Below are 57,671 nucleotides of genomic sequence, written 5' to 3'. Positions count from 1 at the left end.
TGGAATCTGGAAAGCACCTGGGCGTTTATGAAATGGTGGTTTTCTTTGGTATACGGAATATGCAGACTCAGCACCTGCGCCTTCTGCTGCAGTTCCTCCAAAGAGGCTAAGTGAACATGGGGGAACGGATTTTCTACCGGTTGGTGGTCATAGGCCAGCACATCGCAGTCAAACCCCATTAACCTCTTGGCGAAGGCTTTGCCCATGTGCCCGAACCCGATCAGGCCGATGGTCTTCCCTCCAATTTCCTCGCCGCGGTTTTCTTCCCGCAACCACTGACCTTGCCTGATTTGCTTGTCACCTTGGGTAATTTTCCGGAATAAGGTTAACAGCATGCCCAAGGTATGATCGCCGACGGCATCACGGTTGCCTTCGGGGGCGTTGATCAAGGTGATGTTCCGGGCTTCCAGCACGCCATCGTCAATGTTGTCTACGCCGGCTCCGGCGCGGGCCAGCACTTCCAGTTTAGGGGCGAATTTGAGTAAATCGGCGGTAATCCGCATTTTGCTGCGCACCACCAGCATCTGGTAATCTGGGAGTAACGCGGGCACTTCCTCTTTCTTGATTTCTGGCAGATACGTGACTTTTACGCCTACACTTTCCAGCATGGGCAGCAGGCTCTCGTGCATGAGGTCTATGACAAGGCAGCGGAAGGGAGAATCAGTAGAAATGGGCATAGGTTAAGTGTTTCGGTGCAGGTTTCTGGAAAATAGGCCTGAATCAAAGGTTCAACAGGAGATGCGCCACCATAAAGTAGACGGCTAGCCCTAGCAAGTCGTTGGCGGTGGTGATGAACGGACCGGCGGCTACGGCGGGGTTCACTCCATATTTATCTAAAATCATGGGCGTGACCGTTCCCATAAACGAAGCCAGCAACACCACACTGAACAAGGCCACGGCTACTACTATGGATAAAGTCAGTTGCACCCCCAACAACACGTTGAATCCCAGCACCAAGCCCGACATCACGAGTCCGTTGATCAATGCCACCAGCAACACCTTGATAATACGGGAAGCGAAATTATCAAACATGATGGTTTTGTTGGCCAGCGTCTGAATGATGATGGAGGAAGACTGAATTCCCACGTTTCCGCCGGTGGCGGTAATTAAAGGGGTAAACATGGCTAGGGCGGGAATCACCGAAATGTCGCCTTCAAACAATCCTATGAACCGAGCCCCTAGCAAGCCGCCTACCATGCCCACCATGAGCCAGGGCAAACGGGCGCGCGAAAGCCGGAAAACGCTGTCGTCTTCCTCAATGTTTTCGGTGATACCGGTCATCAATTGGCGGCTGAGTTCGGCCTGTTCCTGGATCACGTCAATGACGTCATCAATGGTAATGCGGCCCAGTAAACGACCTTGTATGTTCACTACCGGAATGGCTTCCAGGTCATATTTCTGCATGACAGCAGCCACCTCCTGATCATCTTTGTAAGATTCAATGGCAATGACATCTGGGTCATAAACCTTGTTGATGGGGGTCTCGTCACCGCAGAGAATGAGCGTTTTCATGCTCAGGCGGCCCACCAGTTTATCGCGGTCGTCTACCACATACACGGCGTAGACTTTCTCTACTTCTTCGGCTTGCCGCCTGATTTCGTCAATGCACTGCCCCACGCGCCAATTGATGTTCACTTTGATCAACTCCTTCGCCATGAGACCACCGGCGCAGTCTTCGTCATAGTGCAGGAGTTCCACAATATCGGCTACGTGCTCCTGGTCTTCCAGCAAGGCAATGATTTCCTCTTTGCGCTGCACGGGCTGCTCGTTGAGCACATCCACGGCATCATCTGAATCCATCTCGCCAATGTAGCGGGCAATCTCCTCAATGGTGAAGTTCTTCAGGAAATTGCTGCGTACGTCTGAGTCCAGGTCACTAAGGATTTCGGCACCCACATCGGCGGGCAGCACGTCCATCACATACTTGCTTTGCTCGGTATTGAGCTCGTACAAGACGGTGGTGATGTCCACGGCGTACATTTCCTCCATGTTGGAGAGAATGAACTCGGCATCGCGCCGCTCAATGGCGTCTTCTATCTGGTCAATAAACTCACGGGTGATTTCAGACTGCATGCTGCTGGATCAGGAGGGTAAGGTTGATAAAATCAGCCCCGGAAAGCTGCTCGGCGCGCTTGTCAAACAAGGCATCCTGGGCTACCTCCGGCGGAAGGTTAAACGGTTTCAGACAATTACGCAGGGTTTTGCGGCGGGTGGCAAAGCTGGCTTTCACTACTTTAAAAAACAGCTTCTCGTCACAGGGCAACTGAGCCACTTCGTTTCGCGTGAGCCGCACCACGGCGCTTTTCACCTTGGGCGGCGGGTTGAACACGTGCTCGTGCACCGTGAACAGGTACTCAATAGAATAAAAAGCCTGCAAGAGCACACTCATGATGCCGTAGGTTTTGGAACCGTGCGGGGCCGCAATACGCTCCGCTACTTCCTTCTGAATCATGCCCACCACCTCGGGAACCTGGTCGCGGTGATCCAATACCTTGAAGAAGATTTGGCTGGAAATGTTGTACGGGAAATTCCCGATGACGGCAAATGGCCCCGAGAACAGCGTTTTAAGGTCAGTTTTCAGGAAATCGGCGAAAAGCACGCGGCCCTCCAAAGCTGGATAATGCTCGTTCAACCAGGCGATTGACTCGCGGTCGATGTCTACAATGGTGGTGGTGTATTCAGGGTGTTTTACCAAAAACTGGGTTAAAACGCCCATGCCGGGCCCTACCTCCAGCACCTCCTGCACGCCGTTGGGCAGGCGCAGCGCCTCCACAATGTTCTGGGCGATGTTGAGGTCGGTGAGGAAATGCTGACCTAGGTGTTTCTTGGGCTGGACGGGCTTCACTGGTTTTGGTTTCCGTTTGTTAAGGCTATATTGCAGCTCAAAGATACACATCTTATGCGCACAGAACTGACCTACGCCGCAACATTACCGGCTAATACCAGCACCGCTGTCTTAGTTCCAGGCCAAGAGCACCTCCCCAAGGAGCTTTTCTCCCAAGATGAACTGGAATACATCACCCGCCAACTGGCGCTCAAGAGCACGCTGGTAGCTATCAATAGATTCACCCACCAACTCTACCTGGTCCTCACCGATCCCAAATCCAAAGAAACCCAAACTCAGGAAGCCCTCCGCAAAGCGGGCCACGTCCTGCACCAGCGCCTAACGGCGGATAAGGTGGAAAGCGTGGTTTTGTTGGACGGCGCCGATGGCGAAGCGGCGCTGTACGTGGCCGAAGGTCTGGTGCTGAGCAATTACTCATTCCAGCGCTACAAAACCGAGAAGTCCACACCTCCTATTCTGAAGTCGGTGACCATCACCGGCGTTGGGGTTTCTCAAACCCAGGTAACGGAACTCTCTAATCTGCTGGAAGCGGTGTACAATACCCGCGACCTTATCAATACGCCTCCTAACATGCAAACCGCCACGTTGCTGAGCGAGCAGATTCAGGAGATGTTGAACGGTACAGGCGTGCAGGTGGAGGTACTGGACCAGGTGCAGATTCAATCCCTGAAAATGGGCGGGATCCTGAGCGTGAACCAGGCTTCTGATGAGTCGGCCACCTTCAACATTCTGGAATGGAAACCCGAAAACGCCACCAACACCCAACCTGTCATTCTGGTGGGCAAAGGCGTGGTATATGACACGGGCGGGTTAAGCCTCAAGCCAACCCCTAACTCCATGGATTACATGAAGTCAGACATGTCAGGTGCGGCGGCTGTGGCCGGGACCCTTTCGGCCTTGGCCAGAAACAACGTGCCGCTGTATGTCATCGGGTTGATTCCGGCTACCGATAACTTGATAAGCGGTAAAGGATTCGCCCCCGGCGATGTGATCACCATGCACAGCGGCCACACCGTGGAGGTCCTGAACACTGATGCTGAAGGACGCCTGATCCTGGCTGACGCCCTGCATTTCGCCAAACGCTACAACCCGAGCCTGGTCATTGATATTGCCACCCTCACCGGAGCCGCCGCCCGAGCCGTGGGCCGCGAAGGCATTGTGATGATGGGTACTGCCGATGATTTGGTAAAAACAGACCTAAAACTGGCCGGAGAAATGGCGCACGAGCGTCTGGTGGAGCTCCCGTTATGGGAAGAGTACCAGGAGCACCTGAAGTCAGACATTGCAGACCTGAAGAACATCGGCGGAGCCGAAGCGGGCGCAATTTCGGCGGGCAAGTTCCTGGAGTTCTTCACCAACTACCCTTGGATTCACCTGGATATTGCCGGAACGGCCTTCTTGTTGAGCCCAGATTCTTATCGCGGCAAGCACGCCACCGGTAGCAGCGTTCGGTTGCTCTATCATTTCCTTTCTTCACAAGCCACTGCCTAACCCATGGAGCAAAAAACAAAGCCCCGCATCGGGATAACCATAGGAGACATTGCCGGCATCGGGCCGGAAGTAGCCCTCAAGACGCTTTCAGACAACCGGGTGCTGCATTACTGCACCCCCATTCTCTACGGCTCGGCGGGGGCGGTGAACAAGTACCGCAAGGTGCTGGCCCTGGAGAATTTCAGCTTTCAGCAGATACAAACCTTTGACCAGATTCACCCCAAAAAGGTAAACGTACTCAACTGCCTGGAGGAGGAAATAGAGTTTACGCCCGGCGTTCCCTCGCCTGCTACCGGTTCGCTGGCCCGCGCCGCCTTGCTACGTGCCGCTCAGGACCTCAAAGACGGCCACATTCAAGCCGTCGTCACCGCTCCCATTGACAAAGACAACACCCAGGGCGAAGGTTTCCAGTTTCCCGGCCATACCGAGTTCTTCACCACGTATTTTGATGCGCCGGAGAGCCTAATGTTCCTGGTAGCCGACGGGTTCAGGGTTGCCACCGTCACCGGACATCTTCCCTTGAAAGACGTAGCCAACCGGCTTACGCCAGAGCTGCTCATCAGAAAACTTACCATTCTGGAGAACTCCCTTCGTAAAGACTTCGGCATTCAGAAACCTAAAATCGCGGTACTAGGCCTCAACCCGCACGCTGGCGAGAATGGTTTGTTGGGCACCGAGGAAACCGAGATTGTGACCCCGGTCATTGAGCAACTGAAAAACAAAGGCAACCTCATCTTCGGTCCCTTCCCCGCCGATGGTTTTTTTGGCACCCGCAGTTACCAGAAATTTGATGCCACCCTGGCGCTGTACCATGACCAAGGGTTGATTCCATTTAAGACCCTCGCCTTTGAACGCGGCGTCAATTTCACGGCTGGTCTGCCCATTGTGCGCACCTCACCAGACCACGGCACCGCCTATGACATTGCCGGCCAGAACAAAGCAGACGAAACCTCCTTCCGGGAAGCTTTGTTTGCTGCTATTGATATTCTGCGAGCCCGTAGCGGCGTGTAGGTAACTAACTTTTACAAAGACAGAAAAAGCGTTTCGGGGCTGGTTTACAGAAAACGGTACTGAAACGCTTTTTATTCTTACTCATGTTTATAAGAATGTACGTATATTAGGAACATGAGAACAGTAGTTTTGCACCTGCCTGAGAACGTAGATTTAGATGAAAGACAGATAGCGCGTTTTTTAGCCGCTAAATTATTTGAGTCAGGAAAATTGTCTCTTGGTCATGCAGCGGAACTGGCAGGCCTTTCTAAAGTAGCCTTCGCAGAAATTTTAAGTGACTTCAATGTCTCGTTATTTAATTATCCTGCAAGTGAAATAGAACAAGATGCCGCTGCCATCTAAAATAGTAATTGCCGACACCAGTTGCTTCATTCTGTTAGACAAAATTGGTGAACTCCAACTGCTTAGATACCTTTTCAGTCATGTGGTTACCACCACCGTCATTGCCTCTGAGTTCGGCCACAATCTACCTGACTGGATTTCAATTGAAGCCGTAACAAATACGAGGTATCAAAGGCTATTGGAATTGGAAGTAGACAAAGGCGAGGCCAGTGCCATTGCCTTAAGTTCTGAAAAAGAAGGCAGTTTCCTAATTCTAGATGACCTTCAAGCCCGTAAACTCGCTCAAAGATTAGGGTTATCCTTCACCGGCACCTTAGGTATTATTGCCAGAGCTAAACAGGAAGGTATTATACCATCTGTAAAACCCATCATTCAAAAGATAAGGGCAACAAATTTCAGGTTTAGTGAAGATGTTTTTTCCGCTATGCTTAAAGTGGCAGGAGAACTTTAGAGAAAACTCCTAAAGGTGTAATACCTTTGCCCAGCACCTTTCACTAGATGATGAAGCTGAAGAAAGCTTTAAAGAAGAAGCTCCTGGCAGCATAGCCTTTAGCCTTCTAGTATCACGCTGCAGTACTTACGTACTTACTTTACATCTATCTCCCTCACAATGAACCACTCCTGTTTTTTGGCTGTTTTACCCAGGACAAGCCGAAAGCGGCATTTTATTAACCAGCGCAAAAAAGGCATTTGTATTTTATAATACAGATATTCTTGCTAATTTTGCGACTTGCAAAAAAAGAGGCAACGTGAAGGAGATTAAAAAATACGATATCAATCTTGTGAAGCTGGGCAACAAAAGCCACAGCTACGAGTTTGAATTGGATGACCGCTTCTTTGAGTTGTTTGAACAGGAGCTGATCCTGGGCGGCAACTTGAAGGCTGAGGTAGTGCTACACAAGTCGGAGCTTCTTTTGCAATTCGATTTCCATATCAAAGGAACGGTTCGCCTGACCTGCGACCGGAGCTTAGAAGAGTTTGAGCACCCGCTGGAAGTAGAACAAACGCTGCTCGTTCGCTACGGCCAGGAAGACCTGGAACTGGACGTGAACGTGCTGCAGATAGTACCAGAGACGCAGTACCTCAACATTGCCCAACACCTGTATGATTACATTGGCCTGGCAATACCTATGAAAAAGCTGCATCCGCGGTTTGTGGAAGAAGACCAGGAACGGGAAGATGATCCGGAGGCCGAAGGCCTGTTGATCTACTCTACCGGTTCAGAAGGAGAAGATGAAGAGGACGATGATGACGAAGACGGTCCACTTGACCCTCGTTTCGCCGCCCTTAAAAAGTTAAAATAAGTTTATAACCAATTTTGTAATAATTACCTGAGATGGCACATCCTAAGCGAAAAATCTCCAAGACCAGAAGAGATAAGAGAAGAACGCACGACAAAATCACTCCTAAAGCGATTTCTATCTGCCCTAACACCGGAGAGGTGCACCAATACCACAGAGCGTACGTGGTAGACGGAGATTTATACCACAAAGGTAAAGTGGCCATCAAAAATTATACCTCTGTTGCGTAATAAAGCTTGCCTGTTCAGGCTTTATTTTAGTTACTTGTAGGATAATTTACGAAACACGCTTTACATGAAAATAGCTCTGGATGCAATGGGCGGCGACTTCGCCCCCGATGCAGTTGTAGAAGGCGCACTTTTAGCGGCTGAGAAGTTAACGGATGAGTTTGAGATTTTCCTGATTGGAGATGAAGACAAGATTCATTCGCTCCTGCAGCAGCACGGCTACACCGGTTCCAGAGTAAAGGTTGTTCACGCATCTCAAGTAATTGGGATGGGTGAACACCCTACCAAAGCCCTCACCCAGAAACCAGATTCCAGCATTGCGGTAGGTTACGGCATGCTGGCCTCTAAAAAGGTAGACGCCTTCTGCAGCGCCGGCAACACCGGTGCCATGCTGGTAGGCGCGGTCTTCAGCGTGAAACAGGTAGAGGGCATTTTAAGGCCAGCGCTGGCCAGCTTTATCCCTAAGCTTTCTGGCGGGTACGGCATCATGCTGGACGTAGGCGCCATTGCCGACTGCAAACCTGAGATTCTGGAGCAGTTTGGGGAAATTGGCTCTCTTTACGCCCAACATATCTTTGACATTAAGAAACCACGTGTGGGCTTAATGAACCTAGGCGAGGAAGAAGGCAAAGGCACCATGATCACCCAGCCTACCTACAAACTCCTCAAGGAAAACAAATCCATTCACTTTATCGGGAACATTGAAGGACGCGACCTGTTCAACGACAAGGCCGATGTTATTGTGTGTGACGGGTTCACCGGTAACGTAATCCTGAAAATGGCAGAGTCTATCTATGACATTCTCTGCGAAAAGAAAATCACTGATCCTTTCTTTGATCGTTTCAATTATGAAGCGGTAGGCGGAAGCCCCATTCTGGGTGTGAACGGGAATGCAGTCATTGGGCACGGCGTTTCCACCCCAACCGCTATCTGTAATATGCTGCATCTGGCCAACAAAATGGCAGAGGCCCGTATCTCAGAGAAATTCAGAAAATACTTTAGCGCCTAATTGTGCGCAATTTACCAGACAACCCTTCAGAATACTATGAGTAAGATAACCGCCGCGATCACCGGTGTGAGCGGATATGCCCCGGAGTACGTGATGACCAACCAGGAGTTGGAAACCATGGTAGAAACCAACGATGAATGGATCGTTAGCCGCACGGGAATCAAAGAAAGACGCATACTGAAGGGAGAAGACCAAGGTACCTCGGCCATTGCCATTCCGGCGGTGCTGGACCTCCTCAAAAAAACTAACACAGATCCGGCAGATGTTGACATGCTCATCTGTGCCACCACTACCCCAGACCTGGTGTTTCCGGCTACGGCCAACATTATCACCGCAGAGACGGGCTGTGTTAACGCCTTTGGCTATGACATTCAGGCTGCTTGCTCCGGCTTTCTGTTCGCGTTGGCCACCGGTTCCCAGTTCATTGAAACCGGCAAGTACAAGAAAATCATTGTGGTGGGGGCAGATAAAATGTCCGCCATTGTAGACTATACAGACCGGGCCACCTGCATCATCTTCGGAGATGGCGGCGGGGCGGTTATGCTGGAACCTAACACCGAAGGCTTGGGCGTACAGGACAGCATCCTGAAGTCTGACGGCTCCGGGGTTCCGTTTCTGCACCAGAAAGCCGGAGGAAGCCGTAGACCCGCTACCGCCGAGACGGTTGCCCGTCGGGAGCACTTCGCGTTCCAGGAAGGCCAGCAGGTCTTCAAGTTCGCGGTGAAAGGCATGGCCGATGTGTCTGCCGAGATCATGGAACGCAACAACCTGACGTCTGAGGATATTGCCTGGTTGGTGCCTCACCAAGCCAACAAGCGCATTATTGACGCCACCGCCAACCGCATGGGTGTAGGCCCAGAGAAGGTGATGGTGAACATCCAGAAATATGGCAATACCACCAGCGGCACCATTCCTTTGTGCCTGTGGGAGTATGAAAATCAATTAAAAAAAGGAGACAACGTGGTTCTAGCTGCCTTTGGCGGTGGTTTTACCTGGGGTTCCATTTACCTGAAATGGGCATATGACCCTAAATAAGCCCCTCGTTTTTAGGCTTCTTTTCTGAAATAGATCAAAAAATTCGGCTATCTTTGGCCGAATTTTTTTATGTCCAATCGGGAAAAACCCGTAGGCATTTTAAACCGAAACACAAGACTAACTATGGCAACTACCGCTGATTTTCGCAACGGGCTTTGCATTGAATTTAACGGCGACCTGTGGATCATCACTGAGTTTCAGCACGTGAAACCAGGGAAAGGCCCGGCCTTCGTTCGTACCAAACTGAAGAACATCAAAACCGGCAAAGTGGTGGACAACACCTTCACCGCCGGGGTAAAAGTAACCACAGCCCGCGTAGAACAACGTCCGCACCAGTTTATCTACAAAGATGACTACGGTTACAACTTCATGGACATGAACTCCTTTGAACAGGTAACCCTGGAAGAAAGATTGGTTCCTTTCGCTGATTTGATGAAAGAAGGCCAGGAAGTGACTATCTTGTTCCACGCCGAGACTGAAACTCCGTTAACCGCTGAACTTCCTACGTATGTAGAACTGACTATTACGTATACAGAACCCGGTATCAAAGGAGACACCGCCACCAACGCTTCTAAACCAGCCACCGTAGAGACGGGCGCCACTATCTCTGTTCCTCTTTTTATTGGACAAGATGAAAAGATTAAAGTAGATACGCGTACCTACACCTACGCCGAACGAGTAAAATAAAACTATGAAAGCTAAGGAAATCCAAGAACTGATTGATTTCATCGCGAAATCTGGCCTGAATAAAGTTGACATTGAGACCGAGGAGTTTAAGATCTCTGTGCAGCGCGAGGCAAGCCAAAAGGTAAAATATGTATCTGAGCCTGCACCTGCGGCCGCTCCGGCAGCGTTACCTCCTGCTCCTGCTGCCCTGCCTCAGGCTCCCGCAGCCCCAGCTGCTCCAGCCCAGCCTGCCGCCGATGACACCAGCAAGTACCTCACCATCAAAGCCCCTATGATCGGGACGTTGTACCGCTCTGCCAACCCAGAGTCTCCGGCGTTTGTGAACGTCGGCGACGAGGTGCAGAAAGGCCAGGTGATCTGTATTATTGAGGCCATGAAGCTGTTCAACGAGATTGAGTCTGAGATCTCAGGCCGCATTGTAAAAGTGTTGGTAGACAACGCCAGCCCAGTTGAGTACGACCAGCCTTTGTTCTTGGTAGATCCTAGTTAATGTGCTAATTCTCTAATGTGCTGATGTGCTAATTCTTGGTTTGGCGGGGAATTAAAATAAGTAGTTTCTTCTACTTCCCTCCTGTCCTTGATTGGTTCATCAGCACATTATTTTTGTGAATCATTAGCACATCAGCACATTTACACATTAGCACATTAACCAAATGTTCAAAAAAATACTGATTGCCAACCGTGGCGAAATTGCGCTGAGGGTTATCCGGACTTGTAAGGAAATGGGCATCAAAACGGTAGCCGTTTATTCTACCGCTGACAAGGAAAGCCTGCACGTGCGCTTCGCGGATGAAGCCGTGTGTATCGGGCCTGCCCCGTCTTCCCAGTCTTACCTGAATATTCCTAACCTGATTGCCGCCGCGGAAATCACCAACGCCGATGCCATTCACCCTGGCTATGGTTTCCTTTCTGAAAACGCTGAGTTTTCCAGAATCTGTGCCGAAAACGGCATCAAGTTCATCGGCGCCACACCAGAAATGATCAACTCCATGGGAGACAAGTCCTCTGCGAAGGAGTACATGAAGAAGGCCGGTGTGCCTACCATCCCTGGTTCTGAGGGTTTGTTGGCTTCTGCCGAGCAAGGCAAGAAACTGGCGGCCAAAATCAAATATCCGGTGATTATCAAAGCCACAGCGGGTGGCGGTGGGCGCGGTATGCGCATCATCAAATCTGCCGATGAGTTTGACAAAGCCTGGAACGATGCCCGTCAGGAAGCCAAAGCCGCTTTCGGGAACGATGGCATGTACCTGGAGAAATTCGTGGAGGAGCCGCGCCATATTGAGATCCAGATTGTGGGTGACCAGTACGGGGCCGTTTGCCACTTGTCTGAGCGGGATTGCAGCATCCAGCGCCGTCACCAGAAGCTGATTGAGGAGACCCCTTCGCCTTTCATCTCAGACGAGTTGCGCGAGCGCATGGGCCAGGCCGCCATTGCCGGAGCCAAAGCCATCAATTACGAAGGTGTAGGTACCATTGAGTTCCTGGTAGACAAGCACAAAGATTTCTACTTCATGGAGATGAACACCCGTATTCAGGTGGAGCACCCCATCACGGAGGAAGTAGTGAACTATGACTTGATCAAGGAACAGATCAAGGTTGCCGCCGGTATTCCAATCTCGGGTAAAAACTACTACCCACAGATGCACGCCATTGAGTGCCGGATCAACGCCGAAGATCCGAAGGCAGGTTTCCGCCCTAGCCCGGGCAAAATCAACGTGCTGCACATTCCAGGCGGTCACGGGGTACGCGTAGATACGCACGTGTATGCGGGCTACACCATTCCGGCCAACTATGACTCCATGATCGCGAAGCTGATTGTAAGTGCGCAGACCCGGGAAGAAGCTATTGTGAAGATGAAGCGGGCCTTGAGTGAGTTCGTGATTGAAGGCGTAAAAACCACCATTCCGTTCCATCTGGCCATGATGGAAGACAAAAACTTCAATGAAGGTGATTTCACCACCAGCTACCTGGATACCTACGATTTCACCAAGTTTTAAGGAAAACAGATTAAAAACAGAAAAGCAACTCTACTGGGCTGCTTTTCTGTTACATCAAAGAACCTTTTGAATGTGGAGTACATTCCATGTATCAGGCAAAGGAAAACCTTGATTCTACTTTAGCAAAAGAGCCCGCAGCAGTATGCTGTGGGCTCTTTTGCTTTTAGGCTTAGGACGAGTTTTCAGGAAAACAGGCCTAATATGCACAAGTCAACTTGGGTGAACTATTTCGCTATTGCTTCTTTCTCCACTATTCCTTCCAACTCCTGGAACCATTCTTCCCCGTATTTCCGCACTAACGGTTCGCGCAGGAATTTGTAGACGGGTACGCCTAACTCCATCCCGAAGGAGCAAGCCGGGTTGCATATTTCCCAACGGTCATAGTTCAGGGCTTCGAACCCATCATATTTGGTGATTCTGATGGGGTATAAATGGCAGGAAATGGGTTTCTTCCAGGAGATCTTTCCGTCTAAATAGGCTTGTTCAATGGCGCATTTGAGGGTGAGGTTATCATCATAGATGGCATACGCGCACTCGCGATCGCCTATAGTAGGGGTGCTATAGTCGCCTTCAAAGTCTTCCACGTACAGCCCCTGCTCTGCAATGGCCTTCACCCCCTCGGCAGACATATAGGGTTTTACGTGTTCGTAGGCATCGGCTAAAATGGAGAGTTCTTCTTTCTCTAACGGGGCGCCCAGGTCACCTTCCACGCAGCAGGCACCTTTGCATTTCTCCAGATTACAGACAAAGAACTTGTCTTTGAGGTCGTCTGAGAGAACGGTATTTTGTAGTACAATCATGAGCTTTTTCTTACAGCAGAAAGACAAAAGTACCGCTATTTAAGTTCGGCCGCAAAAAGAGGTGCTGGAATGTACTAAAATCAGAAAGCAGCCTTGAAGGCTGCTTTTCATAACCAGAATTTTGAAGCTTAGTCCTGCATCACCCAAGCCAAGGCTGCTTTCTCATTGTCAAAGTAATGGGTATCAAATCCAACGGTGTCGCCTCCTTTCAGCAGGATATTGTCAACGGCCATTTTATTGAAGATATCCGTAGACACAATTACGGCCATACGCTTCACATTCCCTTGGCCAGCAAATTTAGGTGCCCACTCCTTTACAGTCCATTCCTGATCGGCTGGCCTGATGGCCTTGGCGTTGGTATTATCTCCTACCCAACGGGTAACTTCTTTCTCAGAAACCAACTGTAGATACTTGTTCAATACATGCCGGTACTCTTCGCTGTTAGCAAATCCCTGCCATTGGGTGCGTACCAATTTAGATCCTTCATCATACGTGATGATGATGTTTTCATTCTGATAGTATACCATTTTGTCTTTGTCTGTCTAACGTCACCGCATTGCGGTGGTAAAGCCAATCCAGAAATGCTTGATCAGCATGTGGCGTATTGGCTTTCTGTATTTGGCGCCTCTTCCTGAACTTATCCAGGTTTCGGCTCCGGTACTAACCTCTAGTTTGCGCATCCGTTTCAAGCCCCCGCATGAAAACCGATCAATGAAGCAAAACCGGGAATAGCCAAATTTGTTTAGAATTTCACTTTTTTCAAAGTTCAACTTGCATCAGTGCGCTTTGTTTAATGCCTGTTTCACAAAAATCTGATCACTTCTGGTATGATTTGCCCCGAAGTAAAGGCTTCTTGTATCTACTACCAAGATAGACGTAGACCTTCCAAAACACGCAGGCAAGCCTTCTGATTTTGAAGTTTGAAAAGTTGGCGATCTTTCTTTAAACTGTTATTTATCAATTATATCAGTAAAAATAAATATATTGTTAGCTAAAAATTAACTTAACAAGCGTGTCTTTCAATGCTAAAAAAGCTTCATTCTACACTATTACTACTGACTGCCTTTGCTTTTTTCATCAGATATGATGCGTTCTCTCAGGTTGGACAGGTAGATACGTTATCAAATCAGGCTTTGTCCATGTACCCAGTCCGTTTGTACCAGCAAGCCACCCAAACGGAATCCCATCTTTTTAACGGTCCGCAGTATGTAGACTACAGAAAGTCAATGAGGGAAGGGCATCAGTTCTTTCTACAGGATGAGGCCGCCACCGGAAATGTGCATTATGATGGCACTCAATACGACCAAGTATCTCTGCTTTATGATTTGGTAAAGGACGAGGTTGTTATTCTGCGCAACAACTCGCTTTTGCAGAAACTAGTCAGTGAGAAAGTAACTTCTTTTATGTTGAACGGGCATAGATTTGTACGCTATTCAGCCGCCAGTTCTACAGATTCTTCCTCTCTTCGCCCCGGCTTCTATGATGTGCTGCATGATGGTTCCATCAAAATGCTGGTAAAACGGCAAAAGCAGATGGAAGAAAAAGTAAAGGATAATTTCATAGTAGAGCATTATAACCCGCAGAACAAGTTCTTCTTGATGAAAGAGAAGGCCTACTACCAGGTAAAAAGCAAGAAGTCTGTACTCCAGCTATTGAATGACAAAAAGAAAGATTTGAAAAAATATGCCCGCGCGCATGGATTAAGGTTCAAGAAACAGCGGGAAGAAGCTATTCTGGCGCTTGTCACCTACTATGATACCCTCAGAAACCAATAAGCTTCTTCTTCCTACCATTACATCTATGGCTCTATCACTCCCTTGATTGTTTCAAAATATGACCCAGTTTTACCGTAACGCATACCTGATAGCCCTTCTTCTGTTTTGTTGTCTCCTCCACAGCCACGCACAAACCGCCAATGAACAGCTTATCACCTTAGATTTAAAAGACGCTTCCTTTGAGAAATTTGCCCAGGAAATAGAAGCGAAAACAACCTATCGTTTCTATTATGACCCTAGGGCGGTAGATAATATTCTAGTTACTATACAGGTAACACAAAAGCCTTTACGAGAAGTAATAGCGCAGGCGCTGGCCGGCACAGAATTGAAGTTCGCTGTTACTCCCCAGGGCGCCGTACTTATAACCCAAGGGAAAGAATTTATGGCAAATTTGCCAGAGAACTTCTTCCGCAGGGAAAGCACCACAGGAGGTGCCACTAACTTACCCCGAGATGTTTCTACTACGAACCCGTATGTGGCGGGGGCAAATAGCAAGAAGAAGGCCACTTCAGAAGCTAAACTCTATGTGATAGGAGTTAAACGAGACAATGCCACCGGAAATGCTAGCCTAGCCGGGCACCTTCGCGATGCTAAGTCCGGAGAGCCTGTTATTGGTGCTTCGGTTTACATCCAGTCTCCGTTACTAGCCACTACTACAGACCAATATGGATATTATTCCTTGACTCTACCCATAGGCGAGCATGAGTTGATTATAAGAGCCATCGGGATTAAGAATTCCAAACGCCGTATTGCCTTGTACTCAAATGGGAAACTGGACATTGAGGTAGAGGAAGATGTAAGATCACTCAAAGAAGTGCTGGTAGAGGCAGAAAAAGACCGTAATGTTGCCGGTATGCAAATGGGCATGGAACGGCTAGACATGCGGGCCATTAAACAGGTACCCACCGCCTTTGGCGAAACAGATATTCTGCGGGTAGTGCTTACGTTGCCCGGCGTGAAATCTGTGGGCGAAGGCAGTACCGGCATGAACGTACGCGGCGGCTCTACTGACCAGAACCTCATTCTGTTTAATGATGCTACCATTTATAACCCCTCCCATTTGTTTGGCTTCTTTTCTGCCTTTAACCCAGATATTGTTAAATCAGTTGAGTTGCACAAAAGTAACATTCCGGCCAGGTACGGGGGCAGATTGTCCTCGGTGCTGGAAGTAACCACCCGTGACGGAAACAAGAAAAAGTTTGCGGCCTCTGGCGGTATCGGGCTTTTAACCAGCAGATTGATGTTGGAGGGACCCATTAAAAAAGACAAAACCTCTTTTATGCTTGCCGGTAGAAGCACGTACTCAGATTGGCTCCTCAAAAAATTACCGAAGGAATCGTTCAGTAAAAGTTCGGCTTCTTTTTATGACTTGAATGCCCAAATAAACCACGAAATCAACAGTGAAAATACACTTTACTTTTCAGGGTATTTGAGCAAAGACAAATTCCAGTTAGGGTCAGATTCGCTTTATAATTTCGCTAACCACAATGCCAGCGTTAAATGGAAGCATATTTTCCACAACAAGCTGTACAGTGTGCTTACGGGTGCTTTCAGCCACTACGGTTATGGCATTAATTCTGAAAAAAACCCGGTAAACGCGGCAAATCTGGACTTTGAGATGAAGCAGGCAAACCTGCAGGCCGACTTCAACTATTTTCTGAATTCTAAACATACGCTTGACTTTGGAGCCAGCTCCATTCTGTATACTATTTCGCCGGGTAGCCTCACCCCGGTTGGGACTGAATCACTGGTTATACCAGATGTTTTACAGCGGGAAAAAGCCTTGGAGAGTGCGCTTTATGTTTCTGATCAATTTGACATTTCACCAAGGTTATCCGTCTACGTAGGGCTTCGGTATTCTATTTTCAATGCCTTGGGGCCTAGAGAAGTGTATACCTACGCACCTAATGTTCCTAAAACGGAAAGCACTATTCTGGACACTCTTAGCTATGGAGGAGGCAAGGCACTGGCTACCTATCACGGTCCCGAGTACCGCTTATCCGCGAGGTTTGGTTTAACAGATCATTCCTCTGTGAAGATGAGCTTCAACCGTATGCGCCAGTACATTCACATGCTCTCTAACACGGCCTCCATGTCGCCCACAGACACCTGGAAGTTGAGTGATGCCAATGTGAAGCCACAGGTGGGAGACCAGGTGGCGCTGGGCTATTATCAGAATTTTAGAGCCAATACGGTTGAGCTATCCATAGAGGGCTATTACAAGAAGATGAAAGATTTTCTGGACTACAGAAATGGGGCAGAAATCATACTCAACCATCACATTGAAACAGATGTGGCAAACGCCGAAGGGAAGGCGTATGGTGTAGAGGTCATGCTGAAAAAGCTGACGGGTAAGCTGAATGGCTGGGTGAGCTATACCTACTCCCGCACACTTGTGCGCCTGAACAACACGCAAGTCTCAGAAATCATCAACAGAGGCGAATTCTACCCTAGTAACGTAGACAAGCCACATGATTTCACGTTAATCAGCAATTACCGGTTTAGCCAGCGGTTCAGTTCTTCCTTGAACTTCACCTATAGCACCGGCAGGCCCATCACCCTTCCAATCGCCAAGTATCAGGACGGCAACGCCACCCGCGTCTTCTACTCAGATAGAAATGAGTACCGAGTACCGGACTACTACCGGGTAGACTTTGCCCTGAACATTGAAGGAAACCACAAGGTTAGGAAACTGGCCCATAGTTCCTGGACCCTTGCCGTGTACAACCTCACCGGCCGCAAGAATCCTTATTCGGTTTATTTCCGGGCTGAGGAAGGCAAAATCAAAGGCTACAAACTGTCTATTTTTGGTCAGCCCATCCCTACCATTACCTATAACTTCAGATTTTAATGAACTCCTATATCCAATACCTGAGAAATACATGCTTGCTGTATTTCCTCTTTCTGCTCACCTCCTGTGAAGAACCTTTCACACCTGAAGTACTGGACAGGCCAAACAACTTTCTGGTGGTAAGCGGTTTTATTAATATTAATGGGCCTACCACCATTAAATTGTCTCGCACTCAAAATCTGAATGAGGAGGGAAAACCAGTCATAGAAACAGGAGCCAAAGTGACAGTTACGGAAGAAAACGGCCCAACTTACCTTTTAATTGAAAGGGAAGCAGGTATGTACACTTCTGTAAACCTTCCTATCCAAAACAGTAAACGGTACCGCCTGGACATAAAGACAGGTGGAAAGGATTACGCCTCAGACTATGTATCGGTAAAGCAAACTCCGGTTATTGACAATATAAGCTGGAGAGCCGAAAATGACGGTTTGCAGATTTACGTGAACAGCCATGACGCTCAAAACAACACGCGTTATTACCGCTGGGAATACGAGGAAACGTGGGAGTACCGGGCGTATTATCAGTCTTGGTTAGAGTATAGGAATGGTGCAATCCAAGATCGTTCCCCAGAGAACAATATCTATCTCTGCTGGCCAACTACCTTCTCCACCCAAATAAACATAAGTAATTCTGTTAAACTAGGACAAGATATTATCAGCGATTTTCCATTGTTAAAGCTTCCCACAAACTCAAACAAGTTAATAAGCAAGTACAGTATTCTGGTAAAACAATATGCCCAAACAAAAGAAGCCAATGAATATTGGGAAGCCTTGAAGAAAAATACTGAAAGCATTGGTTCCTTATTTGATCCACTTCCCACTCAATTAATTGGGAATATCCACTGTATATCCTCTCCGGGCGAACCAGTGATTGGGTATGTAGAAGCCTGTTCAGTGGAGGAAAAAAGAATTTTTGTTACGCGACCTGAATTACCGACTACTTGGAGTCCACAAAACACTATCTTTTGTGAACTAGACACCATACCACTTAATGAAGTTGCTAATGAATTTTCAAGCGGCACACTTATACCTATAGATAGAGTGTACTCTGAAGGTAGTTTTCCTGCTTTAATAGGCTATACAGGTGCGGGAAGTTACTGTACAGACTGCAGGTTCTTAGGCACCAATATCAAACCAGATTTCTGGCAGTAATTCTGAAAACAGCATGAAAACACCAATAGAAAATCTCAACTTTTTTGGAAGAGCTGGTTTCAAAGGCATCTTAGGTTTATGCCTATTTTTTGGCGTAACAGCCAAGAATCACGCCCAAAGCACTTCCGCTTCAACGCTGCTCACGCACCTGCAAGACTACCAGAGCAAAGCGGTACAGGAGAAAATCTTCCTTCATTTGGACCGTGCAGCCTACGCCAGCGGCGACCTCATGTGGTTTAAAGTGTACAACGTAGACGGAACGCTGCACCAGCCGATGGACATGAGCAAAGTGGCCTATGTAGAGGTATTAGATGTCAGTAACCAACCAGTGTTGCAAGGGAAAATTGCGTTAAAAAGCGGTACTGGCAATGGGTCTTTTGTGTTGCCGGTGACCCTGCAGGCAGGTAATTACAAGATACGAGCCTACACCAACTGGATGAAAAATTTCGGTCCTGAGTTTTACTTCGAACAACCTGTCACCATCATCAATACCTTTCAGCCGCTAGGCCTAAAGCCACAGACAGACACCGCCACCTATGCCATACAGTTTTTTCCCGAAGGAGGAAACCTTGTCAACGGCTTACCCGGTAAAGTAGCTTTCAAGGCCATAAACAGCAAAACAGGCAAAGGCACCAGTTGTCAGGGCGAGATCCGGGACAATACGGGTCAGGTGGTGACCACTTTTCAGCCTACCAAGTATGGGATAGGGCATTTTAGCCTCCCTCCTGCTGCGGGGGAATACACAGCCGTGGTTACTTTTTCTGGCGGAAAAGTCATTCGGCAGAAATTGCCTCACATTCATGAAACAGGCTATAATCTAAACCTGATTGAAAGCAAGCCTGGCGAACTCCAGATCACGGCACACGCTACAAACCAGCAACCGGGGCAGGTATTTTTGCTGGGCCATACCCGCCATAAAGTGGTAGTAGCCGCTACCGCCATCATGGCCAATGGGAAAGCGGCCTTTTCCATAGCCAAAGATTCTTTGGCCCCGGGTATTACTCATTTCACAGTTTTTGATAGCCAGCAAAAGCCTGTAGCCGAACGGCTCTTCTTCAAACGCCCCACAAAGCAACTGGAGATTGAAACCATCTTAGCGAAGCAACAATTTGGGGCCCGCGAGCAAGTAATGCTGGATCTGCGTACCCAACGGCTCCCAGAGGTGGCTACTGCCGCTAACCTATCTTTGGCTGTCTTCCGGTCAGACAGCCTCCAAGCCACTGACGTGGCCGACATCAGCGCGTATCTGTATTTGTCCTCTGATCTGAAGGGCACGGTAGAAAATGCCTCTTCATACTTCACAGAGGTGGGACCACAAGCAGACGAAGACTTAGACAACCTCATGTTAACCCACGGCTGGAGCCGGTTTACCTGGGAGCAAGTGCTAAGTCCCAAACATCAGACCTTCCAGTTCCTTCCCGAATACGAAGGTCACCTGATACATGGAAAAGTGACCCACAGTACTACTGGCGCTCCGGCCAAGGAGATAAGGACCTATCTTGCCTCACCGGGCAAAAACATCCGCTTTTACAACAGCCTCAGCAAAATGGATGGCTCTGTGCTTTTTGCGGTGAAGGATTTCTTTGGCCCCAAGGAAGTAGTGATGCAAACTAATTTTTCAAAAGACAGCACCTACCATTTTGAGGTATTCAGCCCGTTTTCGGGAAAACACTCCCAAAAGCACCTTCCTGCGTTTGACCTAGACAAAAGCCAAGAGGCGGCCATCTACTCGCGCCACTTAGATGTTCAAGCCCAGAATATCTACTTTGAACAATTCCTTAACCGCTACAAAGCCCCGGCTATAGACAGTCTCCCCTTCTACGGCAAACCAGATCAGCAATTCTTTCTGGACAATTACACCCGCTTTAAAGTGATGGAAGAAGTGATGCGCGAGTACGTGCCTGGCGTAATGGTAAGAAAACGCCGCGATGGCTTCCACTTCCGGGTGTTGGATAGTCAGAACAGGCTCTTTTTTGAAGAAGATCCACTGCTGCTGCTAGATGGGGTTCCGGTGTTTGATGTAGATAACATCATGGCCTTTGATCCACTAAAGGTGCAAAAGTTAGATGTCATGACCAGCAACTACCACAATGGGTCTCTCTCCTCCTACGGAGTGGTAAGTTACACCACGTACAAAGGTGATTTGGCTGGTTTTCCGGTAGATCCCAGGGCTTTGTTACAAGAATATGAAGGGCTCCAACTGCAACGCGAATTCTATGCCCCTACCTATGACACCCAAGAACAGAAACAGAGCCGCCTACCTGATTGGCGGAATCTACTGTATTGGGCTCCTGACCTGAATACCGGCCAGGATGGAAAAGCCAGCACTTACTTCTACACTTCTGACCAGGCAGGCACGTACACCATTGTGGTGCAGGGTCTCACCCAAGACGGTTTACCCGGCAGTAAAGTAGTTACGTTTCAGGTAAGAAAGCCTCTGTAACTACCATTTAGAAGCCAAGCGATAAACCTTTCCTAGCCTCATTCTTAGTAAACTTAGCAGAAAGCGACTCCCTTAAACGTTGGAGAAGCTTTCTGCTTTCGGCTTTTTGACCTTCACGTTCATTCCCAGCCACAATCAAATGTTTACGGCCAACGCTTGAGCTTATTCTTGAGCCCTCTGTAAAACGGCTTCTGATAATGCGACTTTATTCCGTAATTTTGTGTTACTCCTGAAGAAAGAATATTGTGAGCATGGATTACCTGAAACTCCTGAATGAGTCACAGCGTGCAGCTGTTTTAAATACTGAGGGCCCTTGCATGATCATTGCGGGCGCGGGCTCCGGCAAGACCCGGGTGCTGACCTACCGCATCGCGCATTTGCTGGAGAAAGGCGTGGACCCGTTCAACATCCTCTCCCTCACCTTTACCAACAAGGCCGCCAAAGAGATGCGCGGCCGGATTGAGAAAGTGGTGGGCCCCGAGGCCAAGAACCTCTGGATGGGAACCTTCCACTCCGTTTTCTCGCGCATCCTGCGGGCTGAGGCCCAGAAAATAGGTTACCCCAGCCACTTCACCATCTATGACTCTGATGACTCCAAAACGCTCATCCGGAACATCGTGAAGGAGATGAACCTGGACGACAAGCTCTACAAGCCCAATATGGTGCTGGGTCGTATCTCGGCGGCTAAAAACAAACTCATCTCCGTAGCCCAGTACCTGCGCGACCCTGCCATTCAGGCGGATGATGAGGCGGCGCTTCGGCCGAAAATAGGCCAGATTTTCAAAATCTATGCCGAACGCTGCTTCAAGGCCGGCGCCATGGATTTTGACGACTTGCTCTTCAACACCAACGTGCTCTTTAGAGACCACGTGGACGTGCTGAACAAATACCAGCACATCTTCAAGTACGTGATGGTAGATGAGTACCAAGATACAAACTACAGCCAGTACCTCATCACCCGCAAACTCTCCGCCAAGGACCGCAACATCTGCGTGGTGGGTGATGATGCCCAGAGCATCTACGCCTTCCGCGGGGCCGATATCCAGAACATCCTCAACTTTGAGCGCGATTACCCTGAGCTGGAGGTGTTCAAACTAGAGCAAAACTACCGCTCAACCCAGCACATCGTGAAGGCGGCCAACAGTGTTATCAAGAACAACAAGGCACAGCTGCGCAAAGATGTATTCTCTGAGAACGAAGAAGGCCAGCTGATTGACGTAATCAAAGCCAGTTCAGACAACGAGGAAGGCAAATTGGTAGCGCACGCCATCTTTGAGGAGAAGATGAACCACCACCTCTCTTATGAGGATTTCGCCATCCTTTATAGAACCAACGCCCAGTCCCGGGCTATGGAAGAGGCCTTGCGTAAAATGAACATCAAGTACCGCATTGTGGGTGGTCTGTCGTTCTACCAACGCAAGGAGATCAAGGATTTGATTTCGTACCTGCGTCTGGCTATCAACCATAATGATGAGCAGGCCTTGCGCCGCGTCATCAACTACCCTAAGCGAGGGATTGGCGATACCACCATTGAAAAACTGATTGTTACGGCTAACGAAACCAACCACAGCATCTGGGAAGTGGTAAGCCACGCCAGTCAACTGTTAGGCGGAAGAGCGGGTGCGGCTATTGATGACTTCGCGACCAAGATCAAAAGCTTTGCGGTGATTGCCCAGGAGAAAGATGCGTTTGAGGCGGCTACGTACATCGCCAAACATTCTGGTCTGGTAGATGATTTGTACTCTGATAAATCGGTGGAAGGACTGGCCCGCTACGAGAACATCCAGGAATTGCTGAACGCCATCAAGGAGTTTGTGGATGACCCCGAGAAGGAAGACAACTCGCTGGCCTTGTTCCTGCAAGACATTGCCCTACTCACAGATTCTGACACCAAAAAGGAAGAGGAAGGCGAATACGTGACCATGATGACCATCCACTCGGCCAAAGGTCTGGAGTTTAGAAACGTGTTCATTGTGGGCATGGAGGAAAACCTGTTCCCTAGCCAGATGATGCTCCAGTCCCGCGCCGATTTGGAAGAGGAACGCCGTTTGTTCTACGTGGCCATCACCCGCGCCGAGAAGAAACTGACCCTCTCCTACGCCACCAGCCGTTACCAATGGGGAAACCTTCGGGCAGCTGAGAAAAGCCGGTTCATTGACGAGATAGACCCTACGTACCTCAACTTCAAATTCGGAGACGAGCGGCCAACCTTTGAGAAAGTATTGCAGCGGAAAACCCCGGCAGCTCAGTTGATTACGCCTGCCCGTAAGCCATCGGCCGCGCCGGCCTACAACCCACCCGCCGACTTCACGCCTAGCGACACGTCCAACCTACAAGCCGGAATGCGCGTAGAGCATCCTAAATTCGGGTTTGGCAACGTGACCAAGATAGACAATCAAGGGAACTCCATTAAGGCCATCATTGAATTTGAAGGCGTGGGAGAGAAAACCCTGCTCCTGAGCTTCGCTAAGCTGCGCATACATGCGTAATGCGTATCACGTAGCAGGTATCAAGTAGCACGACCACTGCCTAGGTTCATTGCAATTCTACTAACCTATACCGTTTTAAGCCTGTTTTTCTACATACAGGCTTAAAACGGAATTTCTTTTATCGTGATACTTGATACCCGATACTTGATACGAACAAAAAATTCCTACTTTTGACCTTGCAACACACACTATCACCATGGTAGCCAGTTCGTCATTTAAACAAGAGCTTTTGCTGCGGGAGTACGGCCGCAATGTGCAGAATATAGTACAGTACCTTCTCACGGTAGAAGACCGCACCAAGCGGAACCAACTGGCCCAGTTACTGGTGAACCTGATGGGACGCCTGAACCCCAACGTAAAGGACATTCAGGATGCCCAGCAAACACTGTGGAACCACTTGTACGTCATGTCTGACGGCAAACTGGACGTGGATGCTCCGTTTGAGCTAAGCGCCATGGAATACCTGAACGACAAGCCGCAGCGGGTAGACTATCCGGTCCAAAACCCAAAATACAAGCATTACGGCACCAACCTGGAACGGCTCATTGACAAAGCCAAGCAGATCAATGACCCGCAGGAGCGCGAAGCTGCCATTATCTCCATCGGGAAATTGATGAAAGTGCTGTACCGCACCTATAACAAAGACAGCGTCACAGACGAGGTAATCCTGGAGAACCTGCGGGAACTGTCTAAAGGAGAGTTAGACTTGGATGCTTCGCTCATGGAAAAAGGCAATCTTTTTGAGAGCACAGTGAAAGCCCCTCAGGGCCCTGGTAACAACAACTTCCAGAACAACCAGAAGTACAAGAACAACAACCAGAACAAGAATCAGAATCAGAACCGAAGTAAGAATAAATAAGAACGCATGGCTTCTTTTGAAGTAATAGGCGGCCGTACTTTACACGGCGAGATTATCCCACAGGGAGCAAAAAACGAAGCATTGCAGATTCTGTGTGCCGTTTTGTTGACCGCTGAGCCAGTCATCATTTCCAATGTGCCCAACATACGGGACGTAAACAAGTTGATAGAGTTGTTGCGTGACATGGGCGTAAACGTGGAGCAAACCGCGCCAGACACCTATGTTTTCAAGGCCGAGGACGTTAACCTGGACTATCTCTCAACCGATAAGTTTGTGGAGCAGGCCCGCGCCATTCGGGGTTCTGTGATGATTCTGGGACCTATGCTGGCTCGCTACGGCGTAGCCAAACTGCCTAAGCCTGGCGGAGACAAGATTGGCCGCAGACGCTTAGACACCCACTTTGAGGCGTTTGAGAAACTGGGTGCCAAGTTCACCTATGACGCCAATGACAGCTTCTACCACCTGGAAGGCAAAAACCTGAAAGGCACCTACATGCTGTTAGACGAAGCCTCCGTAACCGGAACTGCCAACATTGTCATGGCCGCTGTTTTAGCCGAAGGCATTACTACCATTTACAACGCCGCTTGTGAGCCCTATCTGCAGCAGCTTTGCAAGATGCTGAACCGCATGGGCGCCAAAATAAGCGGTATTGGCTCTAACCTGCTCATCATTGAAGGCGTGGAGAAACTGGGCGGCACCGAACACCGCATGCTACCGGACATGATTGAGATTGGCTCATTCATTGGCCTGGCAGGTATGACCGGTTCCGAAATCACCATCAAAAATGCCCAAATCCGGGAGTTAGGTTTGATTCCAGATACCTTCCGCCGCTTAGGGATTAAGATGGAATTCCACGGCGACGATATCTTCATTCCCGCGCAGGACCAGTACGAAATTGATACGTACATTGACGGCAGTATCTTAACCGTTTCTGACCACACATGGCCTGGTTTCACCCCAGATTTGCTGAGCATCGCGCTGGTGGTAGCTACCCAAGCCAAAGGAACGGTGCTCATTCACCAGAAAATGTTTGAGAGCCGCCTGTTCTTCGTAGACAAGTTGATTGACATGGGCGCGCAGATCATCCTGTGCGATCCGCACCGCGCTACCGTCATTGGGCAGAACCGTCAGGTTCCGTTACGCGGCATCTCCATGACTTCGCCGGATATCAGAGCCGGGGTTGCCTTGCTTATTGCCGCCCTTTCGGCCGAAGGCCGTAGCGTAATCCACAACATTGAGCAGATTGACCGCGGTTACCAGAACATTGATGGCCGCCTGAACGCCTTAGGAGCCCAAATCAGCCGTCTATAGGTTCCTTTAGCTAGAAAGTTTTAGCCCTTCTTTCCGGAAAAGAGCCCTTAAACGGGCTTCTCTCTGGATAGAAGGGCTAATTTTTTATGCTGTTTCCTGCTTGTCTAATCTTTATGTTTTTGCCCTATTTTCACAAAAACTGTCGGTAAACAGGGAAAATCAGCTTTCCCAATTTCTGGTATTCTGCTTTAAAAAGCGATGCAAACGCTGCTCTGCGCATTTATATTGTCCAATTTCAAAGGGTTACCTTGTGGCGGCTGAAGGGATTAAGGTAAAACTTCTGCATATGAAAACTACATTCACCTTCCGTTGTCTCTTACTCTTCTGTACCGCCTTGCTGCTTCTAGGCGGATGTTCCACCAATAAAGAATCCTCCATAAATGAACTGGTGGCTCAACAGGATACCGTGGAAAACCCTACGGCTGAAGATAAAGCCAAACCAGCCAATCAGGAACAAATCATCCGTCAGGCCGAGGTTAAGTTTCAGGTCAAAGACTTATCTGAAAGTACGCAACGGGTAGAGAATTTGGTAGAGGAGCTGGGTGCCACGCTCGCCAACACCACCCAGCACCAAAGCGGAGACAACAGCACCACTGACTTCGTAATCCGGGTGCAGCCCGAAAACTTCAAACCCCTCCTGCGGCAACTCCAGAAGGAAAGCGTGCACCTGGATGTAAGAACCATCACCTCAGAAAACGTAGGCATGGAGTATGTAGACCTGCAAGCCAGGAAGAAAGCGAAATTAGCCGTAGAGCAACGGTTCCTGGGTTTGTTGAAAGAAGCCAAAACCATTCCCCAAATTCTGGAGGTGGAAGGCCAGCTTCAGACCATACGCGAGGAGATTGAAAGTGCCGAGGCTCGCTTGCGGTATCTGCAAAACCAGACGTCCTTCAGCACCATTCGGCTGTCTATGTACCAGGTTATTCCGGTCACGGTTCCCGAAGGTCCACCATTTGGAACCAGGTTGGTGGAGGCCATGAGTACCGGCTGGGAATTGTGGCTTTCTCTGGTGGTTGGTCTATTCTATATCTGGCCAGCCTGGCTGGTAGGGATTGGCATTACGATTTACCTGCGCAAAAGCAGGGTAGCGTAATTGATTCAGTATTGTTAATGAAAAAGGCCACTCATGTGCAGTTGAGGGGTCTTTTTCTCTTTTGAGAGACTGAACTAAAACACTCGCTCGCGTCCCGCGAGTGTGAGCTACTTGCGGCGTCTCGCCGCGTAATACCGGAAAGTAGCAGCCTGAGGCTGCAGGAAGCTCACACTCGCGTGACGCGAGCGAGTGTTTTTGTTTTACCTTTATTTTAGCTAAAACAGGTAAAAGCCCCTGCACAAGAAATCAACCTTCTTCACTCACTTCTTTTTCTCTTCTGCTGCCACGGTAGAGTTCATACTTGAAGAGGCGGCATTCAATGGGGCCGTTGTAGAGCGGAATGCGGCGGGAAGGTTTCAGCCCGATGTGTTTGGCGGCTTCCAGGTTACCGGTGAAGATGGCAGCGTCCCAATCCTGAAAGTTGGATTTAAGCGTATCGCCTATCATTTTGTAGAGGCCGTTGATTTCGCTTTCCTCCCCAATCCGTTCGCCATAGGGCGGGTTCATCACAACCAATCCTTGGTCAGCGGGTTTCACGGCCTCTTTAAAGTCAAGTTCCTTGAGGCGCACGTATTGGTCCAGCTCGGCGTACTCCAGGTTCTGGAAAGCGGCTTCCACAAAATCGGGATCTACGTCTGAGCCGAAGAGGTCTACCTCCACAGCCGTATCTTCTTTGGAAATGGCATCCTGTAATACGCGTTGGTACAAAGCAGCATCATAGTCAGGCCAGCGCATGAAGCCGTAGTCCTTGCGGTACACGCCCGGGGCGATGTTATGGGCTATCATGGCCGCCTCGGCCAGAAACGTGCCCGACCCGCACATAGGGTCATACAAGGGGGTTCGCTTGTCCCAACCGCTCAACAACAGAATACCAGCCGCCAATACTTCATTCAAAGGAGCCACGTTGGTCTGTTGGCGGTAGCCGCGGCGGTGCAGCGAGTCGCCCGATGAATCCAGAGCCAGAGACACAATGTTCTCGTGCATGTGCAGGTTAATGCGTACATCGGGGGTAGTCACGTCAATGTTGGGTCGTCGGCCGGTTTTCTCCCGGAACTGGTCTACAATGGCGTCTTTGGTGAGTTGGGACACATAGAGCGAGTGCTCAAAGGTGGAGCGGGACACCACGGCATTGATGGCGAAGGTGTCGTTCAGGCTCATGTACAGGTCCCAGTCAATCTCGCGCACTTTCATGTATAGTGCTTTTTCGTCGCGGGCCTTGAACTGGGCAAACGGCTTCAGGATTCTAATAGAGGTACGGCAGCAGATATTGGCCTGGTACAGCAGGTATTGGTTTCCGCTAAAGGTCACGGCCCGTACTCCTGGTTTCACGTACGAGGCGCCTAAATCGCGGAGTTCCTGGGCCAGCACTTCCTCCAGCCCCGCCAGCGTGGTTGCCGTCATGTTGAAATTACCTGATGATTTTGATTTGGCCATAGAAAGCAAGGATTGGGTTATACCTGAACGGTGCCAGCGAAAACATGTAAGAGGTTGCAATTTCGGAAAAAATGTGGGCTTGCCACGCGCCCGGCTTCGGCCCTGCCCAAGAAAGTGGAAGAATTTACCTGTGGCCGGAGGCGACCTCTACTTTTTAAATAATTTTATTATATTTAACGAAAGTAACCACACCTAATACAAGAATTTTACCGCATCTTTAGTTTTCTACGCACCGCACACAAAACCTACCCAATCTAACATGTCTAAAACCATTTCTTCAAATTCGTCGCCGGGTCAGGTTCAAGCCGCGCAAACAAACTACGCACGCCCCATGGCCATTATTGGGGGACTGTTCTTTGTTTTCGGGTTTGTGACCTGGCTGAACTCCGTGCTCATTCCCTACCTGAAAATTGCTTGCGAGCTGACCAACTTTGAGGCTTTCCTGGTAACGTTCGCCTTTTACATCGCTTACCTGGTGATGGGTGTTCCGGCAGCCTGGCTTTTGAAAAGGACCGGCTATAAGAAAGGAATGTCGGCTGGTCTGCTGATCATCGCCGCAGGTGCCTTGATCTTTATTCCGGCAGCCATGACCCGTACGTATGCTTTGTTCTTATTAGGGTTGTTTGTGCAGGGAACCGGATTAACCGTGTTACAAGCGGCGGTGAACCCCTACATTTCCATCATTGGTCCTCCTGAGAGTGCGGCCAAGCGCATCAGCATTATGGGTATCTGCAACAAAATTGCAGGTTCAGCGGCTCCTTTTATTTTGGGAAGCATCTTATTGGCGGGCGCCGATGAGCTGGTCACCAGTTTAGAAACCATGGATGCGGCCCAGAAAGCAGTTGGGTTAGACGCCCTTGCCTCGCGCGTGATTACGCCTTACCTGGTCATCATGGGAGCCTTGCTTCTCCTGGCGGTGTTTACTTATTTTTCGGGCCTGCCCGAAGTGGATACTGAGCAGGAAGACGAAGTGGTGGCCGCTGCCAATACCAGAAAAACCAGCGTGTTCCAGTTTCCGCATTTGGTAATTGGGGTAATCAGTTTGTTCCTGTATGTGGGTGTGGAAGTGATGGCGGGTGACACCGTGATCAACTATGCTTCCAGCCAAGGCATTCCGCTAGACGAAGCGTCGCGTTTTACCACCTTTACCCTGTGGGCCATGATCATCGGGTACATCATTGGGATTATCGCTATTCCTAAATTTGTAAGCCAGCAGAAAGCCTTGCAGATATGCGCCATTTTAGGAGTGATTTTCGCCTTACTGGCCCTTTTCACCGACGGGTATGTGTCTGTGTTGAGCATTTCCCTGCTGGGTCTGGCGAACTCGCTCATGTGGCCCGCCATTTTCCCGCTGGCTATCGCAGATCTGGGTCGCTTTACCAAAATGGGTTCTTCTCTGTTGATCATGGCCATTGCCGGTGGGGCCTTGCTCCCGCTTCTGTACGGTTTCCTAGCCGATGTGGTGAATCCTCAGCAGGCCTACTGGATGATGGTGCCTTGCTACGCATTTATCTGGTATTTTGCCGCCATCGGGTACAAAATCAGAACCAGATAAGTCTTTCCTTTTTCGCCCGTTTCAGCAAAAAGGGCCGTAAAACAAGAAGCCACCTCTAACCGGGTGGCTTTTTCTATGCGCCATGCTCCTGCTATTTTCTCTTTCCATTTGCTTACTTTTGCCCCATCACTCAACTCCCTTGCATGACTATTCAACGCGAAGCCTCCCTGCAGCCTTATAACACGTTCGGCATTGACGCCAAAGCCCGTCTTTTGGCCGAGTTTACCACCGTGGATGAGCTGCGGCAACTGTTGCAGAACCCCGAGGTACAGGCCTTGCCCAAACTGATCCTGGGCGGCGGCAGCAACATCCTTTTCACCCAAGACGTGGAAGCGGCCGTGCTCCTGAACCGCATCAAAAGCATCTCGCAAACCCAGGAACCCGACGGCAAGCACGTACTGGTGACCTCGGGCAGCGGTGAGACCTGGCATGATCTGGTGCTGTACACGTTGGAGCATGATTTAGGCGGTATTGAGAATCTTTCTTTGATTCCGGGCACCGTAGGGGCGGCTCCTTTGCAGAACATTGGCGCGTATGGCGTGGAACTGAAAGATACGTTTGTCTCGCTGGAAGCGTTGGAGATTGCTACTGGCGAAGTGATTTCTTTTAACAAAGAGCAATGCGGCTTCGGCTACCGCGAAAGTGTGTTCAAGAAAGAGGCCAAAGGCAAATACATTGTGACCTCGGTCACGCTGAGGCTAACCAAAGAACACACCTTCAATACTTCCTACGGCGCCATACAAGACACCCTGAACCAGCAGGAAGTAAAAGAGTTGAGCTTGAGGGCTATCAGTGAAGCGGTTTGCCACATCAGGAGAAGCAAGTTGCCAGACCCGGCCAAAATTGGGAATGCAGGCTCTTTTTTCAAAAACCCTGAGATTCCGTTGGCCCTATTTGAAATCCTGAAAGCCCAGTACCCCGGCATTCCCGGCTATCCGGTTACGCCCGAGACCATGAAAGTACCCGCCGGTTGGCTCATTGAACAATGCGGCTGGAAAGGCAAAGTCTTAGGTAAACACGGCGTGCACAAAGACCAGGCCCTGGTGCTGGTGAATTACGGCGGAGCCGCCGGAAATGACGTAAAAGCCCTGGCGTACGAGATCATCCAATCTGTGCAGGATAAGTTTGGCATCACGCTTACCCCTGAAGTGAACATCATTTAAGGTTTTTCCAACCTTGTTGTAGAGTGTTTTATCTGCAGGAGTACGATGTTACGGTGTAACGTCGCTACATGATCGGGTAAACTAAACTTGTTATACGGAAAGATGCTAAGCCCGGAGTAGGAAAACACAACCTGACAAATATAAGATAGAAAGGGAGCCAGTTTTTACTGGCTCCCTTTCTATTGAATACGCTTCAAGCCTGTTTTTAGAATAGCAGGCCTAAAACAAGATTACTTTAGCACGATGATGGAAACCCCGTCTCCGCCGCGCTCTACGTGTTCATCCGCTACGCTGGCTACTTCGCGCAGGGTGCGCACGTAATCCCGAATAATCATCTTCAGGATACCGTTGCCACGGCCGTGGATGATTTTCACCTCGGGCATGCCCAGCATGATGGCATCATCCATGAAGTTCATGACGGTGGTCAGGGCTTCCTCGGCGCGTTGGCCGCGTACGTCCAGCGTGTACTGGAAATCGGCCATGCGTTGGGTTACATCCAGGCCTTTGGAAGGCGCCACGGCCGTAGCCAGTTCCTTCTCCTTCTTGGCTTTTTCGCGCACTACGTTAGGGTCTGGCCGTTCCAGTTTCTCCAGCTTCACAATGGTCTTTAGTCCGCCGAAGCTAACTTCTGCCGTTTTGCCTTTAATAGCCAGCAACTCACCCACTGAATCCTGCCCGATTAAGGCCACGCGCTCACCTAACTGTAAAGGGCCGGTTGGCACCGAGCCATTGCGTTTGTACACCGGTTTCGGTTCTGGCGTGAGTTTCTCTCTGAATTCATCTAGTTGCTGGCGGGCCGCTTTGGTTTGCTCCTTGTCGGCCTGGCTGCGTTTGATTTGCTCAATGGTGCTCTCAATCTGCTGGTTGGCGTCTTTCAAGAGCAACTTGGCCTGACCTTTGGCGGTCCGGATGATGTCTTGCTTGCTTTCTTCCAGGTGCTGTTTTAAAGCGGTATATTCCTCTACCTGCTTCTGTAGTTTCCGCTCGTGTTTAGCAACCGCTGCGTTCTTGCGTTCTAAGTCGGTTTTTTCCTGTTCTAGTTGTTCCAGCAGCTTGTCGTAGCGGATCTTCTCTTTCCCTACCAGCGTACCGGCCTTGTCAATAATGTTCTTCGGCAAGCCGATTTTACGGGCAATTTCCAAAGCGAAAGAAGAACCCGGTTTGCCTATCTCCAATTGGTACAGCGGTTGCAACTCGGCGGGATTGTAGCGCATGGCGCCGTTCACAATGCCTTCGTTCTTCTCCGCGAAGTTTTTCAGGTTGGTGTAGTGGGTGGTAATCACACCGAACACTTTCTGGTGGTGCAACTGACCTAAAACCGCCTCGGCAATAGCCCCGCCCAACGCCGGCTCCGTTCCCGTCCCGAACTCGTCAATGAGCACCAGTGACTTCTTATCTGCCAGCAACACAAACTGCTTCATGTTCTGCAGGTGAGAGCTGTACGTACTTAGGTCATTCTCAATGGACTGCTCATCGCCCATATCCAGGAAAATATCATGGAACAAGCCCGCCTCAGAACCTTCGTCCACGGGAATGAGCAAACCGCACTGGAGCATGTACTGCAACAGACCGGCCGTTTTCATGGCCACCGATTTACCCCCGGCGTTCGGTCCCGAGATCAACAGAATACGTTGTTCCTGGTCCAGTTCCAGCGACAGCGGCACTGCTTTCTTGCCCTGCGCCTGCAAGGTCAGGTGCAGAATAGGGTGACGCGCGTTCTTCCACTTCATGACAGGACGCTTGTGCAGCTCCGGCATGATGGCACCCAGTTTATTCGCCACCACCGATTTTGCCCGAATAAAGTCCAGCAAGGCCAGGAACTGGTACGCTTTGCGAAGACCCGGCAGATGGTGCCGCACCTGGTTCGTAACCGCCGTCAATAACCGGATTAACTCCCGGTGGTAGGCGTTTTCCAGGTCTTTGATGTCGTTGTTCAGTTCAAACACGCTCTCCGGCTCCAGGTACACGGTTTGGCCGGTGGCCGATTCATCATGGATAAGCCCTTTGATACGGCGTTTGTATTCGGCAATAACCGGAATCACCAAACGGCCGCCTCTGATGGTAGGTTCGGCATCGCCGGGGGTCCAGCCTTCGTTTTTGGCGTGGCGCAGAATGCTGCTGATGGTCTTACGAAGTTGGGTCTGCTGCCCGATCAGGTCACGCTTCACGCGTTGCAGTTCCGGCGAGGCATCGTCTTTCACGTTGCCGTTGTCATCTACCAGTTTCTCCAACGCAGACACCAAGGCACGGTCTACTTCCACACCTTCGGTGAGGGCTTTTAAGGCCGGGTACTCCCCTTCCTCAGACTCCACAAAGAAGCCCAACGCCTGCCTGATAGCCCGTAGCGACATTTTTACTTCATACACGCCCCGCACTTCCAGAAACGCTCCTTCCAACGATGCCCGGTTCAGGTGCTCGGTTACGTCAAAATAGTAGCTGGATGGGAAATCCTCGCCAGAACGCAGGATATTGGCAAACTCATGCGTTTGCAGCAACAACCGTTGTACCAGGTCAAAGCGGTCCAGGAACGACACCCGCTCTACAAACCTCCGTCCTAACGGACTTAAACAGGCTTCAGACAACATCTCTCTGATTTGGCTGAACCCTATTTTCTGCTCAAAATTTGATGGATATATCAAGTCTTTTCTTTTTCTAGTTTTATTTTCTGTTTCTATCCCAGTTTTGCAAAAGTAGCTTATTTACGGGATTGGTCAGGATATTAGAACATAGTGTAGCGGCTGTATGTTCCTTTGCCTTGAAGAAATATTAAGAGTTTATTATTTAACATATTAATAAAGCTAAAGACACTACTTAAAACTTCTCCTCTATTCCCAACCCGAATAAAGCGTAGTCATACTTGACCGGGTCTGCTGGGTCAAACTGCCGGAGGTTCTGGGTGAGCTCTTCGGCCATGGCCCAATCTGATTGGGTTCTTTGGATGAGCCCCAGACGGCGGGCTACCCGTTGCACGTGCACATCGCAGGGGCACACCAGATCAGCGGGTGATATCTGGTTCCAGATTCCGAAATCCACGCCTTGGTTGTCTTGCCGCACCATCCAGCGCAGGTACATGTTGATGCGTTTACACGCCGATTTCTTGGCCGGGGTAGAAATGTGTTTGCGGGTACGATGCGGCGCTTCGGGCAGGGAAAACACCAGGTTATAGAAGTGTTCCAGCCGGGCTTTTTGGGAAGTGAGCGGAGCGTCTGCCTTACCGACAAAGGCTGCCTCTAAGCTTTCATGCTGCTCATAGAAGCAACGGAAGAAATACACTAGGTACAGCAAATCGGTGTCGTTGAAGGTGCGGTGCTTGAAACCGAGCAGTTGTTTCAGGTCCTCGTCCTGGTGTTGGGTGATGAACTGGTACGGGGCATTGTCCATGCGCTGCAAGAGTTCACGGCACTTATTGATGATGGTTTTGCGCTGGCCCCACGCCAGAATGGCCGCAAAGAACCCTGCTATTTCAATGTCTTGTTTCTGCGTGAACAGGTGTGGAATGGAAACCGGGTCATGCGGAATGAAGTCTGGGGTGTTGTACCGGCGGTAGCGGTTTTCCAGTAAGGCTTCCAGTTGGGAGGGCGGGTAGGGCATTTATTTAAAAATAAGAGAGTTGTTGACTTAGAAAGAGATACAGGTATTTACTTTTTAAGTTAACACTAGTAGTAATTCATTGGCTTCTTTCGTGGGGATTTCTCTTTATTTCACAGGATTGTTTTTGTGGGTGCACGCAGTTTGTTTTTCCCTTGGATTGGCCGCTTTTTGCGTGGGTGGTGGTTTGTGCATGCAGTTTGTAGTTCCCTTGGCTTGGCGGCTTATTGCGTGGGTGCAGGTGCTGGGTTGTTTCATCTTTGGCGGTAAGCGCTCACAGCCGCGAGGCCCAGCCTTCCGCCTTCGCGCAGTGATTTCTCCTCACCTGCTTCGCTAACGCTCACAGGTCGTCGAACTCTAGGCGCTCAAGCGAAAGGCTGGAAACGGGTATGCGTGAAAACAGCAGAGACTCCCCCTTCAAAGGGCAGGGCCGTTAAGTTCTAAAAATTGATATGGTTCAAGTTTTCAACTTGGACCTAAAATGAGCTGAAGTTTGCAAATCAGTGAGGCGTTAGCCTCAAACTCTGCAAGAAAGGCAATGGACTTTACCGCAGTTTAAGCCTCCAATGTAGAACTTAACGGCCCTACCATCAAAGGGGGAGAAGGGGGATGTTTACACCTGCCAGTCACACGCATTCCTTTCTCCTCTAGCAGATATTCTCCTCCTCAGAAAGGTGGGTTTACTCGTCCTGGTTGTACCTCCAACCTATTTTCAGAAAACAAGGCTTCAACTAAAAGAGGCAAAAAACGGCTCAGGGAGTTCCGCTTTTTGCCTCTTTTGGGGAAATCGGCTTAAATACAGCTTAGGGCATGTAGGACACTTCTACCCGGAAGCGTTTGTCTACGGCTCCTATTTGCTGGCAGGCTTTCTTGGAAAGTTTCACGACTACTTTATCGTTGTCACCGGTGGCGGGCAATTTTCCGATGACGCGCACGTACACGGTCTGGTCGTTCATGGGGTTTTTCACGGCCATGATGGTTCCTACGGGTGCGGTTTTGTGCAGGGCCAGGAATTTGTTCGCATCGGTGCGGGTGTCAATCTGTTCGGCCATGCCGCTTTCATTCACTCTGGATACGTACTCAGACGTTTTGGAAGTGGTTTTCTCTTCATCGGCGTCGCCTTTGGCAGCGGTAGAGCTGGCCTTTGTAGCAGGGGCGTTGATAGCGGCAGAAGTACTGGCCGGTTGCTTGGTGGTGGCTACTACGTCATCAGATTCAGGCGTGTACACCTTGGCGCTGGCAGCCGCTTGGGACGGAGCTTTCTCCCCTACCCCTACAATCAGGTTCTGCCCTACTTTCACGGTAGAGGCGGTGAGCTTATTCCATTTCTTCAGGTCGTCTACGCTCACGCTGTGCTGGTTGGCAATGGAGAACAGGGTCTGCCGGGCTTGCACCGTATGGATTTTATTTCCTTTGGCGTCTACCACATAGGTGCGGTTAGCGGCCGGACTGGCTACTGGCTTCTCAGCGGTGGTGGCACTGGCCGAAGCGGTGGTGCTGGTGCTGCCCGTGTTCATGGGAATGAGCACCGTTTGGCCTATCACCAAGGCTTTGTCAACGTTTTTGTTAGCCGCTACAATTTTTTCAACGGTAACGCTGTATTTGCGGGCCAACGCGTAGAGCGTTTCACCGGGGGTTACTTTATGGGTGATGTAGGTTTTTCCGTTCAGGGTTTTCACCCCGGTGGAATCACGCACAAACAAAGTTTCGGCTGAGGCGGCGCCATAGGAAACCATGACACATCCCAAAACAAACACAAACTTCTTTAACATGGATTCTACTTCTTTATTCATTAAAAATGGGGCAGCGCCGTCTGGCAAAAGCCACCAGAGAAAGACAAATCTCGCCTCTTCACAAGCAAACTGCCACTCTTTACTTTCGCTTCAAAAAGGATAAACGCAACTTGCTGAAGCTATTGAGAGGGTCTAAGTTACCAAAAAAATCAAAAACCACCTGCCTTCGTTTTACGTTTAACGGCAGCCGTACCCTATTTAGGCAGATTTCAGGTAACGAATCCTCTCTGGTCTGAAGAACGAAAAGCCGCGTTAAAACTGGTATACCACCTTGAATTCTTCGTTCAGTTTTAAGGCAGCTTCAAATTTGTTGCCAGTCTTAGGCGAGGTGAAGCCTTTTATCTTGCCAGTTTTGCCTTTCAGGACCAACGCCTTGATGTGGCTTTCAGACAAGGTTTTCCCGTGCAACTCAAACGGCACCATAAACTGGCATCCTTCCCTAAAGCGGCTACAGCCGTAAGCGGTTTTCCCTTTCAGCATCTGGCCCTGGCTGCACTTGGGGCAAATCATGACTACGGGCTTTTCCTCTTTGGCTTCGGCCTTTTCCAACTGCAGTTCATGGGCTGGAGACAAGGTGAACGCCGCGTCAAATTTCTCGCCCGTGGCTTCGTCCACGAATCCTTTCACTACTGGACTCTTACCTTTTTTGAGAAGCGCCTGCACCTGTTTTTCTGCCAACGGCTTGCCCTGAAAAGTCATGGGCAGCCGGAACGTACAACCTTCCCTGAAACGAGCACACCCGTAGGCCTGGCTCCCTTTCAGGATGTGACCGGTGCCGCAGGCGGGGCAACTTCCCAAACCAGCTGCCACTGGTCCCGAGGCATTTTTAGCTTCTCTTTTGGGTTTCTCGCTCTTTTTGGCGGTCTCTTTTTCGGGAGCTTTTCCGGGAGTTTCAGCGGGCTGAAGCGTAACGCGGTGGTTGTCCTGTTTTACTTCCTGCACCATTTCCCACACCAAGCCCTTAAGTTCACGCAGGAAATCATCGGCGGAGAACTCACCGCCTTCAATCTGTCTTAACTTCTTTTCCCATTGCCCGGTCATCTCCGCAGATTTGAGGGTGGGGTTTTTGATGACCTGAATGAGGTCTATGCCCATTTGGGTAGGCAATATTTTCTTCTTCTCCTTCTTAATGTAGTTGCGTTTGAACAGCGTCTCAATGATGGCCGCGCGGGTAGAAGGCCTTCCAATGCCGTTTTCCTTCAACGCTTCTTTCAACTCATCGTCCTCTACCTGTTTCCCGGCCGTTTCCATGGAACGCAGTAAGGTGGCTTCAGTATAATCTTTGGGCGGACTGGTGGATTTGCGTTCCAGCAACGGCTCATGAGGGCCGCGTTCCCCGGCATCAAAATGGGGAAGCACCGCTAGTTCTTCTTCCTTCTCCTCGCCTTCGGCGGATGGTTTAGCAGTTGGTTTGGGGGCGGCCGTGTTTTCCTCAGGACCATAGACTACGCGCCAACCGGGCTCCAGAATCTGTTTTCCTTTAGCCCGGAACGCGTGCTGCGCTGCTTCGCCGTTTACCACGGTGTTGCTCACAATACAGTCTGGGTAAAAAGCAGCGATGAACCGTTTGGCTACCACGTCAAACACCTTGGCTTCGGTCCCGAACAAACCTCTGGCCTCGGCTCCGGTGGGAATGATGGCGTGGTGGTCGGTGACTTTATTATTGTTGAAGACCTTGGCAGATTTCCTGATTTTCTTGCCCAGCAGTTCCTGCGTGAGGTGCTGGTAACCGGTCAAACCGCTCAGAATGCTGGGGATTTTAGGGTAAATATCATCCGGCAGGAACGTGGTATCTACCCTGGGGTAACTGACTACCTTTTTCTCGTAGAGGCTTTGCACCGTCTTGAGCGTCTCATCGGCTGACAAGCCGAATTTATTGTTACACTCTACTTGCAGCGAGGTAAGGTCAAAGAGCCGGGGCGCACTTTCAGTGCCCTTTTTGGTTTCTACGTCTTTTATCTCAAACTCAGCAGGTCTGATCTGCTCCAGAATGGCCTGGGCTTTGGCTTCGTCTTTGAAGCGGCCCGAGGTGCTGCTGAAGGTAACCTCTCGGTACACGGTCTTGAGTTCCCAGAACGGTTCAGATTTGAAATTCTGAATCTCCAGGTGCCGGTGCACAATCATAGCCAGCGTAGGCGTCTGCACGCGACCCAGAGAAAGCAATTGTCTCCCCTGAGCGTATTTCACGGTAAACAGACGGGTGGCATTGATACCTAGAAGCCAATCACCAATGGCGCGGCTTTTTCCAGCCTGGTACAACTGGTCAAACTCTTTGCCATCGCGCAATTGCGCAAACCCTTGCCTGATAGCTTCTTCAGTCAAAGAGGAAATCCAGAGGCGTTTAAAGGGTTTGCGGTATTTGGCCTGGTGCAACACCCAACGCTGAATCACCTCTCCTTCCTGCCCGGCATCACCGCAGTTAATCACCTCTTCGGCTTGGTCCAGGAGGGTCTGAATAATTTTGAATTGCTGCTCTACCCCTTTGTTACTGATGAGTTTGATATCGAAACGATCTGGCACCAAAGGCAGGTCTGGCAGGTACCAGCGCTTCCAGTTGGGGTTGTAATCATCTGGTTCGCAGAGCTGGCAGAAGTGCCCGAAGGTCCAGGTGACCTGGTACCCATTGCCTTCAAAATACCCGTTCATCTTGGTCTTGGCACCAAGCACATGGGCAATCTCACGGGCGACACTAGGCTTTTCGGCGATGCAGAGTTTCAAGGCTATTTATCAGAAATCAGGTAAAAAACGGACTCCAAAGGTACGCAAAAATGAGGGCTTATGCCAGTTATGGAACAACAGAACACATATATCACTTTTTATATGTATTATAAATTTTAAACTATAAATGGGCGCTTCCTTATAAATTCTTTATCAATCAGTTAACTTCCATATAAGTGTTTTCAACCTACCCACACCGGTATTGCTTTTTGGGATTTATACTTAACTAAGCCAAAATGGACTCGTATATATTACCCGGTGCCTTAGGTGGCATCTGATGTATCCATCATTCACCTTAAACTATAAATAACTATGAGAAATCACGGAATGGGGTACGATGCGTTTAACTCGTATCGCTCTGGACATGAAAACACGAGTCGTAGTGAGTGGGGCAGCTTAGGCAACCGCACCGAGGGACAAGGAAATAAGGATTATCAATCATACGGCGGCAGCAACAACCGCGGCAACACCGGCGACCGGGGCGAAAGCAATTTCACCAGCCAGGGAGGCTCAGTGTTCAGCGGCAACCTGGGTGACCGTCAGGAAAACCACTACAGCAGTCAAAGCTCTAATTACGGCGGAAACCAATATCGCACGGGAAACCAAAGCGACCAAAACCGAAGCGGCATGGGAGGCCAGCAAGGCAGCACCAGCGGCTGGAGCGGACACTCCATGCAAGGCAACTCTAATCAAAACAGAGGCGGTTCAAACCAGGGAAGCTACGGCTACGGCTCTTCTATGGGCAACCAAGGCAGCATGAACTCCGGTGGTTATGGGGCGTATGGCTCTGGCTCCAACCAAGGCCATTCCAATAATTACGGTAGCTCTAACTACGGCCAAAGCGGCTCTTCCAACACCGGCGGGTCTTCTTCTAACATAGGAACGTACGGCGGTGCCCGTTCTGGTTACGCGGGTTCTTCTTCCGGCAATACGTCTGGGGGGGCTATGGACAGAGGCAACGCTTACAGCAATTACGGTAATTCAAATGACTACAGAGGCTCAAACTCAGGTTACAGCTCCAATAACTACGGAAACAACCGTGGCGGGCAGCAATCAGGCTCCAGCAACTACGGAGGATCTTTTGGACACAGCGGGTCTTCGTATGGGAATAATTCAGAGTCTAATTACGGGCAGTCTTCCAGAGGCGGTTCTGGATATGGAATGAGTGGTGGCTCAGGCATGGGCAATTCCTGGGACAGCAACCGTCACTCTGGCGGCAACACCAACATGTACGGCACCAACAACCAAAGCAGCAACCGCGGCGGCAACAGCTGGATGAACCATGACAATGACCACGATCATGACCATGCCCAATACAGCCACGGCAACGCCAGCCAAAACCGCTACTCAGATGACTACAGCCATCCGTCTAACATGAACAGTAGCCGTGACTATGACCAGGACCGGTATAGACACAACCGCAGCAATGAAAACAACATGGACAACAACCAGGAAGACGAAGGCTTCTTCGGTAAAATAACCCATGGAATTCGGGATGCCTGGAACAGCATAGCCGGCGACGAGGATGATAACTATGACAACAATAACAACCGCAGAAATTCTTCTGCCGGCGGCCCTCCTTACGGTTTCGGCTCCGGTTCTAACAATGCTGGTTGGTAAGAAACACCTCCTTTGAGAAACAAAAAGCCCCACCAATGGTGGGGCTTTTTGTTTCTCAACTAAACTAGATATGAAACTTAAAACTTAACTAAAACTAAAGGTTTTCTAGAGGGCATTCATGCCATAGATGTGGTCGTATCTTCTGAGCATGTGCTCCTTTACATTCAGGTTGTGCAGAATTCCGTCTCTGATGTCATACACCAAACCATGTAATTGGGGCGGATCTTCGTTCTTGAGGGCATTCTGAATGATGGAGGTTTTGGAAAGGTTGATCACCTGTTCCATCACGTTTAGCTCTACCAGTCTGCGCAAACGCTGCTCTTCATCTGTGATGAAGTTCAACTCATTGTCATGCAGTCTGATCACATCTTTGATGTTGGTGAGCCAGTTGTCAATCAGCCCAAATTGTTTGTCGCTCATGGCGGCAGCCACGCCTCCGCAACCGTAATGGCCTACTACCATCACGTGCTTCACTTTCAGCACTTCAACGGCGTATTGCAGTACAGATAGAAGGTTCATGTCTGTATGCACCACCATGTTAGCGATGTTGCGGTGCACAAACATTTCGCCTGGCTCTGTGCCGGCAATCTTGCTGGAAGGCACCCGGCTGTCTGAGCAGCCAATGAAAAGGTATTTAGGGGCCTGGCCTTTGGCCGAACGCTCAAAGAAATCTGGTTCTTCTTTCTGCTTACGCTCTACCCAGGCGCGGTTTCCGGCAAAGATCTTCTCCATGTCTGGGTGTAGTGGGCTATTATTCACAGTCTCCATAGGTATATCTTGATTTTAAAGTTAATGCATATCTACAGTAGCCACACTGGGAATATCACGGAGGGTTAACCGGATGTCTTTTTCTTTGGCTACCGTTCTAAAGTTTTGGATGGCTTCCAGTACGTCATGGTCTATGTAGGTAGACTGGGAGCCGTCAATGATTACGTCACTGTTTTCTGGCAAGTGCTCTAAGGTAAGGGCCACACTGGCTTTGTTCAGGAAGGTAACGTTTTCGCTCAGCTTTATGTGAATTTTATCCTGACCGTCATAGCTTTCGCGTTTGAAGAAGTACGGTGACTTGTAATTGGCTTTGAGAATGTAGAAAACACCTACCACCAAACCAATGGAAATACCTTTCAACAAGTCGGTGAACAGAATGGCCGTAATAGTGATGATAAACGGCAAGAACTGATCTAACCCAAGTTTCCATTGTGCCTTGTACAGGGCTGGTTTGGTCAGCTTAAACCCTACCATCAACAACACGGCGGCCAGCGCAGCCAACGGTACGTACCGCAGGAAATCTGTCAGGAAGAGGATGGAAAGCAGCAGGAACACCCCGTGGAAGAACGAAGACAGCTTAGATTCACCGCCTGCATTCACGTTAGCCGAGCTACGCACAATAACGGCCGTAAGCGGAATACCACCAATCAAACCACTGATCATGTTACCCACGCCTTGCGCTTTCAACTCACGGTTATTAGGCGAACGACGCTTGTGCGGGTCTAGTTTGTCAACGGCTTCCAGACTCAGTAAGCTTTCCAAACTGGCTACAATAGCGAGGGTGGCACCCACCACATAAACCGATGGATTAGTGAACGCTGACCAATCTGGGAAACGCAATTCATTCAATAAAGAAGCAGGTCCGGTAATGTTGGGCAGTTGCACCAGGTGCGTATCTGCGATGGTAAATGCCGGGAAAGAGTTTTGGAACAGAAGGTTCAAGCCAATAGAAAGCAATACGGCAATCAACGCTCCCGGCACCAGTTTCAGGAACTTCACGCGCTGCACGAAGGGCTTTTCCCAGAGAATCAGAATAGCCAGCGAAATCACGCCCACTATCAAAGAACCTATCTGCAGACGGTTATTCAACGCAAAGCCGATTTCAGAAAAAGTATTGCGTCCGTCTGACTGGAAGAAGTCCAGATCACCCAGAAAATCCTCATCGGCGCCTAAAAAGTGCGGAATCTGCTTCAGAATCAAGATAAGGCCAATAGCCGCCAGCATCCCCTTGATCACCGACGATGGGAAGTACAGACCAATGATTCCCGCTTTCAGGTAACCCAGAATGATCTGTAACACACCGCAGACCACCACCGCCAGCAGGAATACCTCATAACTGCCTAACGTGGAAATACCGTTGAGCACAATCACGGTTAGTCCTGCGGCCGGGCCACTCACGCTCAGTTGGGAGCCACTCAGCAAGGAGATCACCAGACCGCCCACCACACCGGCAATAAGTCCGGCGAAAAGCGGCGCCCCAGATGCCAGGGAAATTCCCAGGCACAACGGCAAGGCCACCAAAAACACCACCAATCCCGCAGACAGGTCCTTGCCCACCGTATCAAACAACCCTCTTTCTTTCATACACTTTGTTTCTCTTGCTTTTAGCTGCCAAACTGGCAACCATATAACTTCTTTACAGATAATATTTAATACAAAAGTCACTAAGTGGAATTAAGATCGAATTAAAAGCAGATTAAAATTTGATTAAAATGTAAAATGAAAGCGGGAGGATAAAGACTATTGAGAAGAGTGTTTTGCGGCTGTTTTTGGTAAAAGAGCTGTAAACGGAGAATTAAGATTACCTTATCCCCCTCGCTCGCCTCTGGCGAGTGTGAGCTACCTGCGGCGTCCCGCCGCTTTAGGTACATTTATTCAAAACAAGCAAAGGAAAAGCCAGAGGCTGTAGGTAGCTCACACTCGCCAGAGGCGAGCGAGGGGACAATCCATCGTATTTACAGGTATGACTTTGCTGACCGTTTAAAGGCTGACTTTAGGAAATCTGCTTAAAATCAAGGATTGGATAGTAACTCAAGTATTCACTTCCTCTTCGTGAAAACAGCGGTTTATTGACTTGTTAGAGCTTGTACACCTCGTATAGTTTAGGTAGTGTAATAGTCACTTCGGTGCCTTGGTTTAGCTGGGAATGCACCGCAATGGAGCCTTTATGGAGTTGGATGATCTTCTCGGCGAGGGGTAAGCCGATACCGTGCCCGGAGATATCCCGCACGTTCTCGGCCCGGAAAAAAGGCACGAATACCTTGCGGACATCTTCGGGCGCCATACCGATGCCCCGGTCGCTCACGCGCAACAACAGGCTGCGCGGCTGCACTTCAATGGAGGCTGTAATGGTGGGGTTCTTACCCGAGAACTTGGCGGCATTTTCTAACACGTTGACGGTGGCAATGAGCAACAAGGCTTCGTTTCCTTTGATGATAAGCTCGTTATCGTCTTCGGGCAGGTTCACGTACTCAACCTCAACTTGCATGTGCGGCTGGCGTTTGCGGGCTTCGGCGCAAGCCTGCCACATGAGCTCATCCAGGCGTAATTCGGTCATCTGGACCTTGGTAGTGTCTGAACTGGCCTGCACCATCTGCAGCAATCCGTTGGAGAGTTGGGCCAGCAGTTTGGCATCTTCCAGAATAGATTGCAGCACCCGTTCGTACTCATCGGGGTGGCGTTGGTTCATGAGGGCAACCTGAAGTTCACCAATCATGGCGGTGAGCGGAGTTCTCAGTTCATGGGAGGCGTTGGAGACAAAGGTTTTCTGCACCTCAAACGCCAGTTCTAAGCGGTTTAACAGGTTGTTGAACGTCTGGGCCAGGTGGGACACTTCATCCTTTCCATCGGCTTGGGTGAGCCGTTGGTGCAGGTCAGAGGCGTTGATCTTCTCCACCTCAGAGACCACTTTCAGGAAAGGCTTCAGGGCAGCCCTAGAGAAAATGATTCCGCAGATGATGACCGTTACCAAAGCCATCACAAAACCAGTGATAAGTAAGGTGCGCAGGTGCTGGAGCTTGTTCAGGTTATACAAATCTATGGAAGACGCCATCACAAAATGAACCTGCCCCCGGTGCAGATACCGAATGCCCACCATCTGGCGGTCGCCCTGCTCCATGCGTACTTCACCGGTTTGCCGCAGGCGTTGCAGCAGTTGCGGGGGTACTTGCACGTTTTCTTCGCCCTCCATAAAAATAAGGCGCTGGTTCTGGTCAAACACTTTCACGGTCTCACGGGGAAGCATCTGAAAATACAGCCGTTGGTCCAGGGCGTGCTGCTGCTGGCTTACGGTGTCTGCATCCAGCACATAATGGGCCGTGGCGTACGCCCGGTTCAGAATACGGCCGTAGAAATCATTTTTGCGGTACAGGGCACTAAAATAATAAACCGATACAGAAAAAAAGAGCAGAATACCCATGAAGATGACGGTAAACTGCAGGGTAAGTTTGGTTTTGATTTTCATTTCTCTTCCATCTCCTTCATTACATAACCCATGCCCACCAATGTGTGAATGAGCTTTGGCGAGAAATCTTTGTCTATCTTTTTACGGAGGAAGTTAATGTACACGTCAATGACGTTGCTGCCGGTATCAAAGGACGTTTCCCAGACCTGCTCAATGATGTCTACCCGGGAGACTACGCGTTCTTTGTTGCGCAGCAAATACTGCAGCAGCGCAAACTCGCGGGCGGTGAGGGAAATGGGCGTTCCGTTCCGGAACACGGTTTTCTTCTGCACATCCAACTCCAGATCAGCTATCTTCAGCACCTCGGTGCCCACACTTTCCTGTGAGCGGCGGGTCAAGGCCCTGATACGCGCCAAAAGCTCCTGAAACTCGAAGGGTTTTACCAAGTAATCATCGGCCCCGGAATCAAGCCCCAGAATTTTGTCATCGGTGCTGCCCAAGGCAGTAAGCATGAGAATGGGCACGGTGAGGTTCTGCTGCCGGATGAGTTTACACACCTCCACCCCGTTCATGCGCGGCAGAATCACGTCCAGAATAACCAGTGCGTATTCGTTTTCCATGGCCAGTTTGGCGCCGTAAAAGCCATCATACGCCGGCTCCACCTCGTACATCTGCTCCTCCAGCCCTTTCTTGATGAACGCACTTACTTTGGGCTCGTCTTCAATAAGCAGTATTTTCATGGGGCTAAGATAGAAAGTTGCGGGGGAACAAACACAGCCACTACGCCTCTGCAGGTTTCCCCTGGTTGCCTGTGTGCTTGCTGGTGCTTTAGTTTAGGCTGAGTTTATTTCGGTTGGTGTTCCCGGCGAGTCTGGAGACTCGCTTCATCTTGTGTCACGAGACTGGAGTCTCGCGGCAGTGGATTTGATATCTTGAGAGGTCTTGGAATATTTAGGATTCTCAGCTTAGAATAGGCTGGAGTGATGTTCAATTGATTCCAATGCAGAAAAAAACAAAAGCCTGTTTCAGGTCTGTTATGCAGAAAACAGACCCGAAACAGGCTTTTATAGCAGGTACAAGAAAGAAACTAAAGCTCAGGAGCCAAGCCCGCTACTTCCGCTTTCCGGTAAGAAGCGGCGCTTCCCTGGCCTATAAAGTAAATTAAGATACCCAGCACGGTGCAGGACGTCATCACCCCAACCATGGGCAAGGCGGTGTTGTTGTGCAGCAAACTCACCGCCCCGGATACCAAGGCTCCAATGCCCATCCTGAAACTTCCGGCCAGGGCCGAGGCGCTTCCGGCAAACTTAGAGAATGGCGCCAGCGATAAAGCCGAGGCGTTTGGAGCGGTAAGCCCCTGCCCCAGCAGGAACAGGAACAATACAATAATTAAACCCATCTGGCCATACCAACCCGCATACACCCCAACCACCATAATGGCTCCCACCACAGTCTGGTACACTAAACCCATTCTAATGATCTGGTCGCTGCTAAGTTTCCGCAGTAATATGTGGTTAAATTGCGGAGAACCAATCATGGCCACAGACAAAGCCGCGAAAATCCAGCCGTACTCCTGCTCGCTTACCTTATAAATGTTCATGAACACGTCTGGTGAACCCGAGATGTACGCAAACGGCGCCGCCGAGGCAATGCCGCCTACCAGGGTGTATACCAGGAACTGCGGATTGCGTAGAACCGCATAGAAATTCCCAAGTACCGCCTTCGGTTTTAAGGACATAGCTGGGTCTGGCTGCTTCCCTTCGGGCAGGAAAAAAAAGATGGCAATGAGCATGACCAGGGTAATAGCTGCCAAGGTCAGGAAGACGGAAGGCCAACCGAAGGCAGACGTCATGTACCCTCCTACCGTGGGGGCAATCATGGGCGAAACGGCTATCACCAGAATCAACCAGGAGAAAACCTTTGCCGTTTCCGTCACCGGAAACAAATCCCGCACCAGCGCCTGGGCCGCCACCATTCCCGCACAGCCGCCAATGGCCTGTAGAAAGCGCATCAAGATCAGCATGTCTGGTGAGTCTGCGAGGGCACAGCCAATGGAGGCCGCAATGTACACGCCCAAACCGGCATACAAAGGATACTTCCGCCCGAAACGGTCCAGCAGCGGCCCATACAGCAACTGCCCCACCGATATCCCGATGAGGTACGCCGTTAAGGAAAGCTGCACGTTGGAGATGGTGGTATTAAGATCCTGGGCAATGGCCGGAAAACCCGGCAGGTACATGTCAATGGAAAAGGGACTGATGGTGGAAAGGGAACCCAGAATCAGGATAATCAGAAAATATTGTTTACGCGTCATAATAAAAAGCCAAAGGTACGTCACCTAAGGTTCAAACCGGCACAAACCATTAGTACCCTCTGTGAAACCAAACTTTGTGTACGCGATTGCCCAGCACAAGGACAGGTGTTTTGACATTGTTTCCCGAAAATTACCACCCCGCCCTCCAGGCACCCCTCCTACATTAAGAGGGAAGTTGATTTGGTAGGTGGAATTAGGAGGTGTATATCCTCGGAAATGCGTGGTTTCGCTGCGGGGCAGCGAGGGTAGTCTGAAGACTACCCGGCATCTGTAGGCACGAGTCAGAGACTCGCGCCAGCGATAAGAAAAGTGGAGAAAAACACGCATATCCGTTTCCAGCCTTTCGCTTGAGCGCCTAGAGTTCGACCACCTCTGAGCGTTAGCGAAGCAGGCAGGGAGAAATCACAGCGCGAGGGCGGAAGGCGGGGCCTCGCGGCCGTGAGCGCTTACCGGAAAAGATGAAACAACAAAGCTCTAAAACCCACGCAACAACAGAAAAGCCAAGGGAACAGCAAACTGCATGCGCCTACCTCTACCCACGCAGAAAGCAGACAAGCCAAGGTAACTACAAACTACGTGCACCAAGCGCAAAGAAAGCATTTACACCTTACTTTCCGCAAAACAGGCTTAAAAAAAAAGAGCATCAGAAAATTTTCTGATGCTCTTCTCAATCATGACAAACAAAACAACTTATTTCCCATCCTGATACATCAAGCGATAGTACTCATCAGCCATACGCTCTGAACTGAAATAACCTACCACTTCGCTCATGCTCTGCTTCATGACGCTTACCCATTTCTGGCGGTCAACGTAGTACGCCGGAATGATTTCGTTCTCCAGAATATCCATCATGTTGTTGTAGTCAATCTGGTCCTGCTCATCGTTGGGGAGCGTGGTGTCTACAATGGGGAACAGGTAACTGTTCTCGCCGTGTCTGCCGAACTCGGGGAGCCAGCCGTCCTGCACCGAGAAGTTGATGGCCCCGTTCATGGCGGCGGTCATACCGCTGGTACCGGATGCTTCTCTTGGACGTCGCGGCGTGTTCAGCCAGATATCAGCGCCATCTTTCAGTTTGCGGGAGAGACTCAGTTCATAGCCGGTGAGAATGGCCACATTCTTGTGCTTATGCGAAACTTCCACAATGCGGTTGAAAACACCCACAGCTCCTTGGTCATACGGATAGGGTTTTCCAGCCCAGATCACTTGCACAGGTTGGCCTTCGCGGTTAATGAGTTCAAAGAACCGGTGCAGGTCATGGAGCAGCAGATCGGCGCGTTTGTAGGCGGCAAACCGACGGGCCCAGACAATGGTGAGAACATCCGTCCGGAAGATTTTGCCGGTTTGGTCAGCCACTATATCAAAGAGCGGCTTCTTCATCTCGGCCTTCAGTTGCACCAGGCGTTCGTCCTCGTAGGCGTCCAGGGCGGCCCGCAATTCTGGGTTCTGCCAGTAGTTAACGTTCTGGGCGTTGGTGATGGCTTTTATCTCACAGATGCCTTCATTCCCTTCCCACATGTCGCGGGAAACCTCGCCGTGCAGTTGAGACACGCCGTTGGCCATTTTAGACAGTCTGAGGGCGGTTAAGGTGTAGTCCAGTTGCGTACCATGGGCACCGGAAATCTCCCGGGCCTCCTCCATAGACAATCCCCCAAAGAAGGACATCTTGTTGAGCAGTTCCACTTCATTTTCCTCGTTTCCGGCTTTTTCTGGGGTGTGGGTGGTGAACGCCATGCGCTTTTTCACTTCCTCTACATCGCGGTACTTTTCAAACAAGTGAAAAACCAGCGGCAGGGCGTGTGCTTCGTTCATGTGGTAGGTGGCTACGCCGCCCAAGGCTTCAATCACCTTGGCTCCGCCAACTCCTAAAATAATGCTTTGCGCAATACGGGTGGGCAATTCATGGTCATACAGACGGTGCGTGATGGTGCGGCTGATGTAGTCGTTCTCGGCGATGTCGGTGGTGAGGAAGTACATGGGCACCGTCCCGAAGGTCTCAGCGGGCAGCACCAGTACCTTCACCCATACCGGGTTGTTGTGGACCGTTACCTGAAATTTAATTTCCGGATCTTCCAGATAGGTGTAGTACTTCTTCAGGAACTGTACGCCCATTTTCTGGTCGTCTTGCCGCACCTGGTCATAGTACCCGTACTTCCATAGAATACCAATCCCAATCATATTCTGCCGCAATTCATAAGCGCTGCGCATGTGGGAACCGGCTAAATAGCCAAGTCCGCCGGAATAGGTTTTCAGGGCCTGATCAATCCCAAACTCCATGCTAAAGTAAGCCACCCGCTCACTGTACTTCTCATTGATGGTATACGGATGATACCATTTACTGTAATTTCCCATAAGTCATTGGCCGTGCCAACCTAAAATATAATTGTATTGATCTATCTTCTGTAAGCTTCTCTTGTTCCATTATGTAGGCGAAGCCCACATTTCCGCAAGATGAATGCGTATTAATACTAGCAATATTCTACCTCAGAAACAAATCTGGTAAAATATCTTTGGGCAGAAGGCGTTATATAAAATTGCTTCATGTCCAGAAATTTACCTGTTTTTGCATTTAAAAAGGCTTAAAACACAGGCGTACTACTCCCCTACTGCCACTTTATGTACCCAGAAGCTCCGCTTTTGTACTGTTTTACAGAAAAGAGCCCCTATTCACAATTTTACTTTTAGCCGTAAGCAGCTCATTCCGATAGATAAAATACTTAGTCAATATCCAATAAGCCGCAGTCTCAAACCTTGATCACCTTACAAAGCAAAACCTCCGTTTAAAGACGGTTTTCAGGAAAACAGCTTTTAAACGGAGGTTGTGTAAAGCACTTCAAAAAGTTGTTGATCGCGTAAGATAAAAGAGTCTTATCAAAGGAGTAAACTGTTTCAGGGCAGTTTAGAGAAAACTAGATCAGAAGTGTACTTGCGCCTGTATCCTGTTTCTAAGCAGTTACCCGGAAATACGCTGCAAAATAGTTTGACTTACCGGCCGAAATCGTCCTGGACGCGCACAATGTCGTCTTCGTTGGATGGGTTGGAGGCGTCTGTGTGCTGCCAGATTTCGGCTAGTACACCCCACCCGTCTAAGCCCACCAACCGGTGACGTTCAGATTGCTTGAGGGTGATCAAAGCGCCGGGCTCCAGTCTTTGCAGTTCGCCTTCCTCATCTGTGGGGCTGGTCACCACGCCTACTTTCCCTTTCACTACTTTCCAGATTTCGGCGCGGCGGTGATGGTACTGCCAGGAGAGGCGTTTGTCTGGGGCCACTACCAGAATCTTAGGGCTTAACTTCCCCGAAATCCGGAGATCCTCTACTGAGATCCCGTCAAAATAGGTGTCGGCAAATTGTTGGGCCTGGTTTTCATCAATCACAAAGAATCCACCCCAGGGTCTGGTCTGGTCCTGGCTGGCGATGGAAAATCCTTTAGAGGTCAGTTCTTGCTCAATCTCTTGAAAAAGCGCTTGTTTCTGGTTGTCTGTAGTGGACATAATGTGTTCAGATAATACGTATGATGGGGCTAATTTAACAGGATGCGGTTAATTAACCACATAAATGATAAAACGTTGCCTTTGAAGAGACACAGGACTTATCCGGGATAACAGCCATTTTCCATGATAGAGTCTTTCAAGCCTACATGTATAGTATATTTCACAATATCAGGCTATTACACTTAACACAACAAACCAACTCTTTCAATAAATGCAAAAACCATATTTCTCACCTTTTAAAAATATTCATATTATAAAAGCAAAAAACTTATAACCTAGACAGCTTTATCAGAGACTCAGAATCAGTACAAAACACGTAAAAACCACCCTAATCCCCGTTTATCTCTTCTAAGATCTATTAAGTTGTTGCTATTACCTTATTTGAAAAATGAAATTTTTATTCAAAATCAATGCGCTACATTTGTAAATATAATTAAAATAGATAAAATATTATATTCATGGAAAACACTTACACTACTACTTTGGCAGATGCTCATGGTTTTTTAGAGGAAGGCATATCAGAGAGACTGTTAACTCTACTCCAGTCTGAGGTTTATGAGCGCGGTGAAGAGGTGGAGGAAGTATTATCTATTACCACTGCTTTTAAACACGCGCTCAACCAAAGCCCTATCTTAAAAAATTCAGAAACCACAGATTACGTCTTCTGGCATTTAGATACCTTAATACAGGAAGCGAGAAACATGAAGGAGAACCCGCAAAACGACCTCTTTCTGTACTTGAAAGCATTCTTCGCCTTCAAAGATAGTATCACAGGCAATTACTCTTACATGAAAGTATCTGTAGCATAGGTGGTTTTCTAAACCTGAATAGCCGGTGGTATAAACATCACTACATGAGGGAATCTCATTGATTTTCTAGCTCACAGTTCAACTCAATAGAAAGTCTCCAGGCGAATTACTTAGTCCAATGGCTCCACTTTGTTTGGCGCAGGCACGATGGGGGAAACCTGTCCGGGATAGGTGGCGGGGATATCGTCACCCAGCAGTTTGCCCCAGGGCTTCAGGTTTTCTATGCGGTCAAAGATTATTTTCAAGACGGCGGCAAACGGGATGGACAGGAACATACCAGATACGCCCCACAGAGCACCTCCCAGCAGTACGGCCAGAATGGAAATGAGCGCATTCAGCTTTACCTTAGAAGACACAATACGGGGCACCAACACATTATTGTCCAGAAACTGGATAACGGCATACGCGCCCACAATGGCTAATTGGGTGGTATAGCCGTCCTCCGTGACGGTAGCCATGAGCACCGGCAGCAGAATAGCAATCACGCCGCCTACGTACGGAATCATATTCAGAATGGCGCCAATCACTCCCAAAAGAATGGCGTACGGCACGCCCAGCAACAGCAACGCGGTTGAATTCAACACCGCCACAATGCACGTCTCCATCAGCAAACCCACAATATAACTCTGAATCGCCGACTTGGTTTCGTGCAGAATATCGGCTACGTAATGGGTGTTTTTAGACGAAAACACCTCAAAAACGAAGTTCAGGATCAAAGGCTTGTACAACAGGAACAGAAAGATGTACACGGGTATCAGGAAAAGTAAACTGAAGATGCCCAGCACACTACTCACGGTTCTTCCTACCAGCGCGGTGCCGCTGTTGGCGGTGTCCTTCAAAAGCTGCGTCTGTTTTTGAATGCCTATGCCGAAGGTGGTTTCAGCGAATGTTTGAAGATCTGTCAGGATTTGGCTGAACTTCTGTTTCAAGGCTGGCACCATCTCACCAAACTGAATAATCTGTGCCGAAAGCAGGTACAGCACCGCCCCTAAAATGGTAATGGCAATCAGCAGGGTAAGCAGAATGGACAGCACCGCGGGCACTTTCATGCGTAAAAACCGGCTATTCAATGGGTTCAGCAAAATCGCGAGCAACAGCGCGAAGGCAATGGGCACCAGAATATCTGCCAAGGTGAAAAGCACATATACCAGGAGAATGATACCCAGCAGAATAAGCGTACTTTTCTTATAGAATGGTTCTGAAGAAGTCATACTCGGTTTAACTCTATTCCTTGTATTATGTTTTTTCGTTCCGGCACATTTCCATCTGCACAATACCAACCCTACTTTCTGTTAATAAGCAGTTTAGCAGATAACACGCGCAAAACGGCTACTCCTTTTTCAAACAGAGTTTCCTCTTGCATGAAAATATGAGAGAAGGAGTAATCCCTGAAACACCCACTGAAAACTGCTTTCTACAGGTGAAACAATTTGCATCATTCCAAGCTAAATTTTCCAAAACCGCACTAAACCAGCTTGTCTCCCTTCCTAAAAAGGAACACCCGTCCTCTGCCCTTTCTTGAAATTATGTACCTTTAGTTTCATTCAACAAAAGAAAGCTTTGACAAAGACATCAACATCCGTTTTTCTGGGCCTCATCTTGCTCACCATTTTCTGCAGTTGCAGTGTCATGGATTTGGGCACCAAAAGTGGTGGCTTCGCCAAAGGAGCCGACATTGGCTGGTTGCAGCAGATGGAAGCCACCGGGTACAAGTTCTACGATGACCAGGGCGTGGAGCAGGACTGTTTCAAAATCCTGAAAGACCATGGCATCAATACCATCCGGCTGCGCACGTGGGTGAACCCCTCCAATGACCCGGCAAGCGGGCATAACAGCAAAGAGGAAACCGTAGCCATGGCCGTGAGGGCGCAAAAATGGGGCATGCGGGTCATGATCAATTTCCATTACAGTGACACTTGGGCCGACCCCGGAAAACAGAAAAAACCCGCCGCCTGGGAAGGTCATGATTTTCCCCAGCTCCTGAAGGACGTGTATAACTACACCTATGATGTCATGAGCGATCTGAAGAAGGCCGGCGTTACTCCTGAATGGGTGCAAGTAGGCAATGAAACCCCCGGCGGCATGATCTACCCCGAAGGAAGCGTTTCTAACTGGCCGCAGTTGGCCCAGCTTATCAACCAAGGGTATAACGCCATCAAAGCCGTTAGCCCCAGTTCCAAAGTGATCCTCCATGTAGACCAAGGCAACAACAACCAACGGTTCAGAACCTGGTTTGACAACGCCAAGGCGCACGGGGCCAAATACGACGTGATTGGACTATCTTATTATCCTTACTGGCTGCCGGGTAACCCAGATTACACCCTTTCCATTGATGATCTTGGCCATAACCTGACTGACATGGCAAGCCGCTACGGCAAAGAAGTGATGGTGGTAGAAGTTGGCGGCGAAGATACCAAACCCCAGAACACGTATGATATGCTGGTGGCCGTTCAGCAGAAAGTGAAAGCCGTGCCCGGGGGCAAAGGGTTGGGCGTGATTTACTGGGAGCCGCAAGGAGCCAGAAGCTGGAGCAAATACCCATTGAGCGCCTGGGGAGCCAACGGCCGACCTACCAAGGCCATGGACGCCTTTCTGGTAAGATAGCGTTGCTCAACCGCTGTGCGGAGTCGTGCTCTCCAGGGCAAAAGCGGTTTCCCACGTTCTCAGGGCAGCATAGCGCACCATTTCAACCTATCTTTACAGCAAATTAGAGCGCAAACCAGAGCGAGCATCTCTTAAAAGAACGGTAAGTGTCTCTACTTAAAACTTCATTTTTAGGCTTATTTCACAAAAAGGCATGATAAACAGGTGGTTATTTTTAGGTTTGGTATTGGTTTCGCAGATTTCCCTGGCGCAGGTGAGGGTAGTCACGGAACTAACGGATAACTGGAAGTTCAAAAAAGGAAAGAATGAGCAGGCCTACCAGGTTGGGTTCAATGACAAAAACTGGCAAAAGGTAACCGTTCCGCATGATTGGGCTATTTATGGTCCTTATGACAAAGAAGTAGACAAACAGGTGGTGGCCATTGAGCAGAACGGCGAGAAAGTACCGTCAGAGAAAACGGGCAGAACCGGGGCCTTGCCTTACATAGGGGAAGCCTGGTACCGCAACGAGTTCACGCTGCCGCACTACCAGAAAGGACAGAAAGTCCTGATTGTCTTTGAAGGCGCCATGAGCGAACCAAGAGTGTACCTGAACGGCCAGAAAGTGGGAGAATGGGCTTACGGCTACAACTACTTTTACTTTGACATTACAGACCAGGTGCAGCAGGGAAAGAAAAACACCTTGGCCGTTCAACTGAGCAACCAGGGCCAGTCTTCGCGCTGGTACCCGGGCGCGGGATTGTACCGCAAGGTGCAGGTGGTGGTCAAAAACCAGGAAAGTATTGACCAATGGGGCACGTTTGTCACTACGCCGTTTATTTCAGCGGAGCAGGCCAAAGTGAACATCAAAACCAAGGTAACGGGTAACAATGTGCGGGTGGTAACCCAGATTGTAGACGCCAAAGGTACTACCGTGGCTACAGACAGCACCGGCAAGCTGTTCGGGAAGGAGTTTGAGCAAAACCTGGCCGTCGCCCGCCCGCAGCTTTGGAGCCCCGAAACGCCTTACCTGTACACCGCCATCACCAGGTTGTACGCGGGAAAGGAACTCAAAGACGAAGTGAAAACCCGCTTTGGCATACGCGAGATCAGCTACAAGCCTAACGTAGGTTTTAGCCTGAACGGGAAAGTGCGCAAATTCAAAGGCGTGTGTCTGCACCATGATTTAGGGCCGCTGGGCGCTGCCGTCAACAAGGCCGCGCTGCGCCGACAATTGCAGATTCTGAAAGACATGGGCTGTGACGCCATCCGGAGTTCGCACAACATGCCTTCCATTGAGCAACTGGAGCTAGCCGATGAGATGGGATTCATGTTCCTGGCAGAAAGCTTTGACGAATGGGCCAAACCGAAAGTGAAGAACGGCTACAACCGCTTCTTTGAAGAGTATGCCGAGAAAGACGTAGTGAACCTGGTGCATGCCACCCGCAACCATCCGTCCATTGTGATGTGGAGCTCCGGAAACGAAGTACCCGACCAATGGGGGGCCGAGGGCGTGAAACGCGCCAAATGGCTGCAGGACATCTTCCACCGCGAAGACCCTACCCGCCCCGTGACCGTGGGCATGGACCAGGTGAAAGCCACCATGGCCTCGGGTTTTGGGGCGCTTTTAGACATTCCGGGGCTCAACTACCGGGTGCACTTGTATGAGGAAGCCTTCAAAGCTTTCCCGCAAGGATATATTCTAGGCTCCGAGACAGCTTCTACCGTGAGTTCGCGCGGCGTGTACAAATTCCCGGTGGAAAAGGCTATAGAAAAGCAGTACCCAGATTTCCAGAGTTCATCCTATGACCTGGAGTACTGCAGTTGGTCTAACCTGCCCGACGATGATTTTGTCTTGCAAGACGATAAACCCTGGGTTATTGGCGAGTTTGTCTGGACCGGTTTTGACTACCTGGGCGAACCCACCCCTTATGATAACAAATGGCCTTCGCGTAGCTCGTACTTTGGGATAAACGATCTGGCGGGCTTGCCCAAGGATCGATTCTACTTATACCGCAGCCGCTGGAACAAGACCGAAGAAACCTTGCATATTCTGCCGCACTGGAACTGGGAAGGCCGCGAAGGCCAGACCACCCCGGTATTCGTGTACACCAACTATGACAGCGCCGAGCTGTTCGTGAACGGCAAAAGCATGGGCATCCAGAAAAAACACGCGGCCACCCCACAAAACCGGTATCGCCTGATGTGGATGGACGTGAAATATGAGCCGGGCACCGTCAAGGTAGTCGCCTTCGGGAAAGACGGCAAACCCGTAGCTGAAAGAGAAGTGAAGACCGCCGGAAAACCGCATAAGATTGTGCTTCAGCCAGACAGGACCCAGATCAGTGCAGATGGTAAAGATATTTCCTTCGTAACGGTATCTGTGGTGGACAAAGACGGCAACCCGTGCCCGCTGGCCACAAACCAACTCAACTTCAGCGTGAAAGGCAAAGGAAACTACCGGGCAGCCTGCAACGGCGACCCCACCTCTCTGGAGCAATTCCACCTACCCACCATGAAACTGTTCAGCGGAAAACTGGTAGTCTTGGTGCAGTCCACGGAACAGGCCGGAGACATTGAATTATCAGTGAAAGGTAAAGGATTGCAGACCGGGCAGGTAAACTTGAAAACTACCCGTTAAGGACAAGTCAAAACAGCCTTAAAATTCAGAAAACAGCCCCAAAACGAAGTCATTGCCAACAACTCTGGTGGTTGCAGTGACTTCGTTTTGGGGCTGTTTTTGTAAGAATGAGTTGGAATCAGGTACTGCTCCCTTTTACAAGGGAAGTAGCCAGTATAGACATGATTCCTTCTTGCATTAGCGGTTTCTGGAGAAATCCTGTCACCAGGGGATGCACCTTGCTTTCTGCCTCATCTGCTTCCCGTATGGAGGAAGTGAGAATGTACACCCTGCTGTTTAGCCCCGGGTGGCGTTTCCCCAATTCCTTCAGGAATTCCCAGCCGTCCATGATGGGCATAGACAGATCTACAAACATCAGCTCGGGGTACTCACTGGCACCACCTGCATCTATCACCTCCAGAGCATCTATGCCAGATTGAAAAGCACGGATGGCAAATGCAGGCGCCACTTTGGTGAGAATGCCCTCAAAAAGGAAATTACTCACCTCGTCATCGTCAATTAAGTAGATTCTCATTTGTGAGGCAAATATAAAATGAATTCAGTGCCTTTTCCTTCTCTGCTGCTAACCTCTATGCGTCCGCCCATGGACTCTACTTGTTGCTTGGTGAGGTACAGACCTATGCCCCGGCCCTCTTGCTGCGTGTGGAACCGCTTGTAAAGCTTGAAGAGGTTTTTCTCCTCTTTTTTAGAATCAAAGCCAGTTCCGTTGTCACTGATGCTGAACAAGGCACCGGCCTCGGTGCTTCCCAGGCACTTTACGCTGATCTCCAGCAGGCGTCCGGGAGAGCGGAACTTGACCGCGTTGGAAAGCAGTTGGTGGAAGATACTGTGCAGGTAAGCCCGGTTAGCTTTAATAGTCATACCCTCTGGGAGATTAATGGTGAGCTTGCCCCCTACCGTTTGCACTCGCTCTTTAAAGGGAACCAACGCCTCCCGCAACACTGGGTACACTTCTACCCGCTCCATTTCCAGACTGGCTCTGTTTTCCCTAATGGTCAGAATTGTGTTCATATCCCTGAGCACATCATCCAGCTTGTAGGCACTCTGCCGCAGGAAAGCCATGGAGCGTTCATACA

The 57,671-nt window shown here is 49.7% G+C and carries 46 protein-coding genes (2 of these 46 cut by a window edge); 26 read left to right on the top strand and 20 right to left on the bottom strand.

The window, feature by feature from the left end:
- The 3 genes in view from ACY0JR_RS06860 to rsmA are tightly spaced (at most 43 nt apart) and all read right to left on the bottom strand, a layout consistent with a single transcriptional unit that may run on beyond the window.
- Positions 1–677, bottom strand: partial view of an NAD(P)-dependent oxidoreductase gene (locus tag ACY0JR_RS06860; protein ID WP_462633202.1) — the 5' portion only. 289 nt of this gene lie to the left of the window's left edge; 677 of the gene's 966 nt are visible here — the first part of the coding sequence; the start codon lies at positions 675–677; the stop codon falls past the left edge of the window.
- 43 nt (positions 678–720) lie between these two features.
- Positions 721–2,073: a magnesium transporter gene (gene mgtE, locus ACY0JR_RS06855; RefSeq protein WP_462633201.1), complete on the bottom strand. Its 1,353-nt coding sequence runs from the start codon at positions 2,071–2,073 to the stop codon at positions 721–723.
- The gene (gene rsmA / locus ACY0JR_RS06850; RefSeq protein WP_462633200.1) at positions 2,063–2,845 is read right to left on the bottom strand and encodes a 16S rRNA (adenine(1518)-N(6)/adenine(1519)-N(6))-dimethyltransferase RsmA; all 783 of its coding nucleotides are present in this window, start codon (positions 2,843–2,845) and stop codon (positions 2,063–2,065) included. Before rsmA ends, mgtE begins: the two co-directional genes overlap by 11 nt.
- 54 nt (positions 2,846–2,899) lie before the next feature.
- Here rsmA and ACY0JR_RS06845 point away from each other — a divergent pair, with 54 nt between their 5' ends.
- The 11 genes from ACY0JR_RS06845 (at position 2,900) to accC (ending at position 11,945) form a co-directional block, all read left to right on the top strand.
- A complete protein-coding gene (locus ACY0JR_RS06845) occupies positions 2,900–4,336 on the top strand; it encodes a leucyl aminopeptidase family protein (RefSeq protein ID WP_462633199.1) in 1,437 nt (478 codons plus the stop codon).
- Between the two features lie 3 nt (positions 4,337–4,339).
- Positions 4,340–5,347, top strand: a complete 1,008-nt coding sequence (gene pdxA / locus ACY0JR_RS06840) for a 4-hydroxythreonine-4-phosphate dehydrogenase PdxA (protein WP_462633198.1) — start codon at positions 4,340–4,342, stop codon at positions 5,345–5,347.
- Positions 5,348–5,461: 114 nt separating this feature from the next.
- Positions 5,462–5,689: a UPF0175 family protein gene (locus ACY0JR_RS06835; RefSeq protein ID WP_462633197.1), complete on the top strand. Its 228-nt coding sequence runs from the start codon at positions 5,462–5,464 to the stop codon at positions 5,687–5,689.
- On the top strand, positions 5,673–6,140 hold the full coding sequence (locus tag ACY0JR_RS06830) for a PIN domain-containing protein (protein ID WP_462633196.1): 468 nt from the start codon (positions 5,673–5,675) through the stop codon (positions 6,138–6,140). Before ACY0JR_RS06835 ends, ACY0JR_RS06830 begins: the two co-directional genes overlap by 17 nt.
- A 298-nt stretch (positions 6,141–6,438) precedes the next feature.
- The gene (locus tag ACY0JR_RS06825; RefSeq protein ID WP_462633195.1) at positions 6,439–6,993 is read left to right on the top strand and encodes a YceD family protein; all 555 of its coding nucleotides are present in this window, start codon (positions 6,439–6,441) and stop codon (positions 6,991–6,993) included.
- Positions 6,994–7,025: 32 nt separating this feature from the next.
- Complete coding sequence (rpmF, locus tag ACY0JR_RS06820) at positions 7,026–7,220, top strand: 50S ribosomal protein L32 (protein ID WP_048920069.1); 195 nt, start codon at positions 7,026–7,028, stop codon at positions 7,218–7,220.
- A 64-nt stretch (positions 7,221–7,284) separates the two neighbouring features.
- Entirely contained in the window at positions 7,285–8,226 is a 942-nt protein-coding gene (plsX, locus tag ACY0JR_RS06815) for a phosphate acyltransferase PlsX (RefSeq protein WP_462633194.1), read from the top strand.
- A 36-nt stretch (positions 8,227–8,262) separates the two neighbouring features.
- Positions 8,263–9,261, top strand: coding sequence for a beta-ketoacyl-ACP synthase III (locus tag ACY0JR_RS06810; RefSeq protein WP_462633193.1), 999 nt, complete (start codon positions 8,263–8,265; stop codon positions 9,259–9,261).
- 123 nt (positions 9,262–9,384) lie between these two features.
- The gene (gene efp / locus ACY0JR_RS06805; protein WP_462633192.1) at positions 9,385–9,948 is read left to right on the top strand and encodes an elongation factor P; all 564 of its coding nucleotides are present in this window, start codon (positions 9,385–9,387) and stop codon (positions 9,946–9,948) included.
- Positions 9,949–9,952: 4 nt separating this feature from the next.
- Positions 9,953–10,438, top strand: a complete 486-nt coding sequence (accB, locus tag ACY0JR_RS06800) for an acetyl-CoA carboxylase biotin carboxyl carrier protein (protein WP_462633191.1) — start codon at positions 9,953–9,955, stop codon at positions 10,436–10,438.
- A gap of 163 nt (positions 10,439–10,601) precedes the next feature.
- Positions 10,602–11,945: an acetyl-CoA carboxylase biotin carboxylase subunit gene (gene accC / locus ACY0JR_RS06795; RefSeq protein ID WP_462633190.1), complete on the top strand. Its 1,344-nt coding sequence runs from the start codon at positions 10,602–10,604 to the stop codon at positions 11,943–11,945.
- A 224-nt stretch (positions 11,946–12,169) separates the two neighbouring features.
- On the opposite strand, the gene ACY0JR_RS06790 is transcribed toward accC, so the two are convergent.
- Together ACY0JR_RS06790 and ACY0JR_RS06785 are read right to left on the bottom strand one after the other, a co-directional pair.
- Entirely contained in the window at positions 12,170–12,745 is a 576-nt protein-coding gene (locus tag ACY0JR_RS06790; RefSeq protein WP_462633189.1) for a DUF3109 family protein, read from the bottom strand.
- 128 nt (positions 12,746–12,873) lie between these two features.
- Positions 12,874–13,272 carry a hypothetical protein gene (locus ACY0JR_RS06785; RefSeq protein ID WP_462633188.1) on the bottom strand — a complete coding sequence of 133 codons (399 nt, stop codon included), beginning with the start codon at positions 13,270–13,272 and terminating at the stop codon, positions 12,874–12,876.
- A 612-nt stretch (positions 13,273–13,884) separates the two neighbouring features.
- Between ACY0JR_RS06785 and ACY0JR_RS06780 the strand changes: the two genes are divergently transcribed.
- The 8 genes from ACY0JR_RS06780 (at position 13,885) to ACY0JR_RS06745 (ending at position 26,717) form a co-directional block, all read left to right on the top strand.
- Positions 13,885–14,520 (top strand): hypothetical protein, encoded by a 636-nt coding sequence (locus tag ACY0JR_RS06780; protein WP_462633187.1) that lies wholly within the window; start codon positions 13,885–13,887, stop codon positions 14,518–14,520.
- Between the two features lie 58 nt (positions 14,521–14,578).
- Positions 14,579–17,371 (top strand): carboxypeptidase-like regulatory domain-containing protein, encoded by a 2,793-nt coding sequence (locus ACY0JR_RS06775; protein ID WP_462633186.1) that lies wholly within the window; start codon positions 14,579–14,581, stop codon positions 17,369–17,371.
- Entirely contained in the window at positions 17,371–18,522 is a 1,152-nt protein-coding gene (locus ACY0JR_RS06770; RefSeq protein WP_462633185.1) for a DUF4249 domain-containing protein, read from the top strand. The genes ACY0JR_RS06775 and ACY0JR_RS06770 overlap by 1 nt, the downstream gene beginning before the upstream one ends.
- A gap of 13 nt (positions 18,523–18,535) precedes the next feature.
- Positions 18,536–20,965 carry a hypothetical protein gene (locus ACY0JR_RS06765; protein ID WP_462633184.1) on the top strand — a complete coding sequence of 810 codons (2,430 nt, stop codon included), beginning with the start codon at positions 18,536–18,538 and terminating at the stop codon, positions 20,963–20,965.
- A 251-nt stretch (positions 20,966–21,216) separates the two neighbouring features.
- Positions 21,217–23,454: an ATP-dependent helicase gene (locus ACY0JR_RS06760; RefSeq protein WP_462633183.1), complete on the top strand. Its 2,238-nt coding sequence runs from the start codon at positions 21,217–21,219 to the stop codon at positions 23,452–23,454.
- Between the two features lie 196 nt (positions 23,455–23,650).
- The gene (locus ACY0JR_RS06755) at positions 23,651–24,313 is read left to right on the top strand and encodes a DUF4290 domain-containing protein (RefSeq protein WP_462633182.1); all 663 of its coding nucleotides are present in this window, start codon (positions 23,651–23,653) and stop codon (positions 24,311–24,313) included.
- A gap of 6 nt (positions 24,314–24,319) precedes the next feature.
- On the top strand, positions 24,320–25,624 hold the full coding sequence (gene murA / locus ACY0JR_RS06750) for a UDP-N-acetylglucosamine 1-carboxyvinyltransferase (protein WP_462633181.1): 1,305 nt from the start codon (positions 24,320–24,322) through the stop codon (positions 25,622–25,624).
- A 286-nt stretch (positions 25,625–25,910) separates the two neighbouring features.
- Positions 25,911–26,717 (top strand): DUF4349 domain-containing protein, encoded by an 807-nt coding sequence (locus ACY0JR_RS06745; protein ID WP_462633180.1) that lies wholly within the window; start codon positions 25,911–25,913, stop codon positions 26,715–26,717.
- Positions 26,718–26,963: 246 nt separating this feature from the next.
- On the opposite strand, the gene ACY0JR_RS06740 is transcribed toward ACY0JR_RS06745, so the two are convergent.
- A complete protein-coding gene (locus ACY0JR_RS06740) occupies positions 26,964–28,151 on the bottom strand; it encodes a THUMP domain-containing class I SAM-dependent RNA methyltransferase (RefSeq protein ID WP_462633179.1) in 1,188 nt (395 codons plus the stop codon).
- A gap of 259 nt (positions 28,152–28,410) precedes the next feature.
- Between ACY0JR_RS06740 and ACY0JR_RS06735 the strand changes: the two genes are divergently transcribed.
- Positions 28,411–29,706, top strand: a complete 1,296-nt coding sequence (locus ACY0JR_RS06735) for a sugar MFS transporter (RefSeq protein ID WP_462633178.1) — start codon at positions 28,411–28,413, stop codon at positions 29,704–29,706.
- Between the two features lie 143 nt (positions 29,707–29,849).
- Positions 29,850–30,869 (top strand): UDP-N-acetylmuramate dehydrogenase, encoded by a 1,020-nt coding sequence (gene murB, locus ACY0JR_RS06730; RefSeq protein WP_462633177.1) that lies wholly within the window; start codon positions 29,850–29,852, stop codon positions 30,867–30,869.
- Between the two features lie 230 nt (positions 30,870–31,099).
- On the opposite strand, the gene ACY0JR_RS06725 is transcribed toward murB, so the two are convergent.
- The 4 genes from ACY0JR_RS06725 to ACY0JR_RS06710 all read right to left on the bottom strand — a co-directional run bounded on the left by ACY0JR_RS06725 (position 31,100) and on the right by ACY0JR_RS06710 (position 38,968).
- Complete coding sequence (locus ACY0JR_RS06725) at positions 31,100–33,508, bottom strand: endonuclease MutS2 (RefSeq protein ID WP_462633176.1); 2,409 nt, start codon at positions 33,506–33,508, stop codon at positions 31,100–31,102.
- A gap of 172 nt (positions 33,509–33,680) precedes the next feature.
- Positions 33,681–34,460: a TIGR02757 family protein gene (locus ACY0JR_RS06720; protein WP_462633175.1), complete on the bottom strand. Its 780-nt coding sequence runs from the start codon at positions 34,458–34,460 to the stop codon at positions 33,681–33,683.
- An 800-nt stretch (positions 34,461–35,260) separates the two neighbouring features.
- Entirely contained in the window at positions 35,261–36,250 is a 990-nt protein-coding gene (locus tag ACY0JR_RS06715; RefSeq protein ID WP_462633174.1) for a septal ring lytic transglycosylase RlpA family protein, read from the bottom strand.
- Between the two features lie 252 nt (positions 36,251–36,502).
- On the bottom strand, positions 36,503–38,968 hold the full coding sequence (locus ACY0JR_RS06710) for a type IA DNA topoisomerase (protein ID WP_462633173.1): 2,466 nt from the start codon (positions 38,966–38,968) through the stop codon (positions 36,503–36,505).
- 312 nt (positions 38,969–39,280) lie between these two features.
- On the opposite strand from ACY0JR_RS06710, the gene ACY0JR_RS06705 reads away from it, so the two are divergent.
- Positions 39,281–40,588, top strand: a complete 1,308-nt coding sequence (locus ACY0JR_RS06705) for a hypothetical protein (protein WP_462633172.1) — start codon at positions 39,281–39,283, stop codon at positions 40,586–40,588.
- 105 nt (positions 40,589–40,693) lie between these two features.
- On the opposite strand, the gene ACY0JR_RS06700 is transcribed toward ACY0JR_RS06705, so the two are convergent.
- From ACY0JR_RS06700 to ACY0JR_RS06680, 5 genes are all read right to left on the bottom strand, one after another.
- Positions 40,694–41,356: a carbonic anhydrase gene (locus tag ACY0JR_RS06700; RefSeq protein WP_462633171.1), complete on the bottom strand. Its 663-nt coding sequence runs from the start codon at positions 41,354–41,356 to the stop codon at positions 40,694–40,696.
- A gap of 21 nt (positions 41,357–41,377) precedes the next feature.
- Positions 41,378–42,940, bottom strand: a complete 1,563-nt coding sequence (locus tag ACY0JR_RS06695) for a SulP family inorganic anion transporter (RefSeq protein WP_462633170.1) — start codon at positions 42,938–42,940, stop codon at positions 41,378–41,380.
- Positions 42,941–43,433: 493 nt separating this feature from the next.
- Positions 43,434–44,819 (bottom strand): HAMP domain-containing sensor histidine kinase, encoded by a 1,386-nt coding sequence (locus ACY0JR_RS06690; protein WP_462633169.1) that lies wholly within the window; start codon positions 44,817–44,819, stop codon positions 43,434–43,436.
- Positions 44,816–45,499, bottom strand: coding sequence for a response regulator (locus ACY0JR_RS06685; protein WP_462633168.1), 684 nt, complete (start codon positions 45,497–45,499; stop codon positions 44,816–44,818). Before ACY0JR_RS06685 ends, ACY0JR_RS06690 begins: the two co-directional genes overlap by 4 nt.
- A 347-nt stretch (positions 45,500–45,846) precedes the next feature.
- Positions 45,847–47,073: a Bcr/CflA family multidrug efflux MFS transporter gene (locus ACY0JR_RS06680; protein WP_462633167.1), complete on the bottom strand. Its 1,227-nt coding sequence runs from the start codon at positions 47,071–47,073 to the stop codon at positions 45,847–45,849.
- A 458-nt stretch (positions 47,074–47,531) separates the two neighbouring features.
- Here ACY0JR_RS06680 and ACY0JR_RS06675 point away from each other — a divergent pair, with 458 nt between their 5' ends.
- Positions 47,532–47,732, top strand: coding sequence for a hypothetical protein (locus tag ACY0JR_RS06675; protein ID WP_462633166.1), 201 nt, complete (start codon positions 47,532–47,534; stop codon positions 47,730–47,732).
- Positions 47,733–47,763: 31 nt separating this feature from the next.
- On the opposite strand, the gene glgP is transcribed toward ACY0JR_RS06675, so the two are convergent.
- Together glgP and ACY0JR_RS06665 are read right to left on the bottom strand one after the other, a co-directional pair.
- Positions 47,764–49,422, bottom strand: a complete 1,659-nt coding sequence (gene glgP, locus ACY0JR_RS06670; protein WP_462633165.1) for an alpha-glucan family phosphorylase — start codon at positions 49,420–49,422, stop codon at positions 47,764–47,766.
- 633 nt (positions 49,423–50,055) lie between these two features.
- On the bottom strand, positions 50,056–50,562 hold the full coding sequence (locus ACY0JR_RS06665) for a cupin domain-containing protein (protein ID WP_462633164.1): 507 nt from the start codon (positions 50,560–50,562) through the stop codon (positions 50,056–50,058).
- Positions 50,563–51,020: 458 nt separating this feature from the next.
- Here ACY0JR_RS06665 and ACY0JR_RS06660 point away from each other — a divergent pair, with 458 nt between their 5' ends.
- Positions 51,021–51,371 carry a hypothetical protein gene (locus tag ACY0JR_RS06660; RefSeq protein WP_462633163.1) on the top strand — a complete coding sequence of 117 codons (351 nt, stop codon included), beginning with the start codon at positions 51,021–51,023 and terminating at the stop codon, positions 51,369–51,371.
- 110 nt (positions 51,372–51,481) lie between these two features.
- Here the strand turns inward: ACY0JR_RS06660 and ACY0JR_RS06655 are convergent, their stop codons facing one another.
- Positions 51,482–52,582 (bottom strand): AI-2E family transporter, encoded by a 1,101-nt coding sequence (locus ACY0JR_RS06655; RefSeq protein ID WP_462633162.1) that lies wholly within the window; start codon positions 52,580–52,582, stop codon positions 51,482–51,484.
- Between the two features lie 349 nt (positions 52,583–52,931).
- On the opposite strand from ACY0JR_RS06655, the gene ACY0JR_RS06650 reads away from it, so the two are divergent.
- Complete coding sequence (locus tag ACY0JR_RS06650) at positions 52,932–53,975, top strand: glycoside hydrolase family 53 protein (protein ID WP_462633161.1); 1,044 nt, start codon at positions 52,932–52,934, stop codon at positions 53,973–53,975.
- A gap of 193 nt (positions 53,976–54,168) precedes the next feature.
- On the top strand, positions 54,169–56,595 hold the full coding sequence (locus tag ACY0JR_RS06645; RefSeq protein WP_462633160.1) for a DUF4982 domain-containing protein: 2,427 nt from the start codon (positions 54,169–54,171) through the stop codon (positions 56,593–56,595).
- Positions 56,596–56,713: 118 nt separating this feature from the next.
- Here ACY0JR_RS06645 and ACY0JR_RS06640 read toward each other — a convergent pair whose 3' ends face one another.
- Together ACY0JR_RS06640 and ACY0JR_RS06635 are read right to left on the bottom strand one after the other, a co-directional pair.
- On the bottom strand, positions 56,714–57,109 hold the full coding sequence (locus ACY0JR_RS06640; RefSeq protein WP_462633159.1) for a response regulator: 396 nt from the start codon (positions 57,107–57,109) through the stop codon (positions 56,714–56,716).
- Positions 57,106–57,671 carry the final stretch of a PAS domain S-box protein gene (locus tag ACY0JR_RS06635; RefSeq protein ID WP_462633158.1) on the bottom strand. 2,347 nt of this gene lie beyond the right edge of the window, so the window shows 566 of its 2,913 coding nt (coding positions 2,348–2,913); its start codon lies off the right edge, out of view — the gene reads right to left on this strand; its stop codon occupies positions 57,106–57,108. Before ACY0JR_RS06635 ends, ACY0JR_RS06640 begins: the two co-directional genes overlap by 4 nt.

It is taken from the genome of Rufibacter sp. JT3400010 (assembly GCF_054956755.1).
The sequence above is the reverse complement of the archived record's forward strand: the minus strand, read 5'-3'. Positions and strand labels throughout refer to the sequence as shown.

Coding starts and splice junctions, on each gene's coding strand:
- mgtE (WP_462633201.1), bottom strand. CDS start 2,073: ATGCAGTCTGAAATCACCCGTGAGTTTATTGACCAGATAGAAGACGCC.
- ACY0JR_RS06845 (WP_462633199.1), top strand. CDS start 2,900: ATGCGCACAGAACTGACCTACGCCGCAACATTACCGGCTAATACCAGC.
- pdxA (WP_462633198.1), top strand. CDS start 4,340: ATGGAGCAAAAAACAAAGCCCCGCATCGGGATAACCATAGGAGACATT.
- ACY0JR_RS06835 (WP_462633197.1), top strand. CDS start 5,462: ATGAGAACAGTAGTTTTGCACCTGCCTGAGAACGTAGATTTAGATGAA.
- ACY0JR_RS06830 (WP_462633196.1), top strand. CDS start 5,673: ATGCCGCTGCCATCTAAAATAGTAATTGCCGACACCAGTTGCTTCATT.
- rpmF (WP_048920069.1), top strand. CDS start 7,026: ATGGCACATCCTAAGCGAAAAATCTCCAAGACCAGAAGAGATAAGAGA.
- plsX (WP_462633194.1), top strand. CDS start 7,285: ATGAAAATAGCTCTGGATGCAATGGGCGGCGACTTCGCCCCCGATGCA.
- ACY0JR_RS06810 (WP_462633193.1), top strand. CDS start 8,263: ATGAGTAAGATAACCGCCGCGATCACCGGTGTGAGCGGATATGCCCCG.
- efp (WP_462633192.1), top strand. CDS start 9,385: ATGGCAACTACCGCTGATTTTCGCAACGGGCTTTGCATTGAATTTAAC.
- accB (WP_462633191.1), top strand. CDS start 9,953: ATGAAAGCTAAGGAAATCCAAGAACTGATTGATTTCATCGCGAAATCT.
- accC (WP_462633190.1), top strand. CDS start 10,602: ATGTTCAAAAAAATACTGATTGCCAACCGTGGCGAAATTGCGCTGAGG.
- ACY0JR_RS06790 (WP_462633189.1), bottom strand. CDS start 12,745: ATGATTGTACTACAAAATACCGTTCTCTCAGACGACCTCAAAGACAAG.
- ACY0JR_RS06785 (WP_462633188.1), bottom strand. CDS start 13,272: ATGGTATACTATCAGAATGAAAACATCATCATCACGTATGATGAAGGA.
- ACY0JR_RS06780 (WP_462633187.1), top strand. CDS start 13,885: ATGTACCCAGTCCGTTTGTACCAGCAAGCCACCCAAACGGAATCCCAT.
- ACY0JR_RS06775 (WP_462633186.1), top strand. CDS start 14,579: ATGACCCAGTTTTACCGTAACGCATACCTGATAGCCCTTCTTCTGTTT.
- ACY0JR_RS06770 (WP_462633185.1), top strand. CDS start 17,371: ATGAACTCCTATATCCAATACCTGAGAAATACATGCTTGCTGTATTTC.
- ACY0JR_RS06765 (WP_462633184.1), top strand. CDS start 18,536: ATGAAAACACCAATAGAAAATCTCAACTTTTTTGGAAGAGCTGGTTTC.
- ACY0JR_RS06760 (WP_462633183.1), top strand. CDS start 21,217: ATGGATTACCTGAAACTCCTGAATGAGTCACAGCGTGCAGCTGTTTTA.
- ACY0JR_RS06755 (WP_462633182.1), top strand. CDS start 23,651: ATGGTAGCCAGTTCGTCATTTAAACAAGAGCTTTTGCTGCGGGAGTAC.
- murA (WP_462633181.1), top strand. CDS start 24,320: ATGGCTTCTTTTGAAGTAATAGGCGGCCGTACTTTACACGGCGAGATT.
- ACY0JR_RS06745 (WP_462633180.1), top strand. CDS start 25,911: ATGAAAACTACATTCACCTTCCGTTGTCTCTTACTCTTCTGTACCGCC.
- ACY0JR_RS06740 (WP_462633179.1), bottom strand. CDS start 28,151: ATGGCCAAATCAAAATCATCAGGTAATTTCAACATGACGGCAACCACG.
- ACY0JR_RS06735 (WP_462633178.1), top strand. CDS start 28,411: ATGTCTAAAACCATTTCTTCAAATTCGTCGCCGGGTCAGGTTCAAGCC.
- murB (WP_462633177.1), top strand. CDS start 29,850: ATGACTATTCAACGCGAAGCCTCCCTGCAGCCTTATAACACGTTCGGC.
- ACY0JR_RS06720 (WP_462633175.1), bottom strand. CDS start 34,460: ATGCCCTACCCGCCCTCCCAACTGGAAGCCTTACTGGAAAACCGCTAC.
- ACY0JR_RS06715 (WP_462633174.1), bottom strand. CDS start 36,250: ATGAATAAAGAAGTAGAATCCATGTTAAAGAAGTTTGTGTTTGTTTTG.
- ACY0JR_RS06705 (WP_462633172.1), top strand. CDS start 39,281: ATGAGAAATCACGGAATGGGGTACGATGCGTTTAACTCGTATCGCTCT.
- ACY0JR_RS06700 (WP_462633171.1), bottom strand. CDS start 41,356: ATGGAGACTGTGAATAATAGCCCACTACACCCAGACATGGAGAAGATC.
- ACY0JR_RS06695 (WP_462633170.1), bottom strand. CDS start 42,940: ATGAAAGAAAGAGGGTTGTTTGATACGGTGGGCAAGGACCTGTCTGCG.
- ACY0JR_RS06690 (WP_462633169.1), bottom strand. CDS start 44,819: ATGAAAATCAAAACCAAACTTACCCTGCAGTTTACCGTCATCTTCATG.
- ACY0JR_RS06685 (WP_462633168.1), bottom strand. CDS start 45,499: ATGAAAATACTGCTTATTGAAGACGAGCCCAAAGTAAGTGCGTTCATC.
- ACY0JR_RS06680 (WP_462633167.1), bottom strand. CDS start 47,073: ATGACGCGTAAACAATATTTTCTGATTATCCTGATTCTGGGTTCCCTT.
- ACY0JR_RS06675 (WP_462633166.1), top strand. CDS start 47,532: ATGAAACAACAAAGCTCTAAAACCCACGCAACAACAGAAAAGCCAAGG.
- glgP (WP_462633165.1), bottom strand. CDS start 49,422: ATGGGAAATTACAGTAAATGGTATCATCCGTATACCATCAATGAGAAG.
- ACY0JR_RS06665 (WP_462633164.1), bottom strand. CDS start 50,562: ATGTCCACTACAGACAACCAGAAACAAGCGCTTTTTCAAGAGATTGAG.
- ACY0JR_RS06660 (WP_462633163.1), top strand. CDS start 51,021: ATGGAAAACACTTACACTACTACTTTGGCAGATGCTCATGGTTTTTTA.
- ACY0JR_RS06655 (WP_462633162.1), bottom strand. CDS start 52,582: ATGACTTCTTCAGAACCATTCTATAAGAAAAGTACGCTTATTCTGCTG.
- ACY0JR_RS06645 (WP_462633160.1), top strand. CDS start 54,169: ATGATAAACAGGTGGTTATTTTTAGGTTTGGTATTGGTTTCGCAGATT.
- ACY0JR_RS06640 (WP_462633159.1), bottom strand. CDS start 57,109: ATGAGAATCTACTTAATTGACGATGACGAGGTGAGTAATTTCCTTTTT.